The organism is Paracoccus sp. (in: a-proteobacteria) (genome assembly GCF_030538495.1).
Classification (GTDB): Bacteria; Pseudomonadota; Alphaproteobacteria; order Rhodobacterales; family Rhodobacteraceae; genus Paracoccus.
In genome coordinates, this window is sequence record NZ_JAUNTW010000004.1 from 1 (window position 1) to 54,699 (window position 54,699).

59 protein-coding genes and 1 riboswitch (1 of these 60 only partly in view) are annotated in these 54,699 nt (G+C 65.6%); of the genes, 22 read left to right on the top strand and 37 right to left on the bottom strand.

The genetic code is table 11. The features are described 5' to 3' along the window. Nucleotides 1-358: 358 nt before the first annotated feature. Nucleotides 359-1,156 carry a DUF4344 domain-containing metallopeptidase gene (locus tag Q4G20_RS04405; RefSeq protein ID WP_303342154.1) on the top strand — a complete coding sequence of 266 codons (798 nt, stop codon included), beginning with the start codon at nt 359-361 and terminating at the stop codon, nt 1,154-1,156. 98 nt (nt 1,157-1,254) lie between these two features. Here Q4G20_RS04405 and Q4G20_RS04410 read toward each other — a convergent pair whose 3' ends face one another. From Q4G20_RS04410 to Q4G20_RS04460, 11 genes are all read right to left on the bottom strand, one after another. After that, entirely contained in the window at nt 1,255-2,271 is a 1,017-nt protein-coding gene (locus Q4G20_RS04410) for an iron ABC transporter permease (protein ID WP_303342155.1), read from the bottom strand. A 4-nt stretch (nt 2,272-2,275) separates the two neighbouring features. Further along, nucleotides 2,276-3,205, bottom strand: coding sequence for an ABC transporter substrate-binding protein (locus Q4G20_RS04415; protein WP_303342156.1), 930 nt, complete (start codon nt 3,203-3,205; stop codon nt 2,276-2,278). 10 nt (nt 3,206-3,215) lie between these two features. After that, a complete protein-coding gene (locus Q4G20_RS04420) occupies nt 3,216-4,004 on the bottom strand; it encodes an ABC transporter ATP-binding protein (protein WP_303342157.1) in 789 nt (262 codons plus the stop codon). Then, complete coding sequence (locus tag Q4G20_RS04425; RefSeq protein WP_303342158.1) at nt 3,994-6,102, bottom strand: TonB-dependent siderophore receptor; 2,109 nt, start codon at nt 6,100-6,102, stop codon at nt 3,994-3,996. Before Q4G20_RS04425 ends, Q4G20_RS04420 begins: the two co-directional genes overlap by 11 nt. A gap of 102 nt (nt 6,103-6,204) precedes the next feature. After that, a riboswitch (cobalamin riboswitch) is annotated at nt 6,205-6,396 on the bottom strand. Continuing rightward, a complete protein-coding gene (locus tag Q4G20_RS04430) occupies nt 6,391-7,131 on the bottom strand; it encodes a (2Fe-2S) ferredoxin domain-containing protein (RefSeq protein ID WP_303342159.1) in 741 nt (246 codons plus the stop codon). It overlaps the preceding riboswitch by 6 nt. After that, on the bottom strand, nt 7,128-7,979 hold the full coding sequence (locus Q4G20_RS04435; RefSeq protein ID WP_303342160.1) for an energy transducer TonB: 852 nt from the start codon (nt 7,977-7,979) through the stop codon (nt 7,128-7,130). Before Q4G20_RS04435 ends, Q4G20_RS04430 begins: the two co-directional genes overlap by 4 nt. Nucleotides 7,980-7,983: 4 nt before the next feature. Beyond that, a complete protein-coding gene (locus Q4G20_RS04440; protein ID WP_303342161.1) occupies nt 7,984-8,232 on the bottom strand; it encodes a hypothetical protein in 249 nt (82 codons plus the stop codon). Between the two features lie 4 nt (nt 8,233-8,236). Continuing rightward, a complete protein-coding gene (locus tag Q4G20_RS04445; RefSeq protein ID WP_303342162.1) occupies nt 8,237-8,611 on the bottom strand; it encodes a biopolymer transporter ExbD in 375 nt (124 codons plus the stop codon). 3 nt (nt 8,612-8,614) lie between these two features. Beyond that, on the bottom strand, nt 8,615-9,010 hold the full coding sequence (locus Q4G20_RS04450) for a biopolymer transporter ExbD (protein ID WP_303342163.1): 396 nt from the start codon (nt 9,008-9,010) through the stop codon (nt 8,615-8,617). Beyond that, on the bottom strand, nt 9,007-9,777 hold the full coding sequence (locus tag Q4G20_RS04455; protein WP_303342164.1) for a MotA/TolQ/ExbB proton channel family protein: 771 nt from the start codon (nt 9,775-9,777) through the stop codon (nt 9,007-9,009). Before Q4G20_RS04455 ends, Q4G20_RS04450 begins: the two co-directional genes overlap by 4 nt. A gap of 81 nt (nt 9,778-9,858) precedes the next feature. After that, nucleotides 9,859-11,874 carry a TonB-dependent receptor gene (locus Q4G20_RS04460; RefSeq protein WP_303342165.1) on the bottom strand — a complete coding sequence of 672 codons (2,016 nt, stop codon included), beginning with the start codon at nt 11,872-11,874 and terminating at the stop codon, nt 9,859-9,861. Between the two features lie 144 nt (nt 11,875-12,018). Here Q4G20_RS04460 and Q4G20_RS04465 point away from each other — a divergent pair, with 144 nt between their 5' ends. The 5 genes from Q4G20_RS04465 to Q4G20_RS04485 all read left to right on the top strand — a co-directional run bounded on the left by Q4G20_RS04465 (nt 12,019) and on the right by Q4G20_RS04485 (nt 17,131). Next, nucleotides 12,019-13,071, top strand: coding sequence for a hemin-degrading factor (locus Q4G20_RS04465; protein ID WP_303342166.1), 1,053 nt, complete (start codon nt 12,019-12,021; stop codon nt 13,069-13,071). Beyond that, entirely contained in the window at nt 13,068-13,916 is an 849-nt protein-coding gene (locus Q4G20_RS04470) for a hemin ABC transporter substrate-binding protein (protein ID WP_303342167.1), read from the top strand. Before Q4G20_RS04465 ends, Q4G20_RS04470 begins: the two co-directional genes overlap by 4 nt. Next, a complete protein-coding gene (locus Q4G20_RS04475) occupies nt 13,913-14,980 on the top strand; it encodes an iron ABC transporter permease (protein ID WP_303342168.1) in 1,068 nt (355 codons plus the stop codon). Before Q4G20_RS04470 ends, Q4G20_RS04475 begins: the two co-directional genes overlap by 4 nt. Further along, nucleotides 14,977-15,756, top strand: coding sequence for a heme ABC transporter ATP-binding protein (locus Q4G20_RS04480; RefSeq protein WP_303342169.1), 780 nt, complete (start codon nt 14,977-14,979; stop codon nt 15,754-15,756). The genes Q4G20_RS04475 and Q4G20_RS04480 overlap by 4 nt, the downstream gene beginning before the upstream one ends. 568 nt (nt 15,757-16,324) lie before the next feature. Next, nucleotides 16,325-17,131, top strand: a complete 807-nt coding sequence (locus Q4G20_RS04485; RefSeq protein WP_303342170.1) for an alpha/beta hydrolase — start codon at nt 16,325-16,327, stop codon at nt 17,129-17,131. 67 nt (nt 17,132-17,198) lie between these two features. Here Q4G20_RS04485 and Q4G20_RS04490 read toward each other — a convergent pair whose 3' ends face one another. The 5 genes from Q4G20_RS04490 to Q4G20_RS04510 form a co-directional block, all read right to left on the bottom strand. After that, nucleotides 17,199-17,714, bottom strand: coding sequence for a sarcosine oxidase subunit gamma (locus Q4G20_RS04490; protein WP_303342171.1), 516 nt, complete (start codon nt 17,712-17,714; stop codon nt 17,199-17,201). Then, complete coding sequence (locus Q4G20_RS04495) at nt 17,707-20,601, bottom strand: 2Fe-2S iron-sulfur cluster-binding protein (protein WP_303342172.1); 2,895 nt, start codon at nt 20,599-20,601, stop codon at nt 17,707-17,709. Before Q4G20_RS04495 ends, Q4G20_RS04490 begins: the two co-directional genes overlap by 8 nt. After that, nucleotides 20,598-20,936, bottom strand: coding sequence for a sarcosine oxidase subunit delta (locus Q4G20_RS04500; RefSeq protein ID WP_303342173.1), 339 nt, complete (start codon nt 20,934-20,936; stop codon nt 20,598-20,600). Before Q4G20_RS04500 ends, Q4G20_RS04495 begins: the two co-directional genes overlap by 4 nt. Before the next feature lie 141 nt (nt 20,937-21,077). Continuing rightward, complete coding sequence (locus Q4G20_RS04505) at nt 21,078-21,308, bottom strand: hypothetical protein (protein ID WP_303342174.1); 231 nt, start codon at nt 21,306-21,308, stop codon at nt 21,078-21,080. A gap of 115 nt (nt 21,309-21,423) precedes the next feature. Continuing rightward, a complete protein-coding gene (locus Q4G20_RS04510; protein WP_303342175.1) occupies nt 21,424-22,671 on the bottom strand; it encodes a sarcosine oxidase subunit beta family protein in 1,248 nt (415 codons plus the stop codon). Nucleotides 22,672-22,814: 143 nt separating this feature from the next. On the opposite strand from Q4G20_RS04510, the gene ccmI reads away from it, so the two are divergent. From ccmI to der, 7 genes are all read left to right on the top strand, one after another. Further along, on the top strand, nt 22,815-24,047 hold the full coding sequence (ccmI, locus tag Q4G20_RS04515) for a c-type cytochrome biogenesis protein CcmI (RefSeq protein WP_303342176.1): 1,233 nt from the start codon (nt 22,815-22,817) through the stop codon (nt 24,045-24,047). Further along, entirely contained in the window at nt 24,044-24,514 is a 471-nt protein-coding gene (ruvX, locus tag Q4G20_RS04520; protein ID WP_303342177.1) for a Holliday junction resolvase RuvX, read from the top strand. Before ccmI ends, ruvX begins: the two co-directional genes overlap by 4 nt. Nucleotides 24,515-24,699: 185 nt before the next feature. Beyond that, nucleotides 24,700-25,299: a superoxide dismutase gene (locus Q4G20_RS04525; RefSeq protein ID WP_303342178.1), complete on the top strand. Its 600-nt coding sequence runs from the start codon at nt 24,700-24,702 to the stop codon at nt 25,297-25,299. A gap of 10 nt (nt 25,300-25,309) precedes the next feature. Then, nucleotides 25,310-26,224: a metallophosphoesterase gene (locus Q4G20_RS04530; protein WP_303342179.1), complete on the top strand. Its 915-nt coding sequence runs from the start codon at nt 25,310-25,312 to the stop codon at nt 26,222-26,224. 32 nt (nt 26,225-26,256) lie between these two features. Then, on the top strand, nt 26,257-26,925 hold the full coding sequence (locus tag Q4G20_RS04535; protein WP_303342180.1) for a tetratricopeptide repeat protein: 669 nt from the start codon (nt 26,257-26,259) through the stop codon (nt 26,923-26,925). An 18-nt stretch (nt 26,926-26,943) separates the two neighbouring features. After that, nucleotides 26,944-28,266, top strand: a complete 1,323-nt coding sequence (locus Q4G20_RS04540) for a PQQ-binding-like beta-propeller repeat protein (protein ID WP_303342181.1) — start codon at nt 26,944-26,946, stop codon at nt 28,264-28,266. Then, the gene (der, locus tag Q4G20_RS04545; RefSeq protein WP_303342182.1) at nt 28,263-29,747 is read left to right on the top strand and encodes a ribosome biogenesis GTPase Der; all 1,485 of its coding nucleotides are present in this window, start codon (nt 28,263-28,265) and stop codon (nt 29,745-29,747) included. The genes Q4G20_RS04540 and der overlap by 4 nt, the downstream gene beginning before the upstream one ends. Nucleotides 29,748-29,817: 70 nt before the next feature. Here der and Q4G20_RS04550 read toward each other — a convergent pair whose 3' ends face one another. From Q4G20_RS04550 to Q4G20_RS04565, 4 genes are all read right to left on the bottom strand, one after another. Further along, on the bottom strand, nt 29,818-30,579 hold the full coding sequence (locus Q4G20_RS04550; protein ID WP_303342183.1) for a hypothetical protein: 762 nt from the start codon (nt 30,577-30,579) through the stop codon (nt 29,818-29,820). A gap of 58 nt (nt 30,580-30,637) precedes the next feature. Then, nucleotides 30,638-31,930 (bottom strand): serine--tRNA ligase, encoded by a 1,293-nt coding sequence (serS, locus tag Q4G20_RS04555; RefSeq protein ID WP_303342184.1) that lies wholly within the window; start codon nt 31,928-31,930, stop codon nt 30,638-30,640. Between the two features lie 68 nt (nt 31,931-31,998). Continuing rightward, nucleotides 31,999-32,319: a helix-turn-helix transcriptional regulator gene (locus Q4G20_RS04560; RefSeq protein ID WP_303342185.1), complete on the bottom strand. Its 321-nt coding sequence runs from the start codon at nt 32,317-32,319 to the stop codon at nt 31,999-32,001. Next, nucleotides 32,316-32,714, bottom strand: coding sequence for a SoxS protein (locus Q4G20_RS04565; protein ID WP_303342186.1), 399 nt, complete (start codon nt 32,712-32,714; stop codon nt 32,316-32,318). The genes Q4G20_RS04560 and Q4G20_RS04565 overlap by 4 nt, the downstream gene beginning before the upstream one ends. 108 nt (nt 32,715-32,822) lie before the next feature. On the opposite strand from Q4G20_RS04565, the gene meaB reads away from it, so the two are divergent. The 5 genes from meaB (at nt 32,823) to Q4G20_RS04590 (ending at nt 36,240) form a co-directional block, all read left to right on the top strand. Then, nucleotides 32,823-33,788, top strand: coding sequence for a methylmalonyl Co-A mutase-associated GTPase MeaB (gene meaB, locus Q4G20_RS04570; RefSeq protein WP_303342187.1), 966 nt, complete (start codon nt 32,823-32,825; stop codon nt 33,786-33,788). 60 nt (nt 33,789-33,848) lie between these two features. Continuing rightward, entirely contained in the window at nt 33,849-34,904 is a 1,056-nt protein-coding gene (locus Q4G20_RS04575) for a bifunctional transcriptional activator/DNA repair enzyme AdaA (RefSeq protein ID WP_303342188.1), read from the top strand. A gap of 127 nt (nt 34,905-35,031) precedes the next feature. Next, nucleotides 35,032-35,319, top strand: coding sequence for a 50S ribosomal protein L28 (gene rpmB / locus Q4G20_RS04580; protein ID WP_303342189.1), 288 nt, complete (start codon nt 35,032-35,034; stop codon nt 35,317-35,319). A 90-nt stretch (nt 35,320-35,409) separates the two neighbouring features. Beyond that, nucleotides 35,410-35,760 carry a hypothetical protein gene (locus Q4G20_RS04585; protein ID WP_303342190.1) on the top strand — a complete coding sequence of 117 codons (351 nt, stop codon included), beginning with the start codon at nt 35,410-35,412 and terminating at the stop codon, nt 35,758-35,760. Nucleotides 35,761-35,799: 39 nt separating this feature from the next. Next, complete coding sequence (locus Q4G20_RS04590) at nt 35,800-36,240, top strand: copper chaperone PCu(A)C (protein WP_303342191.1); 441 nt, start codon at nt 35,800-35,802, stop codon at nt 36,238-36,240. On the opposite strand, the gene Q4G20_RS04595 is transcribed toward Q4G20_RS04590, so the two are convergent. Together Q4G20_RS04595 and Q4G20_RS04600 are read right to left on the bottom strand one after the other, a co-directional pair. Next, a complete protein-coding gene (locus Q4G20_RS04595; protein ID WP_303342192.1) occupies nt 36,232-36,855 on the bottom strand; it encodes a GDSL-type esterase/lipase family protein in 624 nt (207 codons plus the stop codon). The genes Q4G20_RS04590 and Q4G20_RS04595 overlap by 9 nt on opposite strands. Further along, on the bottom strand, nt 36,852-39,215 hold the full coding sequence (locus tag Q4G20_RS04600; RefSeq protein ID WP_303342193.1) for a heavy metal translocating P-type ATPase: 2,364 nt from the start codon (nt 39,213-39,215) through the stop codon (nt 36,852-36,854). Before Q4G20_RS04600 ends, Q4G20_RS04595 begins: the two co-directional genes overlap by 4 nt. A gap of 131 nt (nt 39,216-39,346) precedes the next feature. Here Q4G20_RS04600 and Q4G20_RS04605 point away from each other — a divergent pair, with 131 nt between their 5' ends. Then, nucleotides 39,347-39,889, top strand: coding sequence for a L,D-transpeptidase (locus Q4G20_RS04605; RefSeq protein WP_303342194.1), 543 nt, complete (start codon nt 39,347-39,349; stop codon nt 39,887-39,889). An 86-nt stretch (nt 39,890-39,975) separates the two neighbouring features. Here Q4G20_RS04605 and Q4G20_RS04610 read toward each other — a convergent pair whose 3' ends face one another. From Q4G20_RS04610 to Q4G20_RS04655, 10 genes are all read right to left on the bottom strand, one after another. Beyond that, on the bottom strand, nt 39,976-40,779 hold the full coding sequence (locus Q4G20_RS04610; protein WP_303342195.1) for a purine-nucleoside phosphorylase: 804 nt from the start codon (nt 40,777-40,779) through the stop codon (nt 39,976-39,978). Then, nucleotides 40,763-41,791, bottom strand: a complete 1,029-nt coding sequence (locus Q4G20_RS04615) for an ABC transporter permease (RefSeq protein WP_303342196.1) — start codon at nt 41,789-41,791, stop codon at nt 40,763-40,765. Before Q4G20_RS04615 ends, Q4G20_RS04610 begins: the two co-directional genes overlap by 17 nt. Continuing rightward, on the bottom strand, nt 41,788-42,885 hold the full coding sequence (locus tag Q4G20_RS04620) for an ABC transporter permease (RefSeq protein WP_303342197.1): 1,098 nt from the start codon (nt 42,883-42,885) through the stop codon (nt 41,788-41,790). The genes Q4G20_RS04615 and Q4G20_RS04620 overlap by 4 nt, the downstream gene beginning before the upstream one ends. After that, on the bottom strand, nt 42,885-43,403 hold the full coding sequence (locus tag Q4G20_RS04625; protein WP_303342198.1) for a hypothetical protein: 519 nt from the start codon (nt 43,401-43,403) through the stop codon (nt 42,885-42,887). Before Q4G20_RS04625 ends, Q4G20_RS04620 begins: the two co-directional genes overlap by 1 nt. Beyond that, entirely contained in the window at nt 43,403-44,983 is a 1,581-nt protein-coding gene (locus tag Q4G20_RS04630) for an ABC transporter ATP-binding protein (RefSeq protein WP_303342199.1), read from the bottom strand. The genes Q4G20_RS04625 and Q4G20_RS04630 overlap by 1 nt, the downstream gene beginning before the upstream one ends. A gap of 17 nt (nt 44,984-45,000) precedes the next feature. Next, on the bottom strand, nt 45,001-45,990 hold the full coding sequence (locus tag Q4G20_RS04635; RefSeq protein WP_303342200.1) for a BMP family protein: 990 nt from the start codon (nt 45,988-45,990) through the stop codon (nt 45,001-45,003). 80 nt (nt 45,991-46,070) lie between these two features. Continuing rightward, the gene (gene rimI, locus Q4G20_RS04640) at nt 46,071-46,490 is read right to left on the bottom strand and encodes a ribosomal protein S18-alanine N-acetyltransferase (protein WP_303342201.1); all 420 of its coding nucleotides are present in this window, start codon (nt 46,488-46,490) and stop codon (nt 46,071-46,073) included. Further along, the gene (gene tsaB / locus Q4G20_RS04645; protein WP_303342202.1) at nt 46,487-47,110 is read right to left on the bottom strand and encodes a tRNA (adenosine(37)-N6)-threonylcarbamoyltransferase complex dimerization subunit type 1 TsaB; all 624 of its coding nucleotides are present in this window, start codon (nt 47,108-47,110) and stop codon (nt 46,487-46,489) included. The genes rimI and tsaB overlap by 4 nt, the downstream gene beginning before the upstream one ends. Further along, complete coding sequence (locus tag Q4G20_RS04650; protein ID WP_303342203.1) at nt 47,103-47,663, bottom strand: NifU family protein; 561 nt, start codon at nt 47,661-47,663, stop codon at nt 47,103-47,105. Before Q4G20_RS04650 ends, tsaB begins: the two co-directional genes overlap by 8 nt. Before the next feature lie 49 nt (nt 47,664-47,712). Further along, the gene (locus Q4G20_RS04655) at nt 47,713-48,168 is read right to left on the bottom strand and encodes a universal stress protein (protein WP_303342204.1); all 456 of its coding nucleotides are present in this window, start codon (nt 48,166-48,168) and stop codon (nt 47,713-47,715) included. 231 nt (nt 48,169-48,399) lie between these two features. Between Q4G20_RS04655 and Q4G20_RS04660 the strand changes: the two genes are divergently transcribed. Together Q4G20_RS04660 and Q4G20_RS04665 are read left to right on the top strand one after the other, a co-directional pair. Next, on the top strand, nt 48,400-49,053 hold the full coding sequence (locus Q4G20_RS04660) for a sugar transferase (protein ID WP_303342205.1): 654 nt from the start codon (nt 48,400-48,402) through the stop codon (nt 49,051-49,053). Further along, nucleotides 49,050-49,985: an NAD-dependent epimerase/dehydratase family protein gene (locus Q4G20_RS04665; protein ID WP_303342206.1), complete on the top strand. Its 936-nt coding sequence runs from the start codon at nt 49,050-49,052 to the stop codon at nt 49,983-49,985. The genes Q4G20_RS04660 and Q4G20_RS04665 overlap by 4 nt, the downstream gene beginning before the upstream one ends. Here Q4G20_RS04665 and truA read toward each other — a convergent pair. From truA to Q4G20_RS04690, 5 genes are all read right to left on the bottom strand, one after another. Then, complete coding sequence (truA, locus tag Q4G20_RS04670; RefSeq protein WP_303342207.1) at nt 49,961-50,737, bottom strand: tRNA pseudouridine(38-40) synthase TruA; 777 nt, start codon at nt 50,735-50,737, stop codon at nt 49,961-49,963. The genes Q4G20_RS04665 and truA overlap by 25 nt on opposite strands. Next, nucleotides 50,734-51,726: a 5-bromo-4-chloroindolyl phosphate hydrolysis family protein gene (locus Q4G20_RS04675; protein ID WP_303342208.1), complete on the bottom strand. Its 993-nt coding sequence runs from the start codon at nt 51,724-51,726 to the stop codon at nt 50,734-50,736. Before Q4G20_RS04675 ends, truA begins: the two co-directional genes overlap by 4 nt. 138 nt (nt 51,727-51,864) lie before the next feature. Next, entirely contained in the window at nt 51,865-52,854 is a 990-nt protein-coding gene (gene lpxK / locus Q4G20_RS04680; protein ID WP_303342209.1) for a tetraacyldisaccharide 4'-kinase, read from the bottom strand. Beyond that, nucleotides 52,851-54,011, bottom strand: coding sequence for a 3-deoxy-D-manno-octulosonic acid transferase (locus Q4G20_RS04685; RefSeq protein ID WP_303342210.1), 1,161 nt, complete (start codon nt 54,009-54,011; stop codon nt 52,851-52,853). Before Q4G20_RS04685 ends, lpxK begins: the two co-directional genes overlap by 4 nt. Further along, nucleotides 54,011-54,256 (bottom strand): DUF4170 domain-containing protein, encoded by a 246-nt coding sequence (locus tag Q4G20_RS04690; protein ID WP_303342211.1) that lies wholly within the window; start codon nt 54,254-54,256, stop codon nt 54,011-54,013. Before Q4G20_RS04690 ends, Q4G20_RS04685 begins: the two co-directional genes overlap by 1 nt. A 150-nt stretch (nt 54,257-54,406) precedes the next feature. Here Q4G20_RS04690 and Q4G20_RS04695 point away from each other — a divergent pair, with 150 nt between their 5' ends. Beyond that, nucleotides 54,407-54,699, top strand: partial view of a hypothetical protein gene (locus tag Q4G20_RS04695; RefSeq protein WP_303342212.1) — the 5' portion only. It continues 244 nt past the right edge of the window; only the first 293 of its 537 coding nucleotides appear in the window; its start codon is at nt 54,407-54,409; the stop codon falls past the right edge of the window.

Sequence of the window (54,699 nt, forward strand, 5' to 3'; positions counted from 1 at the left end):
GCTCCCGGTGTCAGCACGATCTTCGCGATCAGCAGCCGCAAAGAGTCCGCGGGTTCCCGGTTGCTTGAGCGCTTTGGTCAGTTCAGAAACGTTCGTTGCATAGATCGTCGAGGCCGTCTGCAAAATGTCCGGCCTGTCTGCAGACGAGTCCGTCAGAAACGCGGTCAAACCGGCGCGTGGTCTTTTACACGCAAATGGCATTAGCGCTCTGCGCCTCGCATCTTGCGGTTGTCAGAATAATATCCCATCTCCTGCCATGCCCCGGCTGACGGAAGAATGTGTTGTTTTTCCGGGGTATCCGCTGCGTGACGCCATGGCGTCAGGGCGCCGGATTGCACGAAAAAAAGGACCAAACCCGATGAAAAATCTCAGAACCGCCATTGCCGCGCTTGCCCTCACCTGCGCGCCGCTGGGTGCCGCGACCGAAACCCCCGCGCAGCTGGCCGAGCGTGAGGATTTTATCGCCGCCAACACTCTGTGGATTTTTTATCACGAACTGGGCCATGCGCTGATTGATCAGTTGGACCTGCCGGTTCTGGGGAAAGAGGAGGACGCCGCCGACCAGTTGGCGATCCTGTTGTCGGATGCGCTGTGGGATCGCGACCGGGCGGATCAGATCGCCAGCGATGTTGCTCTGGCCTTTTGGCTGGCGGGGCAGGATCAGACCGAACCGCCCGCATGGTGGGACGAACATTCCACCGACCAGCAGCGGCATTACACCGTTGCCTGTCTCTATTACGCGGGCGATCCTGAACGCCGCCGCCATGTGCTGGACGCTGTGGACCTGCCGCCCGAGCGGGTGGAATTGTGCGAGGCCGAGCGCGCGCAGGTCGAACATGCCTGGGGCGATGTGATGGACGGGCTGGCGGATGCCGGACAGCCGGGGCGCGTCAGCTTTCGGGGACCGGATGCGGCATCCGATGGCGCGACGGACGCCCGCTGGACCCCGCTGTTGACCCAGCTGTTGTCCGATGAGGTTGCGGCCCTGAACGACCAGTTCCGGTTGCCGAAACCGCTGACCGTCGCGCTGATCCCCTGTGGCGAGGAAAACGCGTTCTACGACCCCGACCTGTCGGAAATCCAGATTTGCACGGAATATCCGCTGTTTCTGGATCGGCTGCTGGCGTCGGGCGACGAACCGGGCAAGGCGCAGTAACCACATGTGCCGGTCGGGGCGGGCAATCGCGCCCCGACCTTGGCGGCATGTTGAGGGGCGAAACCCTTTAGGCGCGGCGTGCGGATTTCATCAGACGGTCAGCGCGGATCGCGCGTCAGCAGCAGGATAAAGAACAGCCCCCCGATCAGTCCGGTGACCACGCCGATGGGCATGTCATTGGGCGCGGTCAGGCGCCGCGCGGCGGTGTCGGCCAGCACCAGAAAAATCGCGCCCAACAAGCCGCTGGCGGGCAGAACGCGGCGGTTGTCTCCGCCGATCAGCAGCCGCGCGATATGGGGCATCATCAGCCCGACAAATCCGATCATCCCCGAAAAGGCGACCAGAACCCCGGTCAGAAACGCGCTGATAATCAACAGCCGCAGCCGCACCGCGCGCACGGATATGCCCAAGGTCGCGGCGGTTTCGTCCCCCATGGCAAGCGCGTTCAGCTGGGGCGCGTGCAGCGCAAAGACCACGCCACACGCCGCCAGCGATGCCAGAGGAAAGGCCAGATTGTCCCATTGCGCAAAGCCAAACCCCCCCAGCATCCAGAACACCACCGAACTGATGGCGCGCGGATCGGCCAGCATAATCAGCACATTGCTGGCGGCGGCGATGACAAAGGACACGGCCAGCCCGGCCAAGATCAGCCGCGTAGGCCCGGTGCTGCGGGTCAGCCCTGCGACGGACACCACCAGGCCGGTGGCCAGCAACGCGCCCGAAAACGCAAACAGCGGCACGGTCAGGGCGCCGATCACATTGCCGACCAGCAAAATCGCCAGATTGGCACCAAAGGCCGCGCCTGCCGACACGCCCAGCAAATGCGGATCGGCCAGCGGGTTACGAGTGACGCCCTGCATCACCGCGCCCGCCATCCCCAGACCCGCGCCGACGATGGCGGCCAGAAAGGCGCGCGGCAGGCGCAAATCCCAGATGATATGTTCGCGCCCCATCGGCCAATGCGGATCAAACGCGGTCAGGCCCAGCCGGTTCAGAATGACGGACCAGACCGTGCCAAAGGGGATCGGGGCCGGCCCGATGCTGACCGCCAGCGTGATTGCCAGCATCAGCACCGCCAGCCCGGCCAGACAGACCGCCCAGAATCGATAAGGCATCGCCTTAGTCCGCCAGAAACGCGGTCAGCCTTTCGACCGCGTCGATGTTGCGTGGCCCCGGCGTCATCGCGTCATAGGACAGCACCAGAAAGCGGTCATCGCGCACCGCGCCGATATGGGCAAAGGCCGGGTGATTTTTCATGAAGGCGATTTTATCTTCGGCGCTGACATCGCCGTAATCGACGATCAGAACGACATCGGGGTTGCGTTCCGCCACGGTTTCCCAGTCGATGCGCGCCCAGTTTGCTTCAAGATCGGCGGCCAGATTGCGCGCGCCGGTGGCCTCGATGATGGCCTGCGGCATGGCGTATCCTCCGGCGGTCAAGGGGGCCTTGTCGCCGCTGTCATAGACAAACACCAACGGATCCGTGCCGCGCGCGGCGACGGTTTCGGCGACCGCATCCAGTCGCGCCTGATATCCTGCAATCAGCGTGCTGGCCCGGTCGGGATGGCCAAACAGCGCCGCCAGATTGGTCAGATCGCGGAACAGAAGGTCAAAGCTGGGCGCGTTCTGCTGGCCCAGATGGACGCAGGACTCGGACAGTTCGTAAACGGCGATGCCATAACGGGCCAGCGATTCGGGCGTGACCTCTCCGCCGACGCGCATGCCGTAATTCCAGCCCGAAAACAGGAAATCGGCGTTGTGTTCCAACAGCATTTCAACGCTGGGTCGTTCGCGCTGAATCTGGCGCAGATCGGCAAAGGCGGGGAACATGCCGTCATCGTCGCGATCCGGGCCTCGGCCGGTATAGCCCAGCATCTGATCGTGCAGCCCCAGGGCCAGCATGATTTCGGTCAGGTTCGACCCGGTGACGACGGCCCGTTCAGGCGCAGTGGTCACGGTGACATCGCGGTCACAGCTGTGAACCGTGACAGGATCGGCGGCGGCCTGCGTGGCTGTCAGCGCCAGCAAAGGCAGAAGAATGCGGAACATAGCGGTCCTTTCAGGATGGAAGGCGAAAAGAGAATCGAGGCCGCCCGCTGCGCGGATGGCGGTCTGTATCGGTGTCCACGTCAAAGGCGGTGCGGATCGTGTCGGGGGTCAGAGTCGCTTGCGGCGGTCCGATGGCGACCACGCGCCCGCCTCGCATCACCAGCACCTGATCGGCCAGTTCCGCCGCCAGATTCAGGTCATGCAGCGTCACCAGAACCGTCAGCGGCAGATGTTGCAACAGCCGCAGGATGTCCAGCTGATGACGGATGTCCAGATGGTTGGTCGGTTCGTCCAGAACCAGCAGGCGCGGCTGTTGCACCATGGCGCGGGCCAGCAAGGCGCGCTGTTTCTCGCCCCCCGACAGCAGGGCAAAGGGGCGTTCGGCCATATCGGCCAGTTCAAAATCGCTCAGCGCCTGCGCGACGATGGCTGTGTCGGATTCGTGCCGCGCCAGCAGGCCCGTGCGGTGAGGGATGCGCCCCATGGCCACCATTTCCCGCACGGTAAAGGCGAAATCCGGGGCGGTTTCCTGCAGCACGGCGGCAATCAGGCGCGACACATCGCGGGACGGGATCGCCCAGATATCGCGCCCGCCCGCCAGCACCTGCCCCGATAAGGGCCGGTTCTGGCGGTAGATGCTGCGCAGCAGCGTTGATTTTCCCGCGCCATTTGGCCCGACGATGACGGTCGTCGTTCCGGCTGGCACGTCAAAGCTGACCTCTCGGACGATCAGCCGGTCGGGACGCGGACCCCATGACAGGCCCCGCACCGTCAGATCAATCGCCATGTCAGAACGCAAGGTTCAGCGCCAGCGAGGCGTTGCGCGGCGGTGCCAGCATCCACTGGCTTGCCCCGCCCGACGTGGCATAGGTTTTGTTCGTCAGGTTGTTGAGGGTCAGATCCAGGCTGATATCGGCGCGCGGACGCCAGGATGCCCCGGCATTGACGGTCGTGTAAGACGGGCGCGTCATGGTATTGGCGTCCGAGGTATAGACCCGCCCGACATGATGCAATCCGCCGCGCAGCGTCCAATCCTGCGCCACATCCCACGACGCCCAGATATTCGCGACCCGGCGCGGAGCATTGGGCGGTTGATGGCCGGAATAATCGGCAGCGGCCTGCACATAATCATCATAGCGCGGCGTCAGAAAGGCCGCGTTCGCGTCAACCCGCAGCGTCGGGGTCAGATCGACGCCGATGGCGGCCTCGATGCCTTTGGACGATTGCTGGCCGATCTGGTGGATCACCGTGCGGTCGTTCGGATCGCGGGTCAGCATGTCGCGCTTCACGATCTGATAGGCCGACAGCGTGGCCTCGGCCCGCCCATCCCAGAACTGGCCTTTGATGCCGATCTCGGCCTGACGGGCGCGGGTCGGTTTGAAACGGGTCTGTGCCGGGGCCATCGACAGGATATTGCCGATGGGTTCGGCGGCGCGGGAATATTGCGCATACACCGTCACATCGGGCGTTACGTCATACACCGCGCCGATCCGCCAATTGGTTGACGCCAGATCATGCGTGAACGAGGGCGTCACACGGCTGACGCGCAGTTTGTCATAACGCAGCCCCCCCACCAGCGACAGGTTGCCCGTCACCTTGGTGCGGTGATCGACAAACAGCGAAGATTGCTGCGTGGTCAGATCGGCTGTCGTTGCCAGATGATAGGGACCAAAGCCGCCCCGCACCGGGTTCCACAGGCTGACGGTCGATTCCCCCGAATAGGGCGAGTTGTTGGTGTTGCGAAACCGGATCCGGTTCAGGTCAAATCCCACAACCGTGGTGGTTTCCATGCCCTGCGGCGCGGCGTTGATTGTCAGTTCGGTGCGGGTGCCGGTTTGCTGGTGATTGTGGTTGATCGCGATGTAGCTGTGACGCAGCAGCACATCCCCACCAGAGGCGGCATAGCTTTCGACATTGCGCCAATCGCGGTCGCTGCGCAGCGCGTAAAGCGTGCTGGACAGGGTGACATTGGGATTGATCGCCCATTCCGCGCGCAATTGGGTAAAGTTGTCGCGGAACCGGACCAGAGAATCCTCGATATTATAGTTGTTCCTGCGGATGCGGCTGTCCAGGTCGCCATTGATCAGAGGCGTGCCGAAATAGGCCATGGGCCGGGTCATCGCAAAATCATGGGTCAGGCTGACGGTCAGCGTGTCGGTCGCCTGCCATGCCAGCCCCGCCGTCACCGCGCGGCTGGACGTGCGCCCGCCATCCACCCAGCCATCCGATTGCCGGCGGCTGATGTCCAGATGATAGGCCAGCCGGTCGCCCAAAGGCCCCGCGCGGCTGACGCCATAGCCCAGCAAACCATCGGTGCCAGCCAGAAACTGCGCCTCGGTCCGGGTTGCGTCAAAGCGCGGCTTTTTCGGCACGATATTGACCGCGCCGCCGACACTGCCTTCGCCATAGAGAACCGCCGCCGGGCCGTGCAGAACCTCGATCCGGTCCACATTCCACGTATCGGCGGGAAAGGTGATGGTCCCCGACGCCGGATAAAGCCGCGTGCCGTCATACAGCCGCGTGATGGACCCATGCCCGGCAAAGCCGCGCATCGACAGCGCCGTGCCGCCATTGCCGGGGCTGCCGTGATAGCTGAGGCCCGTGCCGTTCTGCACGATGGCCTGATTGACGTCGGTTTGCCCGCGTGCGCGGATGGTCTGGCCGTCGATTACCTCGACGCTGGCCGGGGTGTCGCGGATGGTCAGACCCACGCGGCTGCCTGCGGTGCTGTCGCGCGACAGGTTCAGGGGCGCGGTCTGCGTGTGCAGAACGATGGTGTCCAGAACGATGGTCTGCTGCTGCTGCTGCGCCGCAGCGGGCCATGCCGCCATCGACAGCGCCATCACAGCGATGCGGCGGGCGCAAAGGCCCGCATATTGGATTTGATTTTTAATCACGGCCTTGGCCCTTGCGATCATTTCACCGTCACCGCAAACGCGACACCGCCCCAAAACGGGACAGATCACTGACCGATCAGGACACCCCGCCCGATGGGTTCACGCGTGACAACGGCTGACGGCAGGTCTCCTGGCTCGCGGATCACCGCGCCTGCCGCCTTCCCGGATCGCACCCAGTGGCCTATGGCAGACGCGCACCGCCTACAGTTGCGGGGGCAGCCGCAGATTTGGGCCACAGGCCCGAACTGCGTTCCCTTTTTATTCCAAATGGAAACCGTCAACCAAAGCTTAGCCGCAACCGCCATCCTCCGTCAATGGCGATGCGCCGCCCATGGGGCGATGATGGATCATGGCGTCGCGGACGGGTTGCCCGCCGATCAGATGTTCGCGCACGATCCGCGCCAACAGGTCGCGCGTCAGCCCTCCATACCAGACGCCATCGGGCTGCACGACCATCAGCGGGCCTTGGTTGCAGGGAAACAGGCAGCTGCTGCGCGCGCACATCACGCGCCCCGGCCCGGATGCCAGGCTGCGTTCGGCCTTCATCAACTGGCGGAGATGCTGATACAGCGGCAATCCCTGCCGATGCGCACAGCGCGCGCCCATGCAGAAAAACACCTGTCGGCGATGCAGCGGCACGTTGGACCAGCCGGGTTTGCCCATGCTGGGCGGGACGGTGGCGATATCCTGCGCGGGCGCGGCAAGCGCGGCCTGAATTGCGCCGGGCAGGTCCAGAAACGCCTCGATCCCCGGCGTGATGGCGACCTGCACCCGGCCCGCGACATGCGCCGACAGCGCGCCGGGCAGCCATGCGCTGATCGAGGCATCCGCCGGCACCCCGCACGGCACCACGGTGATCTGCGTCACCCCTTTGGTGGCCAATGCGTCGATCACATCGGGCAGGGCCGGACCGGACAGGTCTTCATAGGCCAGTTCGACGATCGGCCCTTTGACCCCCTGCGCCAGCGGCTGCAAACGCTGCTGCCGGATAAAGCTGGCGCGGCCATAAAGGATGACGGCCCCGCTCATCGTTGGTCCAGCTGGATGGGCAGTTGAAAGCTGTAGCTGGGATGATCCAGCCCAGAGGGGGCCGCAGGGCAGCGTCCGGCGCGCTGCGCGGCGGTCAGCGCGGCCTGATCCAGTGCCGGCTGACCCGACGCCCCGGCAACCGACACCGCCCGGATCGCGCCGTCGCGGCCCACCGTCAAGGCCAAGGTCACGCGCCCGCCGCTGCGGATGCCGCGCGGAGGGCTGGCGCGGCGGCTGATGCAGGCACGGATCTGCCCGCCCCATTGCCGCATCAGATCGCGTCGGCGTCCATCCGACAGGCCGTCGCCGCCGCCCGATGCCGCCACCCGCGACGCCCCGGCCTGTCCGACGCGCTGCGGCGCGGAGGGTTGCCGTTGGGGATGGGGTTGCGCGGCCTGTTCCCGGCGCGGCTGAGGGCTGGGCTGCCGCACATGCTGCGGGCGGGGGCGATCAGGGCGCGCGGTCGGGCGTGCTGAAGCCGTCAGGACAGGGCTTGGCGCCGCGTCAGGTTCCGCAGCGGCGATGACCGGTTCCGGCGTGGACTGAGGGGCGGGCAGAGGGGGCTGTTCAGGCATAGCTGTGGTTTCTGGTTCTGGTTCTGGGGCGGGTTCCGGGGCAGGTTCAGGTTCTGGCGCAGGTTCCGCCTCGGGGTCGGGCAGGGCCTGCCACTCTGCTTCCCAGGCCGCGACCAGATCCGTCATCGCGTCACCGCCCAGATGGATCGCAGGGGCCGAGTCCGTGTCGGCATCGCCCGACGGCGCGGATTGCGCCAGTATCAGCGTCGCCGCTACCACATGCAGCGCAGCCGCGATGATGGCAAACCCGGTGATCTCGACCGCGCGCCGCATCCCATCAGTCCTCCGTCACAACCAGATAGGCCGCCGGGCCACCCAAGCCACGCAGCCGCCCCAACACCCGCACCACATCGGCGGCAGGCATGTGCGCATCGGCGCGCAACTCCACCGGACCCGGCACCGCCGCCAGCAGCGGCCAGACCGCATCGCCCGACGGCGCGGATTGCGCCAGTATCAGCGTCGCCGCTACCACATGCAGCGCAGCCGCGATGATGGCAAACCCGGTGATCTCGACCGCGCGCCGCATCCCATCAGTCCTCCGTCACAACCAGATAGGCCGCCGGGCCACCCAAGCCACGCAGCCGCCCCAACACCCGCACCACATCGGCGGCAGGCATGTGCGCATCGGCGCGCAACTCCACCGGACCCGGCACCGCCGCCAGCAGCGGCCAGACCGCATCGCCCCGTGCCGCCTGAAAGGCCAATTCGCCGGTCGCCGACAGATACAGCACGTCGCGCCCCTGTGCCGCCTGATCCGCATGGCTTTCGGGCAGGGTCAGATCAAAAGGCGGAGCCGGGGCAATCTGAGCCGTCAGCAGAAAAAAGATCAGCAGCAAAAACACCACATTGATCATCGGAATGATCGATTCCGTGGCGGGCGTGCGGGGGGGCAGGTCGATGCGCATGGCTTATTCAACCACGATCAGATTCGTGATGCCTGCGCCTTGCAGAACATCCATCACGCCGATCAGCCGTTGCAGCGACACCCCGTCGCCCGCGCGCACAACCACCGATGCGCCGGGGTCCGGCATCAACGGCCTCAGCGCCGCGATCAGGCCATCCGCCGCGATTTCGGCCCCGTTCAGATGCAGCGCCTGCGGCTCGATCCGCACCAGACGGGGCGGGCCGTCCCACACCGCGCCCGACCCGGCCCCGCCGCCCGACAGCGCCAGCACCTGATCGCCGCCAAAGCGCGAGGCCAGCATGAAAAAGATCAGCAGCAGAAACACCACGTCGATCATGGGCGTCAGCGACATGCGCCGCACGCCTCTTCGTGGCCCCAGATCGAACCCGGTCCGGGTCATGCTGCGGTCTCGGGAAAGGGCGCCTGCGCTGCGGCGGCGCGATGGGCCGAGGGCGTCACAAAGATGCGGGTGGCCAGATCCTCAAGATCCGCTTGCAGCCGGTCCGCGATCGATTCGAACCAGCTAAGCGCGATTCCCGCCGGGATCGCCACCGACATTCCGGCAGCGGTGGTTAACAGCGCCTCCCAGATGCCGCCAGCCAGATCGGACGGTTCGGCCCGCGCCCCAGCCGTTTGCAGCACCTGAAAGGCGGAAATCATACCCAAAACCGTGCCGAGCAGCCCCAAAAGCGGCGCAATCGTGGCAATCAGTTCCAATGCGCGCAGGCCTTTGCGCGCGTCATACAGCGTCTGGCGCGCGATGCGGACGGTTTCCTCGCGCGCGGCGGCGTCATGGAAACGGGAATCCAGCGTTGTGCCGATGGCGGCATAGGCCACCCGCGCCCGCGCCGAGCTGCGGCCCCTGACGGCGGCGCAGGCATCGCCATGACGGCCCTTGGCCCATAATTCAACCGCCCGGCGCGATGCCTGCCCGCCCCACACCCCCAAGGACCACAGCGCGGCCAGCTTCCACAAGATCACGGCGACCAGCACCACCGACAGCGCGCCGATCATCCACATCGTCCAGCCGCCATCACGCAGCAAGGCATAGCCGGGCATCTGCGCCAACAGCGTCACAAGATCGGGAAATGTCATGGGCATCGGAACCTCGGTGTGGCGGGGAAGGGTCAGGAACGGGCGGGCGATCGCCGCCCGCCCTGTCATCATCTGGTCACCCTAGCGCACGACAGGCGCGGCGTCATGCAAACAAAGCGCGCAAGGGGTGGGCCGTCGCGCGGCCATCGGTCGTCAGAAGCTGCGCGACAGCGCGATTTTGACGTTGCGCCCCGCCGCAGGGCCGCTTTGATAGGTCGCGGGGGTGTAATCGCGGTTGGTGACGTTATCGACGCCCAGTTGCAGCGCCATGCCGCGGGCCGGGCCGGTCTGCGGCGTCCAGGTCGCAAAAATATCGTGAACGCCATAGCCCGCGCGACGATTCCCGTCCGCTTTGGTCCGCCCGGCGGCCAGCGTGGACCGCGCGCCGAACCGCCATTCATCCGTGGCCTGCCATGCCGCCGACAGCACCGCGCGATTGTTGGGCAGGCTGTCCAGAACCGTGCCGTCCTGATCCTTGCCGGTGACATAGCTGAGGGCCGCGCCCAGTTCGATCGCGCCGGTAAGATAGCTGGCCTCGATCTCGCCGCCGCGCAGATAGGCGCGGTCAAGGTTGGTATAGGCCGGCACCGGCGCACGCCCGTTCGTGCGCACGATCATGTCGCTGATATGGTTGCGAAACAGCGTCAGCTTGACCGCGCCCTCATCCCCGTCGCGGGCGACATTCTGACCGCGCCAGGACAGGCCGATTTCAAGATTGCGGCCCTTTTCGGTTTTCAGGTCCGGCGACGGCGCGGCGCCCCGGAACCCGTCATAGAGTTCGTCCACATTCGGCATCCGGTTGACCATCGCCGCCGAGCCAAACACCGACCAGTCATCCGATAGCCGGTAAATCGCCGCGATTTGCGGTTCAAACGAATCCGCCCGCACCACATCATCGGAATAGGTCACGCTGTCGGCGGGCCGGGTCCGCTGGCGTTCCACCCGCAGGCCTGTATTGACGGTCAGCGGCCCCCGTTCAAATTCGGAAAAGGCAAACAGCGCCGCCGTCGCCGTCTTTGCCTCGGGGTGCGATGAGGACGGAACCGAACTGGTCCGGTCCTGCCACGACATTTGCGCCCCGGCGGTCACAAAATGGCTGTAGCCCGCCCCCGATAAATCCGCGACATTCTGCCCCCTCAGCGTCCACAGCGCATAGTCGCGCCGCCCCAGCAGCGACGCCATGATCGGTTCGGCCGGATCATCGCCCTGCCGGATATCTTTAAGCGTGCTGGTATAGGACAGCGTCACGGTCGCATCGACCAGAGGATTTTCCGGGTTGTGGCCCCATTCCAGCCGCGCCGTCCGGTCGCGCGTTACGATGTCGCCGACCCCCCAGCCCGGAAAGCCCGGAAACAGGCCGGCCTGCGGGCCGTCCAGCTGGTTAAAGTCCTGATTGTCGCCCCGCGCCTCAAGCTGCTGATAGGACGCCTTGATCTGGTGGTCGCCGATGCGTTGCTGCGCCTTGAACAAGACATTCGGCACCCGGCTGTCCGTGCGCACAAGGGTTGCGCCGTCCGCATCCGTCAGGTCCCCGTTCTGGCGCAGGGCAAAGGCCGCCAGGGCCTCGAAATCCACCGATGGCCGCCAGCCCCAGGCGATGCTGCCATAGGCGGTTTGCGGGTTCGACCCATAGCCCAGCTTGACCCGACCGCCGGAACGCGCGCCGTCCGCGATCAGATCGCCCGGATCAATGGTGTCCATCGCAATGACGCCGCCCAAAGCGCCCGATCCATACAGCGTCGAGGATCCCGGCCCGCGCAGCACCTCGACCCGCTTCAGGAATTCGGGTTCGACGAACAGCGACCCCTGACGATAGGATTCGTAATATTTCTTTTCGCCGTCCAGAATCTGAACGATCCCGGTTTCGGATGCGGCCATGCCGGACCCAAAGCCACGGATGTTGAACGCCTGCCCAAAGAAACTGCCCGATCCGACGCCCGCGACGCCCGGCACCTGATCCAGCACCTGCCCGATATGCGCCGGTGCTATGTCGCGCAATTCCGCGTTACCCACAACGCTGACCGATTGCGGCACCTGCGCCGCGACCTTTTCGGTCCCCGCGCGCAGCACGATCTGATCCAGCAGATAGGGCTGTCCGCTGACCGTGACAGTCTGAGCAAAGGCGGGAAGGGCAACGGTGCAGAAAAGCGCGGTAAGTGTGCGGGTCATGGCGGTCCTGTGACAAGCGAGATTGGAAAAGGCGCTGGCACAGGCTGGCGTGACTTGTGCTGGATAACGAATCAGACTAATTCTGTCAACTATTGCATCCAGCCGGTCGCCAGATGTCTGTCTTTTTCAGTCAAGGACCATCGGATGAACGAGTTTTCCACCCTCCAGCTGTCCCCCTCCCATCTGCGCGACCTGTCCGCCGCATCGACGCTTCGGCCCTATGATCTGGCCGACAGCCTGAACATCCCCGAAGCCGCATTGGTGCAGGCGCGGCTGGGGCAGGGCGTCACCCGGATCAGCGCCAGCCCCGGCGCGCTGATCCCGCAGATTCTGGGCTTGGGCGATGTGATGGCGCTGACGCGCAACCGGTCTTGTGTGATCGAAAAGATCGGCACCTATCGCGATTTCCACGACGGCGCCCATGCCGCCATGACGCTGGACCCCGAGATTGACCTGCGCATCTTTCCGCGCCACTGGGTCCACGCCTTTGCGGTCGAAACGGCGGGGCAGGACGGCCTGCGCCGGTCAATACAGGTCTTTGATGCGGCAGGGGATGCGGTCCACAAGGTGTATCTGCGGGCGGAATCGGACCTTGGCGGGTGGGATCGGCTGATCGGCGCGCTGCGGCACGACGATCAGGCCCCCTGCGCCGGTTTTGCCGCCCGCCCGCCGGTCGAAGGCCCTCTGATCGCGCCGGACCGCGCCGAAGTGCTGCGCCGCGAATGGGCGGCGATGACCGACACGCATCAGTTCAACACGCTGGTGCGGCGGCTGAAGGTCAACCGGCTGGGCGCCTATCGCATCGCTGGCGCGCCTTTCGTGCGCCCTCTGGCCGTCGCCGCTGTCCCCGCGCTGATCGACGGCGTCGCGGCCCACGGCCTGCAGGTGATGATGTTCGTCGGCAATATGGGCTGTATTCAGATTCATTCGGGCGGGTTCGGCACGCTGCGCCCCATGGGGCCGTGGCTGAACGTGATGCACCCCCGCTTTAACCTGCATCTGCGCGGCGATCATGTGGCCGAGGTCTGGGCCGTGGACAAACCGACCAAACGCGGCCCCGCGCGGTCGGTCGAGGCGTTCGACGCCGACGGCGCGCTGATTTTTCAGTGTTTCGGGACGCGCCCGGACAAGGGCGGCGATGCGGGCGCCTGGGCCGGTTTCGTGGCCGGGTTGCCCGCCTTGGAGGCCGTGGCATGATCCGCCCGCTGAGCCTGAGCCTGACCCTTGCGATGCTGCTGGCCGGGCCTGTGGCGGCGGATGGGCAGCGCGTCGTCGCGATCGGCGGGGCGGTGACCGAAATCGTCTTTGCCCTTGGCCTGCATGACCGGCTGGTCGCGCGCGACACCACATCGCAATGGCCCGATGCGGCGGTTGCGCTGCCGGATGTCGGCTATATCCGCCGCCTCTCGCCCGAGGGGGTGCTGTCGATGCGGCCGGACCTGATTCTGGCCGAAGACGGTGCTGGCCCGCCCGAGGCCGTGGCGCTGCTGAAATCGGCGGGTGTGCCGTTCCAGACCATCCCCGCAGGCGAAACCGCCGATGCCGCGCTGGCTAAGGTGCAGGCCGTGGCGGCGGCTCTGGGTGCTGATCCGGCCCCCGTGCTGGCACCGCTGCGCGCCGATCTGGACCGCGCCGCCGATGCGGCGGCATCGACGGCGGCCACGCCCCGGCGGGTGCTGTTCGTGCTGGGCGTGCAGGGCGGGCGCATCATGGCGTCGGGGACCGGCACGGCGGCGGATCAGATGATCCGGCTGGCCGGAGCGCAAAACGCCATCACAGGCTATCAGGGGTATAAGCCCCTGACCGACGAAGCAATCATCGCCGCCGCACCGGATGCGATTGTGCTGATGGATCGTGGCGACGGGTCCACCGATTTCGCCGCGCGGCAGGCTCAGATCATCGCCATGCCCGCCATTGCCACGACCCCCGCCGCGCGTCAGGGGCGGGTGATCCAGATGAACGGGCTTTACCTGCTGGGCTTTGGCCCGCGAACCGGGGCGGCGGCGCTGGACCTGCATCGCGCGCTGTATGGAGGCGCATGATGGCCGCGCTGGACGGGCAGGACGCCCCCGGCTGCCGCGACCATCTGGGCCGCCGGACCGTCACGCTGCTGATGCTGCTGTGCCTGCTGGTGGCGGTGCTGTCGCTGCACAGCGGCGCGGCGGATTTGCGCGTCTGGCCCGCGCTGACGGGCGCGCTGACGGGTGCGCCAACCGACCCGATGGCGCAGATGGTGATGGTCCAGATTCGCCTGCCCCGGCTGATCTCGGGGATTCTGATTGGCGCGTCGCTGGCCGTGGCCGGGGTGCTGATGCAGGGGCTGTTTCGCAACCCGCTGGCCGATCCGGGCCTGTTGGGGGTCAGCGCCGGGGCGTCACTGGGGGCGATCTTTGCCATCGTGCTTGGCGGGACGCTGCCGGCGGTCATCCGTGACGCCTTGGGGTGGAACATGGTGCCGGTCGCGGCCTTTGCGGGCGGATTGGCGGCGATGCTGCTGCTGTATCGGATTGCAACGCGCAGCGGTCGCACATCCGTGGCGACGATGCTGCTGGCGGGGATCGCGCTGGGCGCCATGGTGTCCGCGCTGAGCGGGATGATCATCTTTCGCGCCACTGACAGCCAGCTGCGCGACCTGACCTTCTGGGGCCTTGGATCGCTGGCGGGGGCCAGTTGGGCCAAACTGTCCGCCGCCGCCCCGCTGATGATCGTGGCGCTGGCCGCAGCCTTGCCCCTGGCGCGCGGGCTGAATGCGCTGGCTCTGGGCGAGGCGGTCGCCGCGCATATCGGCACCCCCGTGCAGGCGGTCAAGACCCGCGCCATCCTGTGCGCGGCGGCGCTGACTGGCGCATCGGTCGCCTTGGCCGGGGGGATCGGCTTTATCGGCATCGTGGCGCCGCATCTGCTGCGGCTGGTGATCGGGCCGGATCATCGCTGGCTGCTGCCCGGATCGGCGCTGTTTGGTGCCGCGCTGCTGGCGGCGGCGGACATCGCCAGCCGGACGCTTGTCGCGCCTGCGGAACTGCCCATCGGCATTCTGACCGCGATGATCGGAGGGCCTTTCTTTCTGTGGATCCTTCTGTCGCGCCGGGGCGGGCTGGACCTATGACCCTGACCGCGAATGACCTGTATCTGCGCCTCGGAGGCCGCCCGGTCCTGCATGGCGTCAGCCTGACCGCTCAGACCGGGCAGATCACCGCCATCATCGGCCCGAACGGATCAGGCAAAACCAGCCTGATGCGCCTGCTGACCGGGGAAACCGCGCCCGATGCGGGCCGGGTTGTGCTGAACGGGCAGGATATCGCCACGCGGCGCGCATCCGCTCTGGCCCGCATCCGCGCGGTGCTGCCGCAGTCAAGCCCGCTGTCCTTTCCCTTTACCGCCGCCGAGATCGTCCGCATCGGTGCCGAAACAACCGGCACCGCCACATCCGCCGGGATCGCGGCGGCACTGGCGCGGGTCGGCCTGCCCGATCACGGCCCGCGCCTGTATCAACAGCTGTCGGGCGGCGAACAACAGCGCGTGCAGCTGGCCCGAGTGCTGTCGCAGGTCCGCGACCCCGGCGGGCGATGGCTGTTTCTGGATGAACCGGTCAGCAGCCTTGATATCGCACATCAGTTGATGGTCATGCGGCTGGCGCGCGATTTCGCGACGGCTGGTGGCGGTGTGGTGATGGTGCTGCATGACCTGAACCTGACCGCGATGTGTGCCGATCAGGTCGTGCTGATGCAGCAGGGCCGCGTGCTGGCGGCGGGGGGCGCGGGCGATGTGCTGACCTCGGCGCATCTGTCGGCGGCCTATGGGTGCGATCTGCGCGTGGGCGTCACCCCCGACCCGCCGGTTTTCGTGCTGCCGCAGGGGGTGCAGGGGGTGCCAAGCTTATGAAAACGCGCCAAGAACGCCGCTGTCGGTGTCCCCAGGAAAGGACAGCGAACCCGGTTCCGTGACCTGCCGACGCAGAAACACCATCAGCCGAGAGGGGCTGCCCGATGAAAGGCCGGATGCCGTTTGGATATGGGGCGATGCGGAGCGGCCCGGTCAGGGCTGGCCCATTCCGCGACCGTTCTTGATGCGCTGCGCTGGGCCGTGATTCGGAAGGCTCGGATTGGGGGAATAGGGGGGCATCGCCGACCGCTGAGCCTGTTCGTCACGGCGCGACCGGCGGGCGATAGCATCCGGCGCACCGACAGGCGGCATGTCAAAGGCTGCGCTGGCTGGCGGAGGGTTGCTGGATTTGGGGGGCGGCGTGACTGCCGGTTGTGCATCTGATCAACGCGGCGGCTTACGGCGACCCGGCATCCGGTGGGACATTGGCGGCGCTATAACCTGCTGGCATTGCTGGGAATTGTGGTGGCGTCATCGCGCCGCATCACATCGACGCAATCCCAAGGGGGGACGGCGGGGGTGACATGCCGGTGGCGGTCGTGGCATGATCCTGAAAAAAGGACGCCCGATGACACATGAAACCAATGGATTAGAGCTGATCTCGCGCCCCGCGACCGGCGGGCGGCGGGATGTCGCGCTGCTGTTCGTCCACGGCATCAATCTGGGCGCATGGGTGTGGGATGCGCATTTTCTGGACCATTTCGCCGCCGCCGGGTTTGATGCCCATGCCGTCAGCCTGCGCGGGCATGGCGGCAGCGCGGGCGCGGATCGGATCGGTGATTTGACCCTGACGGATTATGTGAACGACCTGCGCCAGACCGTCGCCCGCATCGGGCGGCCTGTGGTTCTGGTCGGTCATTCCATGGGTGGGGCGGTCGTGCAGAAATTCATCCAGACCGGAGGGCGCGCGGCGGGGATGGCGTTGTTGGCCTCGGTCCCGCCTTGGGGGCTGGCGGGGGTGGCGCTGCGTCTGGCGCTGTTTGCGCCGCGTCATTTCCGGGTGATGCTGGATATGTCGATGGGCCGGATGCCGCCCGACGATCTGGCTGTGGCGCGTGATATTCTGTTCCGGCCCGACATGCCCGATGCCGAACTTGCGGGTTTGACCGCGCGGATGGGGCCGGAATCGCCGCATATCGGGATGGCGCTGCAAGGCTGGCCTCCGATTGCGCCGCTGCCGTTTTGCGCGCCGCCCACCTTTGTTCTGGGCGGAGCGGCGGATGCCCTGATCCCCGCGGATGAGGTCTGGCGCACGGGGCTGTATTACGGCAGCTGCGCCGAACTGATCCCCGGCCTGCCGCATATGGTGATGCTGGGCGAGGGCTGGGACGCCGCCGCCGCCCGGCTGGGCCGGTGGCTGGATCGCGTCGCTTAGCGCGGGGTCCGTTCTGTGGCGGATAGGGCGGATGCCTCCGGCGGGGATATTTGCGCACAGAAGATCATCAGCGCGGTGCTAATTCGGTGCCGGGGGCGGCGGCGTTGTGCAGGATGGTGGTCAGGTAATCGGCGGTTGACCGAAACCCGATCACGCGCCAGCCGTCCGGGATGCGCCAGAACGCGGCGGCGGTTTGCGCCAGACGGCTGCGGCGCAGGGTTCCGGGCGTGGTGCGGGCAATGTCCACGGGGGCCAGTTTTGTGATCACATCATCGGTGTGCGGGCCGGTGATGTCGATGATCACGCGCGCATCCGACATATCCACGACCAGCCCCGGTTCCCCGGTCAGCGCCTGTTCCAGCAGAATGAGGGCGTCGGCCACCTGATCCACCGGCAGCATCAGCAGCAATTCATCGGGGGCCATCCAGCCCAAAGATCGTTTGCCGTCGGTGGTGATTTGCGTGGCGTCGGGGATGGGCAGGCCCACCGATTCCGCCAAAGCTTCGCCCATGCGCGGCAGGTCGGCGCGGATCGTGACCATGCCCAACCCGGTGATGCGCGTGATCTGCGCCAGTTTATCCATTCAGACGGTCCCCCTGTGGGTCGTAAAACACCGGATCGACAATCTGCGCCCGGATCACATCGCCCGAGGGCAGCGGAAACTCCAGCATCTGCCCCATCCGCTGCGGCCCATGCGCGACCAGCCCCAGTGCAATCGGCCGGTCCAGCGTCGGCGAATAATAGGTCGAGGTCACGCGCCCTTCGGTCAGCCGCTGGCCGTTGGCGTTTTTCCCCGGACGCACGGCATAGGCCCCGTCGGGCAGCAGCTGATCGCTGGCCAGCCCGACCAGTTGCCACCGATCCCCCGCCCGCATATGCAGCCGCGCCTGCGCGCGTTTGCCGATATAGTCGGGCTTTTTGCGCGAAATGGCCCAGTTCAGGCCCAGATCCTGCGGAATAACGGTGCCGTCGGTTTCATCGCCGATCATGATGAACCCTTTTTCGGCGCGCATGATATGCATCGCCTCGGTCCCATAGGGGGTCAGGCCCAGATCGCGGCCCGCGTCATGCAGCGCCTGCCATAATTCCAGCCCGCGCCCCGCTGGCACCGCGATTTCAAAGGCCAGTTCGCCGGAAAAGCTGATCCGATAGAGGCGCGCGGGAATCCCGGCAAGCTCCGCCGTTCCCCACGCCATTTGCGCCAGTTCCGGCAGATCGCCCAGACGCGCCAGCAATTCGCGCGATTTTGGCCCCGCCACGGCGATTTGCGCGAATTGTTCGGTGACATTGGCGGTAAAGACGCGCCAATCCCACCATTCGGTTTGCAGCCAATCTTCCAGATGGGCGTGGATGCGGTCGGCGCCGCCGGTGGTGGTGTGGCACAGCCATGTGTCGTCCGACAGCCGCGCAACCACGCCGTCATCCATCAGAAAGCCGTTATCGTTGCACATCAGCCCGTAACGGCATTTCCCGACCGGCAGCGTGGACATCACCCCGGTATAGACCATGTCCAACAGCCGCCCCGCATCCGGCCCGCGCACAATGATCTTGCCCAAGGTCGAGGCATCCAGCATCCCCACACCGCCGCGCACCGCCCGGATTTCGCGCATCACGGCGTCGTGGCGGGACTCGCCCCCTTGCGGGTAACAGAATGGTCGCCGCCACAGCCCGACGGGTTCCCACGCCGCGCCGCGCGATGCGTGCCAGCCATCCATCGGCGTTTTGCGCAGGGGTTGAAAGGCATCGCCCCGTGCCTCGGCCGCGATGGTGCCAAGGGTCAGCGGCGTATAGGGCGGGCGAAAGGTCGTGGTGCCGGTCGCCGGGATCGGCTGGTCCAAGGCGCGCGACAGAACTGCAAGGCCGTTGATATTGCTGACCTTACCCTGATCGGTGGCCATGCCCAGCGTGGTATAACGCTTGGTGTGTTCGACGCTGGCGTAACCTTCGCGCGCGGCCAGTTCGACATCGGTCATTTTCACATCGTTCTGGAAATCCAGCCAGATTTTCGACCGCAGGGCATAGGGGGCCTGCGCGGGCATGACCCAGACGGGCAGGATGGGGGCTTCGGCCGCGCCGCCACAGGTCAGATCGCCATTCGCGGCCCCGGTGGCCGAGACATTCGGGCGGCCATCCGCGCCGATGGGGGCGTGGTCGGGGTCGGGGCGGAACAGGGCCTGCGCGTCATCCCAGATCAGCTTGCCGCCGCAATGGCTGAACAGATGCACCACCGGCGACCAGCCGCCCGACATGGCCACAACATCGCATTCCAGATGCCCGGTCGCGGTGCCGTCGCCCATCGGGTCGCAGAGGGTGACGCCCGTCACATGCCGCGCGCCATGGACGCGGGCGATGCCGGTGCCGGGATGAACCGTGATCCCGGCGGCGCGGCTCTGGTCGGGCATCGCGCCGGTGGGGTTCGGGCGCGCGTCCAGAACGGTGACGTTCAGCCCCGCGTCATGGGCGATCAGCGCCGTGCGATAGGCGTCGTCGTTATTTGTGATCACAATGATGCGTTGCCCCGGCGCGACGCCGTAATCGGCGATAAAATCGCGCACGGCACTGGCCAGCATCACCCCCGGCAGGTCATTGCCGGCAAAGGGCAGGGGGCGCTCTAACGCGCCCGTCGCGGTGATGATCTGCCCCGCCCGGATGCGCCACAGGCGTTGACGGGGCAGGCCCGCGTCCGGGTCGTGATCGGCCAGGTTTTCGCGCGCGATCAGATAGCCGTGATCGTAAACGCCGGTCGCCATGGTGTTGCGGCGCAGGGTGACGTTGGGGTTGCCGCGCAGTTGCGCCAGCAGGGCGTCGATCTGGGCCGCTCCGTCTGGGTGGTCGGTTGGGGTGCGGCCGCCCCACTGCGGGGACTGTTCCAGCACGATCACGCGGCCATGGCTGGCGGCCTCAACCGCCGCGCGCAGGCCCGCGATGCCGCCGCCCACCACCACCGTATCGGCAAAGGCATAAGCCTGTTCGTAACGGTCCGGGTCCGCCTGCGTCGGCGCGCGGCCCAGACCGGCGCTGTGGCGGATGATGGGTTCAAACAGATGTTTCCAGAACGGGCGCGGATGGATAAAGGTTTTGTAATAAAACCCCGCCGGCAGCAGCGGCGCCAGCCAGCCATTCACCGCGCCAATATCAGCATCCAGCGACGGCCAGCAATTCTGGCTGCGCGCGATCATGCCATGCGTCAGGGCCGTGGTGGTGGCGCGTTGATTGGGTTCAAACCGGCCCGCCTGGCCCAGACCGAACAGGGCGTTCGGTTCTTCGGCCCCCGACGCGATCGGGCCGCGCGGGCGGTGATATTTGAACGACCGCCCCATCAGCATCTGCCCATTTGCGAGCAGCGCCGAGGCCAGCGTGTCGCCCAAAAGCCCCCGCAGATGCCGCCCGTCGAACCGGAACGGAACCTGCCAGGCGCGGTCGATCAGGCGGCCTCCGTGAGCCAGCCGAAAGGGGGGCGTGTGCGTCATGCGTCACCTGTCGCAAAGGGGTTTTGCCAATCGGGGCGCGCGGTCTGGATCGCGGTGATCAGATCGGCGGGCGGCTGGCTGGTCTGCGCGGGATAGGTGCCAAACACCTGCAACGTCACCGTGCAGCGCGCCGCGATGAACCATTTCCCGCAGCCAAAGGCGTGACGCCAGCGTTCGAAATGCACGCCTCGTGGATTTTGGCGCGCAAACAGATAGGATTCGAAATCCGCATCCGAGCTGGCGGGGCCTTGGCGCGCGATATGGGCCTGACCGCCCGCCGTCAGTTCGGTTTCATCCGCAATCACCCCGCAACAGGGGCAGGTCAGCGTCAGCATGGGGCATCCTTCTGTGGTTGGGGGAAATGGCGCGGCGCGGCGGGGCGCGCCCGGTCAGGCCGAGGCCCAGAAACGCAAAGGCCGGGGGCTGACTGCCCCCGGACCCCCGTGGATATTTTCACACAGAAGATAAGCCGCGCGTCAGTTTGACGGTGCGGGTGCCGGTTCTGCCGCAGGTGCGGTTTCAACGGTGACTGCCGGGGCTGCCGGTGCGGGCGTGTTGGTTTCGACCGTGACATTGGTGCCGCCGGTGGCCGGAGCGCTGCCGGTTTGGGTGGTCGTGCCGCCCGACATAAAGAAGAACAGCGCTGCGACGACAACAACGATCGCGCCGACGATGAAATAGAGGCCATTGTGACTACGTTCAGCCATGGGATTGCCTTTCGGTGTAAACTGGTCTGGCCTAACAATTCGCAATCGGGCAGGTTGGTTCCCGCGTCGTGATGCGGCGGGAAAACGATTTCGTGATCGGGGCGCGGCATCGGGATCAATGCGCCACCCCTGCGGCCACGCTTTCGTCGATGAAACGCCCCTGACGGAACCGGTCCAGCCCAAAGGCCGCCGCCAGAGGGCCGGGGCGGTCATGCGCGATCAGATCGGCCATAGCCCAGCCCGACCCCGGGATCGCCTTGAACCCGCCGGTCCCCCAGCCGCAATTGACGAACACCCCGCCCACCGGCGTTTGCGACAGGATGGGCGACCGGTCGCCGGTCATATCCACGATCCCGCCCCATTGGCGCAGCATTTTCAGCCGCGACAGCATGGGAAAGGTCTCGATCAGGGCGCGCACGGTTTCTTCGATATGGTGCCAGCTGCCGCGTTGGGTAAAGTTGTTAAAGCTGTCGGTGCCGCCGCCGATGACCATTTCGCCTTTGTCCGATTGCGACAGATAGCCGTGAACGGTGTTGGCCATCACCACTACATCCAGACAGGGCTTGATCGGTTCGCTGACCATGGCCTGCAACGCCACGCTTTCGATGGGCAGGCGGAACCCGGCCATATCGGCCAGTTGTGTTGAATGGCCCGCCACCACAAGCGCCAGTTTGTCGCAGCCGATCCGCCCGCGTGTGGTGGTGACGCCGCGCACCTGTCCGCCCGTCGTATCAATCCCCGTCACCGCGCAATTCTGGATGATGTGCATCCCCATATCGCTGCACGCCCGGGCATAGCCCCACGCGACCGCATCATGGCGCGCGGTGCCTCCGCGTGGTTGATAGAGGCCGCCCAGAACCGGATAACGCGGCCCGCCGATATTGATGATCGGAGCCAGTTCCCGCACCCGCGCGGCATCGACCCATTCGGTCGCCACGCCTTGCAGATAATTGGCGTGGACCGTGCGTTTGTATCCGCGCGCCTCGTGTTCGGTTTGCGCCAGCATCAACAGCCCGCGCGGGCTGAACATCACGTTGTAATTCAGATCCTGCGACAGGGTTTCATACAGTTTTAACGACTTGTCATAGATCGCGGCGGATGGATCTTGCAGGTAATTGCTGCGGATGATGGTCGTGTTGCGCCCGGTATTGCCGCCGCCCAGCCAGCCCTTTTCCAGCACGGCGACATTGGTCATGCCGTGGTTTTTCCCCAGATAATAGGCCGTGGCCAGACCATGCCCGCCCGCGCCGACCACGATCACCTGATACCGGTCGCGCGGTTCGGGATTGGCCCAGGCGCGGGGCCAGCCTTGATGGTGGCGCAGGGCCTGACGGGCAAGCGCAAAGACAGAATAGCGGGACATCGGTTAACCTTTGTCAGAATCGCGGGCAGGATGGCGCGGAACCGGTGCGGGCTCAAGCCCCCGGTTGGGGCGCATGGTGCGACACCGGGCCGCTTTCCCCGGACGCGCGGACGGGTTACAGGGGTGGGGAACGGAGGTTCTTTATGTTCTGGATCATCAGCGCGGTTCTGACCGCGGTTATCGCCCTGTCCATTCTGGCACCCATCTGGGCGCGTCGCCGCGCGGGCGGTGTCAGCGAACCGGCGGCGGCCTTTGACCTGCGCGTCTATCGTGACCAACTGCGCGAGGTGGACCGCGATCTGGAACGCGGCGTGATCCAGTCTGAAGATGCGGGCCGTCTGCGCGCCGAAATCGGGCGCAAGGTGTTGGATGCCGACCGGCGCATGGCGCAGGGCGGGGCGGCCATGACCGGGCGCGGCGTGGTGGCGGCGGCGGTGATTGTCGCCGCGCTGATGGCGGGTGCCGTGGCGCTGTATCTGCGCGAAGGTGCGCCGGGTGCGCCGGATTTGCCGCTGTCGGAACGGTTTGCGGCGGCGCAGCGGGCCTATGATTCGCGTCCCTCTCAGGCGCAGGCGGAACGGGCGACACCGGCCCCCGCGCCGGTGCCGGAGGATCAGCTGGACCCGCAATTTGTGGCGCTGCTGGACCAGTTGCGGCAGGCGGTTGCGAATAACCCCACCGACCCGCGCGGGTTGGAATTGCTGGCGCTGCATGAAATGCGGGTCGGGCGGATTGCGGCGGCGCGCGATGCGCAGGCGCGGCTGGTTGATCTGCGCGGCGATCAGGCGACGGGCGATGATCTGATCGGGCTGGCCTCGCTGATGATCGAACTGGCGGGCGGAATCGTGACGCCGGAATCGGAATCGGTCGTGACGCGCGCCCTGCATGTCGATCCCGGCAATGCCCAAGGCATGTTCCTGATCGGCATGATGCAGATTCAAAATGGCCGCCCCGACCGCGCCTTTCCGATCTGGCGCGCGCTGATCGAGGCTGGCCCGCCCGACGCGCCGTGGAATCAGCGCGTGGCCTTGGTCATTCAGGACCTGGCGTGGCTGGCGGGTGAACCGAATTATCTGCCGCCCGACAGCGTGTCGTTGCCCGGCCCGGATGCGGCGGCCATGGCGGCGGCGCAGGATATGGCGCCGGGCGATCAGGCCGCGATGATTGAGGGCATGGTCAGCGGTCTGGAAACGCGACTGGCGACCGAAGGCGGTTCCCCCGACGAATGGGCGCGGCTGATCAACGCGCTGATGGTGCTGGGCGACACGGACCGCGCCCGCGTGATCTGGGCCGAGGCGCGCGAGACCTTTTCCGCCTCCCCCGATGCGCTGGCCGTGATCAATGCGGCGGCGGCAAATGCGGGGCTGACCGAATGATCTGCGAGGATATGGCCGATTTCGCCGCCGCGCTGCCGTCATTCGGCGCGGTCGCAGGGCTGGATCTGGGGACGAAAACCATCGGCGTGGCGGTCAGCGACGGGATGCGTCAGGTGGCGTCCCCGATTAAGGTCATCCGCCGCCAGAAATTCACGCTGGACGCCGCCGATCTGCTGGCTGTGGCCGCCGATCGCGGACTGGTCGGGCTGATCTTGGGCCTGCCGCGCAATATGGACGGGACCGAAGGCCCACGCGCCCAATCCACCCGCGCCTTTGCCCGCAATCTGGAACGGTTAACGCCGCTGCCCATCGGGTTCTGGGATGAACGCTTGTCCACCGTCGCCGCCGAACGCGCCTTGCTCGAGGCCGACACATCCCGCCGCCGCCGGGCCGAGGTGATCGACCAGGTCGCCGCCGGTTACATCCTGCAAGGCGCATTGGACCGCCTGCGGTTTCTGGCCCAGTAACCCAGCCGCAGGCGCGCGACACTCATTATCTTCTGTGCCCAAATATCCCCGCCGGAGGCATCCGCACCCTCAACCCGCGCCGCCCTCACGGACCCAGAACGGAACCCGCCACGCCCCCTTGCGTTGATCCGTCAATTGCGAAACTGTGAACGCAAACAGGAACCCGTGACCGAAAGGAACCGACCATGACCTTTACCCTTGCTGATCTGCCCTATTCGCATGACGCCCTGACCGAAGGTGGCATGTCGCGCGAAACGCTGGAATATCACCACGACAAACACCATAAGGCGTATGTTGATAAGCTGAACGAACTGGTTGCCGGCACCGAATGGGAAGGCAAATCGCTGGAAGACATCGTGATCGGCACCTATCAAAAGGGCGCGGTTGCCCAAAGCGGGTTGTTCAACAATGCCAGCCAGCATTGGAATCACGCGCAGTTCTGGGAAATGATGGGGCCGAATCCCGGCGCGATGCCGTCGGAATTGGAAAACTGCATCAAAGATTGCTTTGGCTCGGTCGATGATTTCAAAAAGAAATTTGTCGAAGGCGGCGTCGGCCAATTCGGCTCGGGCTGGGTCTGGCTGGTCCAGAACGCGGACGGCACGATGGAGGTGACTAAAACCGAAAATGGCGTGAACCCGCTGTGCTTTGGGCAAAAGGCTCTGTTGGGCTGCGATGTGTGGGAACATTCCTATTACATCGACTTCCGCAATGCGCGCCCGAAATATCTGGAAAACTTCCTGGACAAATTGGTGAACTGGGAAAACGTCGCGTCGCGCATGTAATGCGGACGCAATGCTGACCCGGCGCAATCTTTTGCGTGGCCTGCTGGGGGGAACCTTGGCAGGCTTTTCCGTGGCGGGATATGGCTTCGGGATTGAACCGGCGCTGCGCCTGCGGGTGCAGGAATGGCACATCACACGCGACGACTGGACCGCGCCGCCGCTGCGGATCGCGGCGATTGCCGATCTGCATGTGGGCGAACCGCATGTCGGACTGGGCCGCGTGCGTCAGGTGGTGCGGCGCGCCAATGATCTGGACGCGGATCTGATCGTGCTGCTGGGCGATTACGCGGCGGGGCATCGGTTCGTCACGCGCCCGGTGTCGATGGATGACGTGGCGCCGGTGCTTGGGGAATTACGCGCGCCGCTGGGCGTGTTTGCGATTCTGGGCAATCATGACTGGTGGGATGACCCCGTGGCGCAGCGGGGGGATGGGCCGAACCTCTATGCCACGGCCTTGGAACATGCGGGCATCCCGGTGCTGTCGAACCGCGCCATCCGCCTGCCGGATTTCTGGCTGGCGGGGGTCGAAGATCAACTGGCCATCCGCGCCCCCGGCGGCGGCTGGCGGGGCTTGGACGATCTGGACGGCACGCTGGCGCAGATCACCGATGACGCGCCGGTCGTGCTGCTGGCGCATGAACCCGACATCTTCGCCCGCGTTCCCGACCGGGTGGCGCTGCAATTATCGGGCCATACCCATGGCGGGCAGGTGCGGCTGTTTGGCCATTCGCCGGTGGTGCCGTCGCGTTATGGCAACCGCTACGCCTATGGCCATATCCGCGAAAACGGGCGTGATCTGGTGGTCTCGGGCGGGATCGGCATGTCGATCATGCCCCTGCGGTTCGGCGTGCCACCCGAAATCACGCTGGTTCAGATCAGCGGGCCGCGCGGCTTGTCCTTGGCAAACCCGCCCGCGACCGTATAAGACAAAGACAGAATAAACAGCGGAACGACCTGATGGCCAACCAGAACGACAGCTTTATCGACGAAGTCACCGACGAATTGCGGCGCGACCGGTTGTATCAGACGTTTCGCCGCTGGGGCTGGGTCGGTGCCGTGGTGATTCTGGGGATTGTCGGCGGCGCGTCGTGGCGCGAATACAGCCGCGCGCAGGATCGCGCGGCGGCGCAGGCCTGGGGTGACGCGGTCATTCAGGCCGAAAACGCCAATGATCCCGGCCAGTTGCTTGAAGTCCCGCATCGCGGATCATCGGCGCGTCAGGCTTTGGCTGGGTTGCTGGCGGCGGGCGAATGGACGGCGGCGGGCGATGACGCGGCGGCGGTTGCGGCGCTGCGCGGCGTGACGGACAGCGCCCCGGCGGACAGCGTTCTGGGCGATCTGGCGCTGCTGAAGCTGGTCATGACGCAGGGCGCGGCCATGGACCCGTCCACCCGAGACATGACGCTGACGCAGTTGTCACGGCCCGGCGCGCCGTTCGAATTGCTGGCACTGGAACAAAAGGCCGTTGCCTTGATCGAGGCCGACCGCCCCGCCGATGCCGAAACCCTGATCCGACAGATTCAGCAAAAAGACGGGCTGACCGCGAATATGCGTGGCCGTCTGGCTGATATGTTGACCGCCATCGGCGCGCGCCCGCAGCCGGGTGACGCGGCCCCCGCCAACTAAGCCATAAGGATGCCCCGGATGACCGTCACGCTGCGATTTGGCCTTTTGCTGGCCGCGACCCTTGGCCTGACCGCCTGCGGGGATCGTGAAATCATTTTGCCGGGCGAACGGCTGGACCCGATGGCTGTGGCGTCCCCCGATGGGCCTGCGGTCGAACGTCCGGGCGTGTCGTCCACCACGCTGTCGCTGGCGGCGGCGGTGACCAATGGCGAATGGTCGCATCGCGCGGGAAATGCGGCGCATCAGCCGGGCCATGTCGCCATGGGCGCCGGCACCGCCCTGATTTGGTCCGCGCCGATTGGTCAGGGCGACGCGCTGCGCCACCGGATCACCGCCGATCCCATCGTGGCGGCGGGGCGCGTGTTCACGCTGGACAGTCGCGCGCGGGTGACGGCCACGGCGCTGAATGGCGGCACGGCATGGGCCACCGACATCACCCCGCCGGGCGAACGCGCCGACAGCGCATCGGGCGGCGGCGTGGCCTATGACGCGGGCCGCGTTTTTGCCACCACGGGCCACGGCCAACTGGTCGCACTGGACGCCGCCACCGGGGGCATCATCTGGCGGCAACGTCTGGACGCGCCGATCAGCGGCACTCCGGCGGTGCGTAACGGCGTGGTCTATGTCGTGGCGCGTAATGACACGGCTTGGGCCGTGCGCGCCAGCGATGGCCGCGTGATGTGGCAGATCGGCGGCACGAAATCCGGGTCGGGCGTCATGGGCGCATCATCCCCCGCCATCAGCGGCAACGCCGTGATTCTGCCGTTTTCGTCGGGCGAGGTGCAGGCCGTGGACCGCGCTACCGGCGTCACGAACTGGACTGCGCAGATCGGCGGGTCGCGTGTGGGCCGTGCGATCGCCTATATCCGCGATGTGACGGGCGATCCCGTTGTGGCGGGCGGGCGCGTCTATGCCGGGACGTCATCGGGGCGGATCGCGGCCTTTGATCTGGCGACCGGGATTCAGGACTGGTCGGCGCGCGACGGCGCGAACAGCCCGGTTGTGGTCGCGGGCGGGTCGGTCTTTGCCATCAATGATCAGGCCGAACTGGTCCGTCTGGATGCGGCGACGGGTGGGGTGATCTGGCGTGTGGCCATGCCCTATTACACCACCGATCGGCCGCGTCGTCAGGACCGCATCCATGCCCATTACGGCCCCGTTCTGGCCGGAGGGCGGTTATTCGTGGCCAGCAGCGACGGCGTGTTGCGCGTGTTTGACCCGCGCGGCGGTGCCTTGGTCGGGCAGGCCCTCATTCCCGGCGGCGCGGCGGCAAGCCCTGCCGTGGCCGGGCAAACCCTGTATATCGTAGGACGCAACGGTCAGTTGCACGCATATAAATGACCTTTACCCTTGCCATTGTTGGCCGCCCGAATGTGGGCAAATCCACCCTGTTCAACCGTCTGGTTGGCAAAAAGCTGGCTTTGGTCGATGACCAGCCCGGCGTCACCCGTGACCTGCGCGAAGGCGCGGGGCGTTTGGGCGATCTGCGGTTCATCGTGATCGACAGCGCCGGTCTGGAAATGGCCGAAGATGACAGCCTGCAAGGGCGGATGCGCCGCCTGACCGAACGCGCCGTGGACGAGGCCGATATCTGCCTGTTCGTCATTGACGCGCGCGTGGGTGTGACGGCGGCGGATGAATATTTTGCCGAAATCCTGCGCCGCCGCGCGGGCCATGTCATTCTGGCCGCGAATAAGGCCGAAGGCCGCGCGGGCGAAGCGGGCGCGATCGAGGCCTATGCGCTGGGTCTTGGCGAACCGATCCGCATTTCCGCCGAACATGGCGAAGGGATGGAGGATTTGTATCAGACTCTGATTCCTCTGGCCGACCAGATCGAGGCTGAACGCCCCGCCCCAATCGCCGCCGAAACCGATGTGGACCTGTCCGACCACGACGCCGAAACCGGCGAAGGGGCCGAAGATTGGCGTCCGTCTGAGGCGCGCCCCCTGCAACTGGCCGTCATCGGTCGCCCCAATGCGGGCAAATCGACGCTGATCAACAAAATCATCGGCGAGGATCGCCTGCTCACCGGACCCGAGGCTGGCATCACCCGCGACAGCATCAGCGTGACGACGACGTTCATGGATACGCCGATGCGGATTTTCGACACCGCCGGGATGCGCAAACGCGCCAAGGTCACGGATAAGGTCGAAAAGCTGTCGGTCGCCGATGGTCTGCGCGCCGTCCGCTTTGCCGAGGTGGTCGTAGTGCTGTTGGATGTCGCGATCCCGTTTGAACAACAGGATTTGCGCATCGCCGATTTCGCCGAAACCGAAGGCCGCGCGGTCGTCGTGGCGGCGAATAAATGGGATCTTGAGGACGACAAACCCGAAAAGCTGAAAGAACTGCGCGAGGCGTTTGAACGTCTGTTGCCTCAGTTGAAGGGTGCGCCGCTGGTCACCGTATCGGCCCGCACCGGCAAGGGGCTGGACCGTCTGCACAACGCCATCCTGAAGGCGCATGAGGTTTGGAACCGCCGCGTCAGCACCGCCCGCCTGAACCGCTGGCTGGAGGCGATGACCGAATCGCATCCGCCCCCCGCCCCCGGCGGGCGTCGGATCCGGCTGCGTTATATGACTCAGGTCAAAACGCGCCCGCCTGCGTTTATCGTCAAGGCCACGCATACCGACAAGCTGCCCGACAGTTATCAGCGTTACCTGATCAACGGGCTGCGGGTTGATTTCGATATGCCGGGAACGCCGATCCGTCTGACCTTTCGCGATCAGGGCGGCGACAACCCCTATCGCCATAAGGCGAATAAGATCAGCCAGTCGGGCGCGCTGTCAAAGCATAAGAATCGGCAGCGGCCTAAGGGGACGTAAGGCGCGGCTGGTGAGCGCCGGGGGCCAGCCCCCGGACCCCCGGGATATTTGGGCCAAGATGAAAGAGGGGTTAGCTGGCCGCGCGGACCAGCACCACCGACATTGCGGTGATGCCGAGGACGGCGGACAAGGCGGTTAACGGGTCGCTGCCCATCGTCGTGATCGCGATGCCGCAAAAGCCCCAGATCAGCGCGGCGGAATAGGCGATGCTGGGGCCGATCCAGACCTGCGCCGCCGCTCCGATTGCGGCGCCGGGCAGGATCGCCAAAGCGGCCACCATATACAGCGGCATATGAAACACCGCTGCCAGCAGTCCGGCGACGCTGGCGCTGAACACCGCCGCCGCCCAGCCTGCGAAAAAGGTGATGCCGGGGCGGTTGCGGTCGTGATTGTGGCGTTGTGCGCGGCGCACCGCGATCAGCGCGGCCCATGCCATCATGCCCGATCCCGCCGCCAGAAACAGCGGGCGATCCGCCGTCAGCCACGGCCACACCCCTGCAAAGATCAGCGCCATGGCCAGCACCGGCCAAGCCCAGCTTTGTTTGCGAGGGGTGGGGTTCAGCCATTGCGCCATGGTGTCCAGCAGCAGCATCCCCCAGACGGCCAGCAGCAGCGCCCACATCACCAGATTGGCGGGCGACAGATACAGTTTCGGCAGGTTTGCCGCGATGTCCAGGTCGATATGTTCGCCATTTGGGGCCAGCGGGCCGGATTGGCGCGCGCCGTCCAGCACGTGTTCCGGTTCAACCCCTGATATCAGGGCGAAGGTTGCGCCGCCGATCAGGAAAATCAACGTCGCAGCGGATTGGATATGCCTGCCGATCTGGTCCATGCTGCCCAACGCCGGATAGCGCCGGGCAGTTTCGCATTTCGGCGCAATTTATGTGCGATTAGATCAGTTGGCCGTTTGCCGACAGCGTGGTCGCTCCGCCCAGATAGCGATGCAGAACCGGGGGCAGCGTGACCGAGCCATCCGCCTGTTGTCCGTTTTCCAGAACCGCAATCAGCGTGCGCCCTACGGCCAGACCCGACCCGTTCAGCGTATGCACGAATTCGGGTTTGCCGCCATCGGCGGGGCGATAGCGCGCGTTCATGCGCCGGCCCTGAAAATCGCCGCAATAGCTGACGCTGCTGATTTCGCGGTATTTGTTTTGGCCGGGCAGCCATGCCTCGATGTCGTGGGTGATGCGCGTGCCAAAGCCCATATCGCCGGTGCACAGAACCACGGTGCGATAGGGGATGTTCAACCCCTCGAGCACCGCTTCGGCGCAGCGGGTCATGCGGGCGTGTTCGTCCAGACCGGTTTCGGCGTCGGTGATGGACACCATTTCCACCTTTTCGAACTGGTGCTGGCGCAGCATCCCCGTGGTGTCGCGCCCGGCGGAACCCGCCTCGGACCGGAAACATTGGCTGTGTGCGACCATGCGGCGGGGCAGGGTGGCGTGATCGACCAGATCGCCGTGAACGGTGTTGGTCAGGGTGACTTCGGATGTGGGGACCAGCCACCAGCCTTCGCGGGTTTGATAGCTGTCTTCACCGAATTTCGGCAATTGCCCGGTTCCCAGCATCATATCGGACAGCACCAGAACCGGCGCCCATGTTTCGGTCAGCCCGTGATCGTCGATATGCAAATCCAGCATATATTGCGCCAAGGCCCGGTGGATCCGCGCCACGCCCCCGCGCAGCAGCATGAACCGGCTGCCCGACAATTTGGCAGCGGTTTCAAAATCCATCCCCGGACGCACGCCCGCAATGTCGAAATGTTCGGCGGGTGAGAAATCCAGTTCGCGCGGGCTGCCCCAGCGGCGGATTTCCACATTGTCGTTTTCGTCGGCCCCGTCCGGCACGCGGTCCAGCGGGGTGTTCGGAATCTCCATCAGCAGGTCGCGCAGTTGGGCGTCCAGTTCGCCCGCCTTGGCCTGCATCTGGGCAACATCGGATTTTTTATCCGCGACCAAGGCGCGCAGGCGTTCAAATTCCGCGTCATCGCCGCGGGCCTTTGCGGCGCCCACGTCTTTGCTGGCGCGGTTCTGGTCGGCCTGTGCGGTTTCGGCGGCGTTAATGCAGGCGCGGCGTTCGCTGTCCAGCGACAGGATGCGCGATGACAGGCCATCCAGACCGCGCCGGGCAAGCGCCGCGTCAAAAGCCTGCGGGTTTTCACGGATTGCGCGAATGTCGTGCATGGCGTCACCTGTGTGTCAGTTGTGGTTGGCCCGTGCCTAACCCATCACCTGCGCAGGGAAAAGCCCGTTCAGGCGTCGGGCGCGCAGAACAGCTGATACATCAGCCCGACGACCTGCGCCGCGCGGGGGTCGGCCACGGAATACAGCCGTGCTTTGCCTTGGGCGCGACATTCAACCAAGCCTTCGGCGCGCAGGCGGGCCAGTTGCTGACTGACCGCCGCCTGACGCTGACCCAGCAGGTTTTCCAATTCGGTGACAGTCTTTTCGCCATTGGACAGGTGGCACAGGATCATCATGCGCCCTTCATGCGCAAGCGCTTTCATAAAGGCCGACGCTTCAGCGGCGCGGGTGGTCATCTGGTGCAGGTCGGGGCGGGTGTCTGTTGTCATCGTGGATCCTGTCGGGGCATCAGCCCTGCCTGCGCAATGACATTATTTAGCACGGGGTAAAAGTGGTTTTGGCCGACATATCCTTCGATCCGGGATAATTCTAAACCGCTTTTTAATAAAATGAAGGTGGGTGTGATCCATGGCCGCCGATCCAAGGCCAGTCCGTCGGGAAATGGCCCGTCCCGATCGACCCGAAACAGCGGCGCAATGCGACCGGCGGGGGATGCGGCGTAACCGGGGCCGATCTGCTGTTCCCATTGCGCGCAGTAATAACAGCCGCGCGATGTGACCATCATCAACTGCACCGGCTGCGCGCGCGGGTCGGTGGCCCGCGCGGTTAACGGCAGGGCAGACAGGCCAAGAATCAACGCGCGCCGGGTGATGGAAGAGTGCATGACCCCAAGATAAATGCGGCCGCCCCATCCGGCAAGATTTCGTGTGACACGCCTTGCCCGCAGGCGCGGGCTGGTCCAATCTGCCCACGCTGTTGATGGATGGGACCGATGGATGAATTGCTGGAGCCGCTGATCCGGGGCGACCGCCGCGCGCTGTCTCGGGCCATTACGCTGATCGAATCGACGCGGGCGGATCATCGCGCGCGGGCTTTGGCGTTGCTGGCGGCGCTGCCCGACCGGCAGGCGCTGCGCATTGGGTTGTCGGGGACGCCGGGGGTCGGCAAATCCACCTTTATCGAAGCGTTTGGCACCATGCTGACCGGGCAGGGGCTGCGGGTGGCGGTGCTGGCGGTTGATCCGTCATCGGCGCGGTCGGGCGGGTCGATTCTGGGCGACAAAACGCGGATGGAAACGCTGTCGCGCGATCCGAACGCCTTTATCCGGCCCACGCCATCAAGCGCGCAACTGGGCGGCGTCGGTCGCCGCACGCGCGAGGCGATCCGCCTGTGCGAAGCCGCCGGTTATGACGCGGTGTTGATTGAAACCGTGGGCGTGGGGCAGTCCGAAACGCTGGTCGCGGAAATGTCGGATTTGTTCATCCTGCTGCTGGCACCTGCGGGCGGCGATGAATTGCAGGGGGTCAAACGCGGCATCATGGAAATGGCCGATATTATTCTGGTGAACAAAGCGGATGGCGATTTGCTGTCAACCGCGCGCCGGACCGTGGCCGATTACGCGGGCGCGCTGCGTCTGTTGCGCAAACGCCCCGCCGATCCTGATGGGTTCCCCAAGGCTCTGCCGGTGTCGGCGGCGACGGGCGACGGGCTGGCGGGGGCGTGGGATGTGATGCGCGAATTGGCCGATTGGCGGCGCGATCACGGGCATTTTGCGCAAAACCGGGCGGATCAGGCGCGGTATTGGTTTGTGTCCGAACTGCGCGCCGGGTTGCTGGCGCAGCTGGACGGCGCAGAGGCGCGGGCGCAGGTCGCGGATTTGGGCGATCAGGTGGCGGCGGGCGATCTGACGCCGGGGGCGGCGGCGGCGCGGATGCTGGACTGGCTGGCCGCGAAATAAACGCCCGATTTTCGCGCCCATTCCCGGCCGCCCGGCGGTAAAGTGGCGGTAAAGGGGGCCATGATGCGCGATTTACCTGATTCGGATGTGCTCTATGCCGCGCTGCTGGCGCGTGATCCGTCCTATGAAGGCCGCGTGCTGGTCGGCGTGACCTCGACCGGCGTGTTCTGTCGCCTGACCTGTCCGGCGCGTAAGCCGCTTGCCCGGAATTGCCGCTGGTTTGCGGATGCAGGGCAGGCGGCGGCTGCGGGCTTTCGCCCCTGCCTGCGCTGTCACCCCACCGGCCCGCAGGCCGAAGGTCACGCCATGATCGCTGCCCTGACCGCCGCGCTGCGGGATGATCCGGGGCGCAGGTGGTCCGAATCGGATCTGGTCGCGCGGGGCTATGATCCGTCCACGGTGCGCCGCCTGTTCCGCCGCCATTTCGGCCAAAGCTTTTTGCATATGGCGCGGGCCAGCCGGTTGGGGCAGGGGATGCAGGCATTGCAACAGGGGGAACGGATGATTGATGCACAACTGGATGCGGGATTTGATTCGGCGTCGGGATTTCGCGCGGCGTTTCAGCGCCTGTTCGGCCATGCGCCGCATCAGATGCAGGGGGATCTGCTGGCCGATTGGATCGACACGCCGCTGGGCGGGATGATCGCGATTGCCGATCATGACGCGCTGCATTTGGTGGAGTTCGTCGAACGCAAGGCTCTGCCCGAAGGATTGCGCTGGTTGTCGGCGCGGATGGGGGGGCGTATCGGGCTGGGCCGAACGCCGGTGACCGACCGCGCCGAAGCGGCGTTAGCGGCGTATTTCAGCGGCGCAGACGGCGCGCTGAATGTGCCGGTGGTGCTGCATGGCACGCCGTTTCAGACGCAGGTTTGGCAGCAATTACAGGCGATTGCGCCGGGCGAAACCCGCAGCTATGCCGGGCTGGCGCAGGCGATTGGGCGACCCACGGCGGTGCGGGCCGTCGCGCGGGCCAATGCGACGAACCGGCTGGCGCTGATCGTGCCATGTCACCGGGTCATCGGCGCAGATGGCAGCATGACCGGATATGCGGGCGGTCTGTGGCGCAAAGAAAAGCTGATCGAAATTGAATCGCAGTATCGCGCAGGCAGGGCTTGACGCGCGGGGGGCTTTTGCTGTAACCACCGCAGAACCGAATTCCGGGCGCTGCGTCGCGGCGCCTTTTCACATTGGGTCGGCCCGTCCGCAGGGATCACCCGAGCATCTGTTACGAAGGAAGATCACCATGTCGCGCGTCTGCGAATTGACCGGCAAAGGCCCGATGACAGGAAACAATGTCAGCCACGCCAACAACAAAACTCGTCGCCGGTTCCTGCCGAACCTGAACGATGTCACCCTGCTGTCCGAAACGCTGGGCCGCGGCTATTCGCTGCGCATCTCGGCTGCGGCTCTGCGCTCGGTCGATCATCGCGGCGGTCTGGATGCGTTTCTGGCCAAGGCGAAAGACAGCGAACTGTCGGATCGCGCCCTGAAAATCAAACGCGACATCGCCAAAGCGGCGACCGCAGCCTGATTTTGGCTGATGCCACGCCATTGCCCCGCCCGAACCGGCGGGGTTTTTGCGTTTGGGCGCGTCAATTTGTCTCTGGCATCGGGGGGCGGATTGGGTAATCTGACCGCTATGTTCCGGCTGCTGCCCCTGTTTTTGATTCTGATCGTCGCGCTGACCAGCATTGGTCTGGGCGCGGCGCGCGGCGTTGTGCGGGCGGGCGATCAGGTGGTGATCTGCACCGGCAGCGGCCCGGTGACGATTCGCCTGCCGGGTGATTCCCATGACGGCGGGGCGCATATCTGCCCCGATATGGCGCTGTCGCTGATGGCGGCGGTTGGGGTGGCCGATGTCGCGCCCGTGGTGCCGCCGGTCGTGGCGCGCGGGATTGCGCTGCCCGCGCCGGTGCTGGGCCATGTGGTTTCTGTGGATGTGGTGCGGGCGCGGGGGCCGCCTGTGATGTGATTTCGCAAAATCACATCACCATCTTACAGGATTAAACCGATGAAAAAACTGACTTTTGCCGCTGTTGCGGCGCTGATGCCCGTTGTTGCCATGGCCCATGACGGCGTGCATATCCATGACGGCTACGCCCGCAGCAGCAACCCGACCGTGGGGGCCGCGTTCTTTATGATCGAAAATCACCGCGACGTGGATTGCACCCTGATTGGCGCGGAAAGCCCTCTGGCACCGCGCACCGAACTGCACACCCACCGCGAGGTGGACGGCCTGATGAAGATGGTCCACGTCCCCGAAGGCTTTGTCATCCCGGCCAATGGCGAACACGAACTGGCCCGAGGTGGCGATCACATCATGTTGTTTGGATTGGAAAAACCGCTGGCGGATGGGGATGTTGTGCCTCTGTCGCTGGATTTCGGGGATTGCGGCGTCGAAACGGTGGAATTCACCGTCGATAATCACCGCAAGGCGGCCCATTCACACTGACCGGACCAGTTGCGCCGCAGAGGGGCCAAGCGTTCCGGTCATGCGGCGCACCCCCTTGGCGGATGGGTGCAACCCGTCCGCCAGCACCATTTCGGGGTCCGGGCGTCCCGGCGCGACCATCAGCGGCGCGTAAATATCCCGCACCATCAACGCGCTATGCTGTTCCGCCAAGTGCGGCCAGATCGCGGCCCAATCCGCGCGCCATGCCGCATCACCGGGCGGAGCCTGCACGCCCACCAACAGCGCGGGCCGTCCGCGCGTCTGGCGCAGCATGGTGGCCAGATTGGCCTGACTGGGGCCGGGTGGCCACCCCATCAGCATATCATTGCCGCCCAATGCGATGATGACCGCATCAGGCCGGTGCCGGCGTATCAGAAACGGCAAACGCACCCGCCCGCCAAAGGTCGTATCGCCGTTCAGCGCCGCGTCGATCAGATGGGCCGGGCTGCCGTGATCGGCCAGCCAGCGGGACAATTGCGGGATCAGCCCCGCCCCGTCCGGCAGACCAAAACCGCTGCCCAGACTGTCGCCCAGAAACAGGATGCGCGGGGGCGTCGCCGCCGCTGCAACCCCCGCGCAGGCCAGCCCCGCCAGAACGGCGCGCCGCCCGATCATCCCGCGCGCCGCAGCCGCAGCGCGTTGCCGACGACAAAGACCGACGACATCGCCATGGCCCCCGCCGCCAGCATGGGCGACAGTTGCGGCCCGCCGAACGGGACCAGCACGCCCATGGCCACCGGGATCAGCGCGGAATTATAGGCAAACGCCCAGAACAAATTCTGCCGGATGTTGCGCATCACCGCGCGCGACAGGCGCAGCGCGCGGACGACGCCCAATGGGTCGCCCGACATCAGCACCGCATCGGCGGATTCGATCGCCACATCGGTGCCGGTGCCAATCGCGATGCCGGTATCGGCGGCGGCCAAGGCGGGCGCGTCGTTGATGCCGTCGCCGACAAAGGCCGTCGCGGCGCCCATGGCGCGGATGGCGTCCAGTTTCTCGGCTGGGGTCAGGCCCGCCTGCACATCGTCGATGCCCAGACGGTCGGCCACGGCGCGCGCGGCGGCGGGGTGGTCGCCCGACAGCATCGCGGTTGTCACGCCCATCTGATGCAGCGCCGCAATCGTCGCCGCCGCCGAGTCGCGTTCGGTATCGGACAGGGCAAAGGCCGCCCGGTGCCGCCCGTCCACGGCCAGATGAACCATGGTCGCCGCGCCGTCCGCATCGGGCAGGCTCAGCGCCACCCCGGCATCGCGCAGGGCGGCGGCGTTGCCGATCAACAGGGCGTGGCCTTCGACCCGTGCGGTCAGACCCCGGCCCGGCTGCGCGGTCACATCGGCCGCATCCGGCAAGGGCTGATCCGCCGCCGCCACAAGCGCAGTGGCAAGGGGGTGGGTCGAATGCGCCTCGGCCGCGGCGGTCAGGCGCAGGGCATTTGCCCGCGGCATCCCGTCGGTCCAGATCTGCGTGACCACCGGGCGTCCTTCGGTCAGCGTGCCGGTTTTGTCAAAGCCGATGACGCGCACCGATGCCAGTTTCTGCAACGCGCTGCCCCGGCGGAACAGCACGCCCAGTTGCGCGCCGCGCCCGCTGCCCACCATGATCGACACCGGCACGGCCAGCCCCATGGCGCAGGGGCAGGCGATGATCAGAACCGACACCGCCGCGACAATCGCGTGAGCCAAGGACGGCCCGAACACCAGCCAGATCAGGAAGGCCAGCCCCGCCAGCCCCATCACCGCCGGCACAAAGATGCGGGTGATGCGGTCCACCAGATCCTGCACCGGCAGGCGCGTGGCCTGCGCCGCGTCCACCATGGCCACGATCCGCGCCAGCACGGTATCGCCGCCGGTCTCGGTCACGCGGAACGTCAGCGCGGCGTTGCCGTTGACGGTGCCGCCTGTCAGCCGGTCGCCGGGGAATTTCGGCACGGGCAGGGGTTCGCCGGTCAGCATCGCTTCGTCCACAACGCCCTGACCGGCGGTCACGCAGCCATCCACGGCGATGCGTTCGCCCGCTGCCACACGGATCAGATCACCGGGGCGCAGATCGGCCACCTTGACCGTGACCGGCTGGCCGTCGCGCAAAACCGTGGCGTGGTCGGGGGCCAGTTCGATCAGCGCGCGGATGGCCGCGCCCGCCTGACCCTTGGCCCGCGATTCCAGCCAGCGACCCATCAGAATGAGGGTGACGATGACGGCGGCGGCCTCGAAATACACATGGCGGCTGTCGGGGGGGATCAGCCCCGGTGCCAGCACCACGACCGATGAAAACGCAAACGCCGCCCCCGCGCCCAAAGCGACAAGGCTGTTCATTTCCGGCGCGCCTCGGATCAGGGCGGGGATGCCTGCGGCAAAGAAGCGCCGCCCCGGACCGGCCAGAACGGCGGCGGTCAGCACCATCTGCATCACCCACCACGCCCGCATCGGCGCAATGTCGTGCAACAGTTGGTGAAAACCGGGGATCATATGCCCGCCCATTTCGGTGATGAACACCGGCAGGGTCAGGATCAGCGCCAGCCCGAAGTCGCGGCGCAGGGGGGCGGTGTCGTCGCGCGGCCCCGGCGCGTCACCCGCCAGCGTCGCGGGGTATCCCAGCCGCGAGACCAGCCCCGCCAGTTCCTGCGGATCGCCCGCATGAACCACCCGCGCCCGTCCGGTGGCCAGATTGACATGCGCGTCCGTCACCGCCGGATGGGCGGTCAGCGCGCGTGCCACCCGACCCGAACAGGATGCGCAGGTCATGTCGCGGATCACCAGCGTTGTGGTGGTCAGATCGGGGGGAAAGCCCGCGCGTGTCAGCCGGTCGCTAATCTCGGGCAGGGTTGCGCCGTCCAGCACCAGATGCGCGCGTTTCGTCACCGGGTTGACGGTCACATCGCGCAGCCCCGGCATCGGTTGCAAAATCCGCGTCACGCGGGCCGAGCAACTGGCGCAATGAATGTCGGGCAGGGTCAGGGTGATGTCGGTGGCCATGCCCAACAGATGTGACCGCCGCGCCGCGTCGTCAAGGCAAAACCCCGCCGCACACGCAGGCGTCAGTTGCCGTTCCGGGGCGCTTTGCGATATATGTGTGACAAAATCGCGCGATACGAACAGGAATGACGATGAACCGCCGCCAGATGATTGCCATGACCCTGCCTCTGCTGGCGCTGCCCGTGACCGGGTGGGCGCAGCAGGCCGACCGTTACGCCCCGACCGAGGTTGCCATTCGCGGCGATTTCGAGGTGGGCAGCATCGTGGTCGTCAGCAAAGATTTCTTTCTGTATCATGTGATCGCGCCGGGTCGCGCCATCCGTTACGGCGTGGCCGTGGGCCGCGATGAACTGGTCTGGAAAGGCAAAGCCACCATCGGGCGCAAGGTCGAATGGCCCAGCTGGCGCCCCACGAATGAGATGATCGCCCGCAACCCCGCCGCTTATGAGCGTTACAAAGACGGGATGCCCGGTGGCCCGCGCAACCCGCTGGGCGCGCGCGCGCTGTATCTGTATAACGAACGCGGCCAAGACACCGCGATCCGTATTCACGGCACGACGGAACCCAATTCCATCGGGCGCGCCGTGTCGAATGGCTGTCTGCGGATGCGGAATGAAGCGGTGATTTCGCTGTTCGATCAGGTGCCGCTGGGAACGCCGGTTTACGTTTTCTGATGTGGTCGCCGGTGGCGGGTGCGGATGCCTCCGGCGGGGATATTTGGACACAGAAGATAAAGCAGGGCGGCGTTTTGCCGCCCCGTTTATTTTGTCTCGGCCAGGAAGCGGCGCAAGACGCGTTCCAGTTTCGCAGCGCCCAGCGGGGCCATGGCCTTGGTGTGGTCGTGGCTGATGGATTCGTCGCTCAGCCCCGCGCCCATATTCGTGATCACCGAAATCGCGGCGCAGCGCAGGCCGAGGAAGCGGGACAGGATGATTTCCGGCACCGTGGACATGCCGACCGCATCCGCGCCCAAGACGCGGGCGGCGCGGATTTCCGCAGGGGTTTCGAAGCTGGGGCCGCTGAACCAGCAATAGACCCCTTGCGGCAGATCGACGTTTTCGGCCTCTGCCGCCGCTGTCAGGGCCGCGCGCATCTGGGCGTCGTGGGCGTCGGTCATGGGGACAAAGCGCGCCTCATTCTGTTCGCCGATCAGCGGGTTGGTTCCGGCAAAGGCGATGTGGTCGTTCAGCAGCATCAGCCCGCCCGGTTGAATATCGTCGCGCAGCGATCCGGCGGCATTGGTCAGGATCAGCCGGTCACAGCCCAAGTCCCGCAGCACCTGCAACGGCGTGCGCATAATATCGGCGCGCCCGCTTTCGTAATAATGCGACCGGCCGCCGAACACCGCGACGCGCCGCCCCTGCAATTCGCCGATGACCAGCTGCGGCACATGGCCCGACACGCCCGCATGGGGAAAGCCCGGCAGGTCGTCATAGGGGATCGCCACCCCGTCGACCTGCGCCGACAGATGGCCCAGACCCGACCCCAAAATCAGGCCGTATTCGGGGGCGTCGGTCCCGGCGCGGTCTTGGATCAGGCGGATCAGATCAGCGTTCTTTGACATAGGGTTCTCCGCCCGCGCGTGGCGGGATTGCGCGGCCAACAAATCCGGCAAGGATCACGACCGTCAGGATATAGGGCAGGGCGTTCATAAACATCGACGGCACTGTGACGATGCCCAGATCAAGGTTCGGATACACATTCGCGACCGATTCCAGCAGCCCGAACAGCATCGTCGCAAACAGCGCCTGCCACGGGCGCCATTTCGCAAAGATCAGCGCGGCGAGCGCGATAAAGCCGCGGCCCGCCGTCATATCCTTGACAAAGCCCGCCGACAGGCCCGTCGCCATATAGGCCCCGGCGATGCCGCACAGAATGCCGCAGATGGCGACCGCGCTGTAACGCAGCCGCATCACCGACACGCCCGCCGTATCAACGGATGCCGGGTTTTCACCGACCGCGCGCAGGCGCAGGCCGAACCGCGTGCGGAACAGCACCCACCAGGTCAGCGGCACCGCCAAGAGCGCGACATAAACCAGCACCGTATGCCCGGACATCAGCCCGTAAACCGGGCCAATCACCGGCACGCCCGACAGCGTATCGACAAAGGGGAAATGGATCGGCTGAAACCGGCCATCGGTCAGCGACGGCGTGCGCCCGCCCTGACGGAACAGGTTTTGCCCTACCAGCACCGTCAGCCCCGACGCCAGCAAATTGATCGCCACGCCGGAAATCAGCTGGTTGCCCCGGAACGTGATCGAGGCCAGCCCGTGAATCAGCGACAGCGCCAGCGATCCGCCTATGCCCGCCATCAGGCCCAGCCACGGGCTGCCCGTCACGGCGGCGACGGCAGCGGCGGTAAAGGCCGCCATCAGCATTTTGCCTTCCAGCCCGATGTCGAAGACTCCGGCGCGTTCGGAATACAGCCCCGCCAGACAGGCCAGCAGCAGCGGCGTCATCAGGCGCAGCGCGCTGTTGATGCCCGGCACCGCGCCGCGCGGGTCGGCCAACAGCCACGCCGCGCAGATCAGCAGAACGATAAGGGCGATCAGGCCGTCTTTCAGGAACCGGGTCATGCGCGGTTCCCCCGGCGCATCGCCATGAACAGCCGTTCCAGAGGCATCCGCACCATATTGTCCAAGGCGCCGGTGAACAGAATGACAAGCGCCTGAATAACAACGATCAATTCGCGCGGGATTTTGGTCGTCAGCGCCAGTTCTCCGCCGCCCTGATACAGAAAGCCGAACAGCAGCGCCGCCAGCAGGATGCCGAACGGATGGTTGCGCCCCATCAGCGCAACGGCGATGCCGATAAAGCCCGCGCCTTCGGCCGCGTTCAGGACCAGACGGCCCGCCTCGCCCATCACATTGTTAATGGCCATCATCCCCGCCAGACCGCCGGAAATCAGCATCGCGACCACGGTGATGCGCACCGGGCTGATGCCGGCATAGACCGCGCCGGGTTCGGATTTGCCAAAGGCACGGATTTCATAGCCCAGACGGGACCGCCAGATCAGCAGCCAGACCAGAAAACACGCCAGCAGCGCGACGAAAAAGGTCAGATTGACCGGCGTGTTGCGGCCCCATGCGATGCCGAAACCATCCGCGATCTGCCACAGCTTCGGCAGGTTGGTTTCCACCGGAAACCGGGCCGAGGCCGGGTCCATGCTGCCCACCGGGCGCAGCAGGTTGACCAGAACATAGTTCAGCGTCGCGGCGGCGATAAAGTTGAACATGATCGTTGTGATCACAATATGGCTGCCGCGTTTGGCCTGCAACACCGCCGGGATCAGCGCCCATGCCGCGCCAAACAGCGCCGCGCCGATCATCGCGGCGGGCAGCGCCAGCCCCCAATGCGGCAGCGGCAGATACAGCAGCACCAAGGCCACGCCAAGGCCGCCCATGGCCGCCTGACCTTCGCCGCCGATATTGAACAGCGACGCATGATAAGCGACCATCACCGCCAGCCCGGTAAAGATGAAATTCGTCGCATAATACAGCGTGAATCCCCAGCCATAGCTGGACCCAAGCGCGCCCTGAACCATGGTCTTCATCGCGTGATACGGGCTTTCGCCGATGGCCATAATGACCAAGGCGGAAATCAACATCGCAAGGATCAGGGAAATCAGCGGCGTCAGAATCACATCCGCCCATTTCGGCATCTTATCCATCAGTGGTTCTTTCCGGTTGCGGCCATGTCGCGGTCGAACCGCTGACACAGGGACAAAAGCGCGCTGGCATCGGCCATCAGCGGGATATGTGACGCAATATCATCGGTCCAGGCAAGGGTGGCGTCATCGGGATGATCAGTGCCTGCGCCTGCGAAGATGCGCAGAAACTCGGCTTCGATATGGCTTGGCGGGGTGCCTTTGGCTGACCAGACCGAAACACAGCGGGAATTGTCGCGCAGCGCGATGATCCCCACGATCCGGGCAGGGGTCTGTTCGGTGCAGGCCCGACCCTCCGGCGCGGATACGCAGTCAAGACCGGCCGGATTGTCCAGATAGTGGTTCAAATCGTCGGGTGGGACCATCCAACCTTGGCCGTCTCGCGCCATGGCCGCAAACATCAGCGACAGGCCGTCGCCCGGCCATGCCGTTTCGGTCGCTAAGCTGGACGTGCCAGTCCCCGCCAAAGTCAGGGCCAAGGCTGCGGATGCGGCGCGAAAATCTGCGGGTGTCGCGCACATCAGACGGCCTCATCCGTTGATTGCGCAGCGCCGGTCACGCCTGCCATCAACAGGCCCAGTTCGCCGGTGGTGGTCGCGCCGGGCAGGCGTTCGCCCATGATGCGGCCGTCAAACATCACCGCGATGCGGTCGGACAGCGACAGGATTTCGTCCAGTTCGACGCTGACCAGCAGCACCGCTTTGCCCGCGTCGCGCAGTTCGATGATGCGTTTGTGGATAAATTCGATCGCGCCAATATCCACGCCGCGCGTCGGCTGGCCGATCAGCAACAGGTCGGGATTGCGTTCAATTTCGCGGGCCACGACGATCTTTTGCTGGTTGCCGCCGGAAAAATTGCGCGCGGCCAGATCGCAATGCGGCGGGCGCACGTCAAAGCGTTCGATCTTGCCGATCGCATCGCGACGGATGGCGTCACGATCCATCAACGGGCCACGGTTAAATTCCGGCGCGTGGTGATAGCCAAAGGCCACGTTTTCCCACGCGGCAAAGTCCATAATCAGACCTTCGACCTGACGATCTTCGGGGATGTGGCCGATGCCTTGGGCGCGGCGGGTGGCGGCGTCGCAGCCGCGACCGGACAGGGGCAGGTCGGCGTCATTCACCCGGACCGAGCCGCCCAGACGGCAGCCGGTTTCGGGATAACCGCCCAGAATTTCCAGCAATTGCGTTTGACCATTGCCGCTGACGCCGGCGATGCCCAACACTTCGCCCGCGCGGATGTCGAAACTGATGCCGCGCAGACGTTCAACACCGGTGGCGTCGGTCATGGTCAGGTCGCGCACCTGCAACACCGGCGCGCCGGGTTGGGCGGGGGCCTTGGCCACGTTCAGCAGCACTTTGCGCCCGACCATCAATTCGGCCAGTTCTTCGGGGCTGGTGTCGGATGTTTTCACGGATGCCACCATTTCGCCGCGCCGCATGACGCTGACATTGTCGGTGATCTCCATGATTTCGCGCAGTTTATGCGTGATGAGGATGATGGTTTTGCCCTCGGCCCGCAGACCTTCCAGAATACGGAACAGGTGGTCGGCCTCGGCCGGGGTCAGAACGCCGGTGGGTTCGTCCAGAATCAAAATATCCGCCTGACGATACAGCGCCTTAAGGATTTCGACGCGCTGTTGATGGCCAACGGACAGGTCTTCGACCACGGCATCGGGATCGACGTTCAGTTGATATTCATCGGCCAGCTTGCGCAACACGCCGCGCGCCTTGGACAGCGAAGGACGCAGCAGCGCGCCATCTTCGGCGCCCAGAATGATGTTTTCCAGAACGGTAAAGTTCTGCACCAGCTTGAAATGCTGAAACACCATGCCGATGCCCGCGCGAATGGCGGTCTGGCTGTCGGTGATGCTGATGGGCTGGTCGTTGACGCGGATTTCGCCGCTGTCGGGTTTATAAAACCCATACAGAATCGACATCAGCGTGGATTTCCCCGCGCCGTTTTCGCCGATAATCCCGTGGATCGTGCCGCGAGGCACGCGCAAGTTAATGTTTTTATTGGCCTGCACCGGGCCAAACGATTTCGAGATGCCGCGCAACTCGATCGCTGCGGGGGCGGTCGCGTCGGACCGCCCCCCCATGTCACGCCCAGCCACCATTACGAGGTCGGGCAGGTGTTGTCGGTCATATAGTCGTGGACCTGAATTTCGCCCGACACGATTTTTTCGCGCGCTTCGTCCACGGCGGCCTGCATTTCGGCGCTGACCAGCGGGGCGTTGTCGTCGTCAATCGCGACGTCCACCCCGTGCGAGGCCAGATCCATCACCTGCACGCCCGGCACCAGATCGGTGCCAGCGGTAAAGGCGTCCACGACCGCGTTATCCACGCGCTTGACCATGGACGTCAGAACCTTACCCGGATGCAGGTGGTTTTGGTTGCTGTCCACGCCGATGGACAGGATGCCTTCGTCCGCGGCGGTTTGCAGCACGCCGATGCCGGTGCCGCCCGCTGCGGCATAGATCACATCCGCGCCCGCCGCGATTTGCGCGCGGGTCAGTTCGCCGCCGCGCACCGGGTCATTCCACGCCGCGGGGGTGGTGCCGGTATAGTTGATCACGACCTTGCCTTCGGGTTGGGTCGCCTTGAACCCTTGCGAGAAACCGCATTCGAATTTGTGGATCAGCGGAATATCCATGCCGCCGATAAACCCGACCGTGCCGGTTTTCGACGCGACACCGGCCATCACGCCCGCCAGATAGCTGCCCTGTTCTTCGGAAAACACGATCGAGCTGACATTCGGCTGATCCACCACCATGTCGATGATCGCGAATTTCGTGTCGGGGTAATCCGGGGCCACGGTGTTCAGCACGTCGCCAAAGGCAAAGCCGATCATGACGATGGGGTTCGACCCGCTTTCGGCCAGACGACGCAGGGCCTGTTCGCGCTGCGCTTCGGACTGCATTTCCAGTTCGCGGAAGGTGCCGCCGGTTTCGGTTGCCCAACGCTGCGCGCCGGCATGGCCTGCCTCGTTGAACGATTTGTCGAATTTGCCGCCCAGATCATAGATCACGGCGGGATTCGCGACGGCTGCGGTTGCCGACAGCGCGGCCATGGCGGAACCCGCCAGCAGGGTTTTCATCAGGGACATTATGACACCTCATCCTGTTTGGCGGGCGATTCAGGCCGCCCGCATAATGGCAATGATTTGGCCGCATTGGCCCCACAGCGTCAACCGCATTTCGTATCCGAACCCAGCGTCACACGCATGATAACCGCATCAATATGCCCAGCGTAATACCGTTTGCGCCGACCGACCTGTTCCCAACCCGCGCCGTGATACAGCGCGCGGGCGGCGGCGTTGTCATGGGCCACCTCAAGAAACGCGCATGCGGCGCCTTTTTCGCGGGCGGCGTGGGTGAACCGGCGCAGCAGGTCGCGGCCCACGCCCTGACGCCGCGCATCGGGGGATACGGCGACGGTCAGCAATTCGGCCTCATTCGCGATGACGCGGCCAATCAGAAACCCCGCCCTGTGGGTCAGCAAAAACGCCCCCGGCATGGTCAGAACATCGGTGATTTCCGCCGCCGACCACGGGCGCGGGATAGTAAAGCAACGCGCGTGCAGCGCCGCCAGATCGTCCGGCGTCATGGCAGGATCACGGGCGGCGCATCGCGGGCGGGGGCCGCATCCGCCGCGCGCAGATACAGCGGCGCGGGGCGCGGGGCGTCGGGGCGCGTTGCCGCGATGTCGGCAATGGCGTGCGTCAGGGGCATGGCGGGCGCGACCACATGCCCGCCACAGCGCGCCGCGATCTGATCCGCGTGATCGCCCACGCAGCCCGCGCCTTGGGGCAGGGGGGGCAGGCTGTCCATGTCGCACAACACCGGCGCGTCATCCCCGACCTGCACATAAAGCCGCCCCTGCCGCGCATCCAGACTGGCCACCTGCGCAGCGGTGCCGTGGCGCAGCGCGTCCAGCGATGACACCCCCACGGCAGGGATGCCCAGAGACAGCGCCAGCCCGCGCGCCGCCGCGACCGACACGCGGATGCCGGTAAAGTTTCCCGGACCCACGCCCACGCCGATCACGTCCAGATCGGCCCAAGCCCGCCCCGCATCCGCCAGCACCTGTTCCATCATCGGAAACAGCGTCTCGGCCTGACCCTTGGTCATGTCCTGATGCGCCGATGCCACGATCCGCCCGTCTGACAGCAAAGCGACCGCGCAATGCGCGGCCGATGTGTCAAAACCCAGCGTCAGGTCAGGCAATGGGGCGCACCTCGATCACCTCGGGGATGTAGTGGCGCAGCAGGTTTTCAATCCCCATTTTCAGGGTCAGGGTCGAGGACGGGCAGCCCGCGCAAGCGCCCTGCATATGCAGATAGACGATCCCGCGGTCAAAGCCGTGGAACGTGATGTCGCCACCATCCTGCGCCACGGCGGGGCGAACGCGGGTGTCCAGCAATTCCTTGATCTGTTCGACGATTTCGGCGTCGGGGCCGCTGTGGTCGGCATGGCCCGCCGTTTCGGGGGCCGCGCCATCCATCACCGGCGCACCCGATTGGAAATGTTCCATAATCGCGCCCAGAACCGACGGTTTCAGATGATCCCACGGCGTGTCATCCGCTTTCGTCACCGTCACAAAGTCACGGCCCAGAAACACGCCCGTCACGCCCGGCACCGCGAAAATGCGCCGCGCCAGCGGCGAACTTGCCGCGTCGTCCACAGTGGTAAAGTCCGCCGTGCCGCCGCCCAGCACGGTTTCACCGGGCAGGAATTTCAGCGTGGCGGGGTTCGGGGTGGTTTCGGTCTGAATAAACATGCGCGGCCCTTTGTGTTTACTGGGGATATGGAGACGGGGACGCGCGGGGTCAAGTAATCACCTCAAGCCGGTCTTTCGACAGATCGCCCGGAACCAGCGTGATCGGCACCGACAATTGCCCCGGATCGCGCAGCAGGCGGTTGAACACCGGGTTCGGCCCGCCCTTTTCGACATTCAGCCCTAACGCGACGATGCCGATTTCGGGGTCGTCATTCACCTGCGCCAGCAATTCTTCGGCGGGGTCGCCTTCGCGGATGACCAGTTGCGCATCCACGCCGGGACGGTTGCGCATCCATTTGGCATACACTTCGTAATGCGATTCAATACGTTCGCGGGCCTCGGCGCGCATCAGATCGGCCACGCCGAAACCGTGTTGAATATCCTTGGTCGGGATGACGGCCAGAACGACGACGCCGCCGCCCGATTTCGACACCCGCATCGCCGCGTATCGGATGGCGTTCAGACATTCTTTGCTGTCGTCCATCAGCACCAGAAACTTGCGCATAACCTGCATCTTTCCGTTGTTTCCGGGCCAGAGTGGCGCAGATACCCCCCGGACGCAAGCCGCCGCCCGCGCGCGAAGTTCGTGTTTTCAAGTCTGCGTGAATGTGCTAGCGCCTAAACTCTGACACTATTTTGACGGGCGCCTGACAGTTGACCATGCCGAACGTGATCCAATCACAGCCTGCGCAATCGACCCGGTCCGGCCTGTCTCTTGCCGCATGGTTTGGCGCAGATGCCGGTCTCTAAGCGCATTTTTGACGTGGTTCTGGCGGCGGTGCTGCTGGTGCCGCTGTCGGTGGTGATGGCGGTTGTGGCCGTTGTCTTGCTGGTCGTCCAAGGGCGCCCGCTGCTGTATCGCGGGCAACGGATGCACAGCCCGACGCGCCGGTTCCGACAGCTGAAATTCCGCACGATGATCGCCGCCGATGGTGACCGCGGCGCGACGGGCGGGGACAAATTGTGGCGCGTCACGCCGCTGGGCCATCTGCTGCGCCGCAGCCGCATTGACGAATTGCCACAGCTTTTCAACATCCTGCGCGGAGATATGAGCTTTGTCGGACCCCGCCCGCCGCTGCCGGAATATGTGGAACGGTTTCCCAATGTCTATGCGCAGGTGCTGAAAAGCCGACCCGGCGCGACGGGGCTGGCCACGCTGATTTATCACCGCCACGAAGACCGCATTCTGGCCCGCTGCCTGACGCCTCAGGCGACCGAGGCCGCCTATTACCGCCGCTGCCTGCCCACCAAGTTGAAAATCGACCTGATTTATCAACGGGAATGGTCGATGCGGCTGGATTTGTGGATCATCTATAACACCTTGCGCATCGTCGTTTACAAAGATGAACGCCTGCGCCGGCCTGTGGCCCTGCGCCGGGGGGTATCATGACAGCGCGGTTTTTGGTCACGGGGGGCGCGGGCTTTATCGGCGGGCATCTGGTGGCGGCCCTGCTGGCGCGTGGCGATCAGGTCGTGGTGGTCGATGACCTGTCAACGGGGCGCGCGGATAATGTGCCGCAACCGGCGCATCTGGTGCGCGGCGATATTCGAGACGCGGGCCTGATGCAGCGGCTGGTGGCGGGTGCGGATCGGATCATCCATCTGGCGGCCTGCGTGTCGGTGCAGCACTGCATTCAGGACTGGACCACCGGCCACAGCATCAATCTGGGCGGCACCATCACCGTATTTCAGGCAGCGCAGAGGGCGGGGAATGTGCCGGTGATCTATGCCTCAAGCGCGGCAGTCTATGGCGACCGGGGCGATGCGGTTTGTGCCGAAGGTGATGTTCCCGCGCCGATCTCGCCCTATGGTGCGGATAAGCTGGGCTGCGAACATCAGGCGCGGGCTATGGCGGCGGTGCATGGCGTGCCATCCGTGGGCTTGCGGTTTTTCAACGTCTATGGTCCGGGGCAGTCGCCCGATTCGTCCTATGCCGGGGTGATTTCGCGGTTTTGCGACAATCGCCGCGCCGGGCGGCCGCATACCCTGTTCGGGGACGGAGGCCAGACGCGCGATTTCATCCATGTGCGCGATATTGTCGCGGGGATTCTGCGGGCGGCGGATGTGGTGGGGCAGGGGGCGCAGGTGTTCAACCTCTGCGGTGGGCGTCCCACCAGCCTGCTGGAACTGGCCGCCGTGATTGACGCGGCCGCTGGGGCCGGGGCCACGCCGCTGGATTTTCAGGACGCACGGGCGGGCGATATCCGCCATTCGCGCGGCTGCGACCGGGCGGCGCAAGCGGGATTGGGCTTTGCCGCGCATATCCCGCTGGACGACGGCATCGCGGATTTGTGGCGTCACCTGAATGGATCGACGGGATAGCCAACTCCGGTCAGATACAGCCCCTGCGGCGGGCAGACCGGGCCGCAGGCGGCGCGTTCGCGCGCGGCCAGTGCTTCGGCCACGCGGTCGGGATGCCATGACCCCGCGCCCACCCGTTCCAAGGTGCCGACGATGGACCGCACCTGATTGTGCAGAAACGACCGCGCGCGCAGGGTGAACCGATATTCGCACCCCTGCGGGATGGCGTGTTCGGTGATGGTGATTTCATCAAGCGATTTCAACGGGCTGCGCGCCTGACAGATCGACGACCGAAATGTGGTAAAATCGTGATGCCCCATCAGATGCGCCGCCCCCGCCCGCATGGCGTCGATGTCCAGCGGGTTTGTCACCTGCCAGACCAGCCCGCGATCATGGGTCACCGGCGCGCGCCGTTGGATCAGCCGGAACAGATACCGCCGTTCCGTCGCGCTGAAGCGGGCGTGAAAATCATCATCCACCCGCGCCGCGACCAGCACCGCGACGGGGGCGGGCTTCAGGTGCCAGTTCAGCGCCTCGGCCAGACGAAAGGGATCCCAGTCGCGCGCCATATCCGCATGGGCGACCTGACCCGTCGCATGAACGCCCGCATCGGTGCGCCCGGCGGCGGCAATTCGCGCGCCTGCCGCAAAACCGGGGTCCAGCCGCGCGAGGGCGGCTTCGATCGCGCCCTGAACCGATGGCTGATCGGCCTGCGCCTGCCATCCGGCAAAAGGCGCGCCGTCATATTCGATCTGCAAGGCGTAGCGCGTCATTCGTCGCGGCGCGCCGGTTCGGGAATGGGCATGGACAGCAATTCGTCCAAGGTCTGAGCTTCCTGCCGTTCCAATGCCGGACGGTCGGCGGGGTCCACGGATGTGGCGGCCTGCGTCAGCCCTTCGCGCGCCAGCCGTTCGCGCAGCACCGACATTTCGATGTCCAAGGCGCTGCGGTCCCCGTCCAGCAGCCGATCCGCGCGGGCGATAAAGTCCCGTTCAAGATCGTCCAGAAACGATTCGTAGGCCGCGCGCGTGCCGGCGTCGCGCGTCTGCGCATAGAGATCCGCAAAGCGCACCGTCGCATCGCGCGCGCCCATCAGATAAACGCCCATATAGCGCCGCGCCGATGACAGCCCTGCCGGATTGTCGCGCACCCGGTCAAACAGGTGCTGCACCGTCGCCGCGAACATGCCGACGCGATGTTCCAGCCGCCGGTCGCCCGCGCGCTTGATCGCATCGGTCATTTGGGACAGGTAAGCGTCGCCTTCGTCGATCATGCGGTTGGCGCGGTCCTGTTGGAACGTGTCCACGCCGCTGGCGCCTTTGTCGCGCATCGGGTCGATCCCAAAGGCCAGCAGATGCAGCGCCAGCCCCGCGCCGCCGACCAGCGCGGCATCGGTCATCGCGCCGGGATCCGCGATGCCCAGACCCAAGCCCAGACCCGCCAGCACCCCACCAAACAGCTTGCGCGGAATCGCCGGACGGCGGGCGGCGCGGCGCGCGTCATAGGCGGCCTGCGCGACCAGCCCTTCGCGGGTCATCCACATGCCCGACGCAATCAGCCCAAACGCCGCCAGATCGCTGACCATCCCCGCCGCGCCCTGAAAAAACGCCCCAATCAACAGCGGCGTGGCGGCAATCGTCACCCATTTCGGGCGTCCGATATGGGGGTGCTGCACCGGCGCGGGCGGGCGCGGCTGCGCATTGGGCAGGTTGTTTTTCAACAGGTTATCGGGCGAAAAGCGGCCACCCCAGCGTTGCGACATGATCCGTTACCCCACAAAGGACACATAGACCGTCAGCGCGATCAGCAGATAAAAGCTAAGCCGTTGCCGTGCATTTACAGACATCATCGCCCCCTTAGGCCGGTTTCACGGGTTTATATCGGTATATCTGCGCCGATTTCAAACGCTGTTGTTTGAAAACAGCCGTTCCAATGCGCGGGCCAGCGGCGCGGGATCGGGGATCGTCAGCCGCACCGGCAGGGCCAGCACCTTGGGCCGGAACGCGCGGGGCAGGCGGGCGGCGTCCTTTTCGGTGGTCACCAGTTGCGCGCGATGCAGCCGCGATTCCGTTTCCAGACGGGTCAGCAGCGCGGGGGTAAAGGGCTGGTGATCCTCTAACGCTTCGGCGCGGATGATGTCGGCGCCAAGGTTGCGCAGGGTTGCGAAAAACTTTTCCGGGTGGCCAATCCCGGCAAAGGCCAGCACCCGATGCCCCTGCCAGTCAATCCCGGTTTGCAGCGGGGCCAGTTCGCCCCGAATATGCGGCGGACCTGCGGGCGCGCGGAACCGCGATTGCGCCGCATCCGGCCCGATGGACAGCAGCACATCCGCCCGCGGCAACCCTGCCGCCACGGGTTCACGCAGAGGTCCGGCGGGCAGGCACAGCCCGTTCCCGAACCCTTTGGCCGCGTCCACCACGATCAGCGACAGATCGTGATGCAGCGCCGGATCCTGAAACCCGTCATCCAGAATAATCGCCTGCGCCCCGGCCTGAGCCGCCGCGCGCGCCCCCTGAACCCGGTCATCGGCGACCCAAACCGGCCCAAACGCCGCCATCAACAGCGGTTCATCCCCGGTCTGTTCGGCGGTGTGCGCGCGTTCATCGACCCGCAGAGGGCCGCGTTCCGTCCCGCCATAGCCGCGCGACACCACATGCGCCGCAATTCCGCGTGCGGCCATCAGCTGTTGCAGATAAATCACCGTGGGCGTTTTGCCGGTGCCGCCCGCATTCAGGTTGCCGACGCAGATCACCGGCACCCCGACCCGCGCGCGTGCGCCAGTCGCCAGCCGCCGCGCCGTCGCCCGCGCATAGATCGCGCCCAGCGGTTGCAGCAGCCGCGCCCGCAGCGTGGGCGGGGTGATATACCAAAAACCGGGGGCGCGTTTCATCGGTTGGTCCTGTTGTTGATGGTCGCAACGACCCGCTCCGCGATGCGCAGCACGACATCCGCGCCGCCGGTGCTGACGGTCCAGGCGTTGCTGGCCAGCGTGGCGATCAATTCCGCCTGCGTCAATTCCGCAACCGCCGTTGCCAGTTCATCGCCATTGCGGACGCGCCGCGCGGCATGGGCGCCGTCCAGTTGCTGCCACTCCGCCGCGTGGATTTCGGTAAACGGGCCGTGGATAATGGCCGAGCCAAGCGCCGCAGGTTCAAACGGGTGGCGCGTCTGGTCCAGCGGTCCCGACAGCGTGCCGCCCATAAATGTGACGGGGGCCAGCCGATACCACAGGCCCATCTCGGTCAGGCCGTCGGTCAGGTAAACTTGCACGTCGTCTTCGGGTTCTTCGTCATGGTCGCGGCGGGCGACGGTCAGCCCCTGTTCGGTCACACGCGCGGCCAAATCGTCCATCCGCGCCCCATCCGTCGGCGCGATGATCAACAAGGCCCGATGCGACAGGCGCAGCGCCGCCTGATGCGCGGCCAGAACCGCCGGTTCTTCGGACGGGGGCAGGGCCGCGGCAAACCACGCATGACGGCCATCCATCTGTTCGGCCATCAGAACGCGTTCCGCTTCGGCGCAGCGCAGGGGTTCGCGGATTTCGGCAATCGGGCCGGTCATGGTTAACGCGTCAGCCCGCACCCCCATGCGCAGCGCGGCGGCGTGGCTGGCCGCATCAGGCAGCATCACATGCGCCACCTGCCGCAGCACATGCCGCCGCATCTGCGCCCGTAAGCCCCAGCCCTGCGCCGCATCCAGTCGCGATTCCGCCATGATGACAGGGATGTGCGCCGTCGTGCAGGCCGAGATCAACGCCGCAGGCTGCCCCGACCCGATCAGCAGCGCCGCCGCAGGCCGCGCGGTTGCGATCAGCCGCGCCATGCCCACGCTGTCCCGATCGGCCGCGTCCGAGGTTAACGCCACAATCCGCAAATCCGGCCGCAGCCGCAGCACTTGCCGTCGAATATGCGGTTCCGCCGCCGCACCATCGGGCGCCGTCGCGATGATCAAAGCCGGACCATCACCGGGCGGCACCGGCGGCAATGCACCCGCCGCGCCCCCCGTCAGATGCAGCCACAGCCCCAAAGGGCCAAGGCCCGCCGGCATCAGCCGCCCAGTTCGCCGGTCGGGCTGGCTTCGCGTTCTTCGTCGCGCAGGCGGTGCAGATGCGCGATGAAATAACGGGTATGCGCGCTGTCAACGGTGCGCTGCGCCTCGGCCTTCCAGGCGGCGTGGGCCGTGGCATAGTTGGGGAAAATGCCGACCATATGAATTTGGTCAGTGTCGCGGAATTGCGTGCCTTGCGGGTCGATCAGTTCGCCGCCGAACACCAGATGCAGCCGTTGGGTCATGTGCCACCTTTCCCTGTTGAGTTGCGCCGGACCCTAGCGCCGGATGCGTCCAAAATGAAGGACATTCCTGCGTCTGACGCGGATAAAAACGTGGGATTTTAATTAAGTGGAAAGGTTTTTGTGGTCGGGTGGCGGGGAAAGGGGACTGCCATGCGGATGATTCTGTGGGTGCTGGCGCTGATTTGCGCGCCGCTGATGGCCGTGGCGCAGGAATGTGCCACGGTCGAAAATGATCTGGACCGGCTGGCCTGCCATGATGCGGAATCGGGCCGAACGCCTCGGGTTGCGGTCGTTCCTGCCAAGGGTGCGTGGGCGGTGCAGGTCAAAACGTCCGATTTTGACGACAGCATCAGCGTTTATCTGGGCGTGGATGCGGCGGAATCGTATCAATGCAACCGCTATGAAAAGGCGCGGGCGAAACTCTACGCCCGTTGTGATGAAAA

Bases quoted from the DNA above. Each gene is read 5' to 3' on its own strand.
- Q4G20_RS04405 (WP_303342154.1), top strand. From the start codon at position 359: ATGAAAAATCTCAGAACCGCCATTGCCGCGCTTGCCCTCACCTGCGCG.
- Q4G20_RS04410 (WP_303342155.1), bottom strand. From the start codon at position 2,271: ATGCCTTATCGATTCTGGGCGGTCTGTCTGGCCGGGCTGGCGGTGCTG.
- Q4G20_RS04415 (WP_303342156.1), bottom strand. From the start codon at position 3,205: ATGTTCCGCATTCTTCTGCCTTTGCTGGCGCTGACAGCCACGCAGGCC.
- Q4G20_RS04430 (WP_303342159.1), bottom strand. From the start codon at position 7,131: ATGAGCGGGGCCGTCATCCTTTATGGCCGCGCCAGCTTTATCCGGCAG.
- Q4G20_RS04435 (WP_303342160.1), bottom strand. From the start codon at position 7,979: ATGCGGCGCGCGGTCGAGATCACCGGGTTTGCCATCATCGCGGCTGCG.
- Q4G20_RS04440 (WP_303342161.1), bottom strand. From the start codon at position 8,232: ATGCGGCGCGCGGTCGAGATCACCGGGTTTGCCATCATCGCGGCTGCG.
- Q4G20_RS04445 (WP_303342162.1), bottom strand. From the start codon at position 8,611: ATGCGCATCGACCTGCCCCCCCGCACGCCCGCCACGGAATCGATCATT.
- Q4G20_RS04450 (WP_303342163.1), bottom strand. From the start codon at position 9,010: ATGACCCGGACCGGGTTCGATCTGGGGCCACGAAGAGGCGTGCGGCGC.
- Q4G20_RS04455 (WP_303342164.1), bottom strand. From the start codon at position 9,777: ATGATGACAGGGCGGGCGGCGATCGCCCGCCCGTTCCTGACCCTTCCC.
- Q4G20_RS04460 (WP_303342165.1), bottom strand. From the start codon at position 11,874: ATGACCCGCACACTTACCGCGCTTTTCTGCACCGTTGCCCTTCCCGCC.
- Q4G20_RS04465 (WP_303342166.1), top strand. From the start codon at position 12,019: ATGAACGAGTTTTCCACCCTCCAGCTGTCCCCCTCCCATCTGCGCGAC.
- Q4G20_RS04470 (WP_303342167.1), top strand. From the start codon at position 13,068: ATGATCCGCCCGCTGAGCCTGAGCCTGACCCTTGCGATGCTGCTGGCC.
- Q4G20_RS04475 (WP_303342168.1), top strand. From the start codon at position 13,913: ATGATGGCCGCGCTGGACGGGCAGGACGCCCCCGGCTGCCGCGACCAT.
- Q4G20_RS04480 (WP_303342169.1), top strand. From the start codon at position 14,977: ATGACCCTGACCGCGAATGACCTGTATCTGCGCCTCGGAGGCCGCCCG.
- Q4G20_RS04485 (WP_303342170.1), top strand. From the start codon at position 16,325: ATGACACATGAAACCAATGGATTAGAGCTGATCTCGCGCCCCGCGACC.
- Q4G20_RS04490 (WP_303342171.1), bottom strand. From the start codon at position 17,714: ATGGATAAACTGGCGCAGATCACGCGCATCACCGGGTTGGGCATGGTC.
- Q4G20_RS04495 (WP_303342172.1), bottom strand. From the start codon at position 20,601: ATGACGCACACGCCCCCCTTTCGGCTGGCTCACGGAGGCCGCCTGATC.
- Q4G20_RS04500 (WP_303342173.1), bottom strand. From the start codon at position 20,936: ATGCTGACGCTGACCTGCCCCTGTTGCGGGGTGATTGCGGATGAAACC.
- Q4G20_RS04505 (WP_303342174.1), bottom strand. From the start codon at position 21,308: ATGGCTGAACGTAGTCACAATGGCCTCTATTTCATCGTCGGCGCGATC.
- Q4G20_RS04510 (WP_303342175.1), bottom strand. From the start codon at position 22,671: ATGTCCCGCTATTCTGTCTTTGCGCTTGCCCGTCAGGCCCTGCGCCAC.
- ccmI (WP_303342176.1), top strand. From the start codon at position 22,815: ATGTTCTGGATCATCAGCGCGGTTCTGACCGCGGTTATCGCCCTGTCC.
- ruvX (WP_303342177.1), top strand. From the start codon at position 24,044: ATGATCTGCGAGGATATGGCCGATTTCGCCGCCGCGCTGCCGTCATTC.
- Q4G20_RS04525 (WP_303342178.1), top strand. From the start codon at position 24,700: ATGACCTTTACCCTTGCTGATCTGCCCTATTCGCATGACGCCCTGACC.
- Q4G20_RS04530 (WP_303342179.1), top strand. From the start codon at position 25,310: ATGCTGACCCGGCGCAATCTTTTGCGTGGCCTGCTGGGGGGAACCTTG.
- Q4G20_RS04535 (WP_303342180.1), top strand. From the start codon at position 26,257: ATGGCCAACCAGAACGACAGCTTTATCGACGAAGTCACCGACGAATTG.
- Q4G20_RS04540 (WP_303342181.1), top strand. From the start codon at position 26,944: ATGACCGTCACGCTGCGATTTGGCCTTTTGCTGGCCGCGACCCTTGGC.
- der (WP_303342182.1), top strand. From the start codon at position 28,263: ATGACCTTTACCCTTGCCATTGTTGGCCGCCCGAATGTGGGCAAATCC.
- Q4G20_RS04550 (WP_303342183.1), bottom strand. From the start codon at position 30,579: ATGGACCAGATCGGCAGGCATATCCAATCCGCTGCGACGTTGATTTTC.
- serS (WP_303342184.1), bottom strand. From the start codon at position 31,930: ATGCACGACATTCGCGCAATCCGTGAAAACCCGCAGGCTTTTGACGCG.
- Q4G20_RS04560 (WP_303342185.1), bottom strand. From the start codon at position 32,319: ATGACAACAGACACCCGCCCCGACCTGCACCAGATGACCACCCGCGCC.
- Q4G20_RS04565 (WP_303342186.1), bottom strand. From the start codon at position 32,714: ATGCACTCTTCCATCACCCGGCGCGCGTTGATTCTTGGCCTGTCTGCC.
- meaB (WP_303342187.1), top strand. From the start codon at position 32,823: ATGGATGAATTGCTGGAGCCGCTGATCCGGGGCGACCGCCGCGCGCTG.
- Q4G20_RS04575 (WP_303342188.1), top strand. From the start codon at position 33,849: ATGATGCGCGATTTACCTGATTCGGATGTGCTCTATGCCGCGCTGCTG.
- rpmB (WP_303342189.1), top strand. From the start codon at position 35,032: ATGTCGCGCGTCTGCGAATTGACCGGCAAAGGCCCGATGACAGGAAAC.
- Q4G20_RS04590 (WP_303342191.1), top strand. From the start codon at position 35,800: ATGAAAAAACTGACTTTTGCCGCTGTTGCGGCGCTGATGCCCGTTGTT.
- Q4G20_RS04595 (WP_303342192.1), bottom strand. From the start codon at position 36,855: ATGATCGGGCGGCGCGCCGTTCTGGCGGGGCTGGCCTGCGCGGGGGTT.
- Q4G20_RS04600 (WP_303342193.1), bottom strand. From the start codon at position 39,215: ATGGCCACCGACATCACCCTGACCCTGCCCGACATTCATTGCGCCAGT.
- Q4G20_RS04605 (WP_303342194.1), top strand. From the start codon at position 39,347: ATGAACCGCCGCCAGATGATTGCCATGACCCTGCCTCTGCTGGCGCTG.
- Q4G20_RS04610 (WP_303342195.1), bottom strand. From the start codon at position 40,779: ATGTCAAAGAACGCTGATCTGATCCGCCTGATCCAAGACCGCGCCGGG.
- Q4G20_RS04615 (WP_303342196.1), bottom strand. From the start codon at position 41,791: ATGACCCGGTTCCTGAAAGACGGCCTGATCGCCCTTATCGTTCTGCTG.
- Q4G20_RS04620 (WP_303342197.1), bottom strand. From the start codon at position 42,885: ATGGATAAGATGCCGAAATGGGCGGATGTGATTCTGACGCCGCTGATT.
- Q4G20_RS04625 (WP_303342198.1), bottom strand. From the start codon at position 43,403: ATGTGCGCGACACCCGCAGATTTTCGCGCCGCATCCGCAGCCTTGGCC.
- Q4G20_RS04630 (WP_303342199.1), bottom strand. From the start codon at position 44,983: ATGGGGGGGCGGTCCGACGCGACCGCCCCCGCAGCGATCGAGTTGCGC.
- Q4G20_RS04635 (WP_303342200.1), bottom strand. From the start codon at position 45,990: ATGTCCCTGATGAAAACCCTGCTGGCGGGTTCCGCCATGGCCGCGCTG.
- rimI (WP_303342201.1), bottom strand. From the start codon at position 46,490: ATGACGCCGGACGATCTGGCGGCGCTGCACGCGCGTTGCTTTACTATC.
- Q4G20_RS04650 (WP_303342203.1), bottom strand. From the start codon at position 47,663: ATGTTTATTCAGACCGAAACCACCCCGAACCCCGCCACGCTGAAATTC.
- Q4G20_RS04655 (WP_303342204.1), bottom strand. From the start codon at position 48,168: ATGCGCAAGTTTCTGGTGCTGATGGACGACAGCAAAGAATGTCTGAAC.
- Q4G20_RS04660 (WP_303342205.1), top strand. From the start codon at position 48,400: ATGCCGGTCTCTAAGCGCATTTTTGACGTGGTTCTGGCGGCGGTGCTG.
- Q4G20_RS04665 (WP_303342206.1), top strand. From the start codon at position 49,050: ATGACAGCGCGGTTTTTGGTCACGGGGGGCGCGGGCTTTATCGGCGGG.
- truA (WP_303342207.1), bottom strand. From the start codon at position 50,737: ATGACGCGCTACGCCTTGCAGATCGAATATGACGGCGCGCCTTTTGCC.
- Q4G20_RS04675 (WP_303342208.1), bottom strand. From the start codon at position 51,726: ATGTCGCAACGCTGGGGTGGCCGCTTTTCGCCCGATAACCTGTTGAAA.
- lpxK (WP_303342209.1), bottom strand. From the start codon at position 52,854: ATGAAACGCGCCCCCGGTTTTTGGTATATCACCCCGCCCACGCTGCGG.
- Q4G20_RS04685 (WP_303342210.1), bottom strand. From the start codon at position 54,011: ATGCCGGCGGGCCTTGGCCCTTTGGGGCTGTGGCTGCATCTGACGGGG.
- Q4G20_RS04690 (WP_303342211.1), bottom strand. From the start codon at position 54,256: ATGACCCAACGGCTGCATCTGGTGTTCGGCGGCGAACTGATCGACCCG.